General features: G+C 72.9%; 50 protein-coding genes and 1 riboswitch (1 of these 51 running past the window's edge). Of the genes, 16 read left to right on the top strand and 34 right to left on the bottom strand.

Annotation, left to right across the window (positions count from 1 at the left end; all coding sequences use genetic code 11):
* Positions 1-206: 206 nt before the first annotated feature.
* From pknB to ACZ4M8_RS01245, 3 genes are all read left to right on the top strand, one after another.
* Positions 207-2,165: a Stk1 family PASTA domain-containing Ser/Thr kinase gene (pknB, locus tag ACZ4M8_RS01235; protein ID WP_467602305.1), complete on the top strand. Its 1,959-nt coding sequence runs from the start codon at positions 207-209 to the stop codon at positions 2,163-2,165.
* A gap of 95 nt (positions 2,166-2,260) precedes the next feature.
* Positions 2,261-3,487 (top strand): cation:proton antiporter domain-containing protein, encoded by a 1,227-nt coding sequence (locus ACZ4M8_RS01240; protein ID WP_467602307.1) that lies wholly within the window; start codon positions 2,261-2,263, stop codon positions 3,485-3,487.
* 91 nt (positions 3,488-3,578) lie between these two features.
* Positions 3,579-4,487, top strand: coding sequence for a deoxyribonuclease IV (locus tag ACZ4M8_RS01245; protein ID WP_467602309.1), 909 nt, complete (start codon positions 3,579-3,581; stop codon positions 4,485-4,487).
* Between the two features lie 78 nt (positions 4,488-4,565).
* Here ACZ4M8_RS01245 and ACZ4M8_RS01250 read toward each other — a convergent pair whose 3' ends face one another.
* On the bottom strand, positions 4,566-5,189 hold the full coding sequence (locus tag ACZ4M8_RS01250) for a sulfite oxidase-like oxidoreductase (protein WP_467602311.1): 624 nt from the start codon (positions 5,187-5,189) through the stop codon (positions 4,566-4,568).
* Between the two features lie 153 nt (positions 5,190-5,342).
* Between ACZ4M8_RS01250 and bfr the strand changes: the two genes are divergently transcribed.
* Entirely contained in the window at positions 5,343-5,822 is a 480-nt protein-coding gene (bfr, locus tag ACZ4M8_RS01255; protein WP_467602313.1) for a bacterioferritin, read from the top strand.
* A 21-nt stretch (positions 5,823-5,843) separates the two neighbouring features.
* Here bfr and ACZ4M8_RS01260 read toward each other — a convergent pair whose 3' ends face one another.
* Both ACZ4M8_RS01260 and ACZ4M8_RS01265 read right to left on the bottom strand, forming a co-directional pair.
* Positions 5,844-6,158, bottom strand: a complete 315-nt coding sequence (locus tag ACZ4M8_RS01260) for a (2Fe-2S)-binding protein (RefSeq protein ID WP_467602315.1) — start codon at positions 6,156-6,158, stop codon at positions 5,844-5,846.
* 174 nt (positions 6,159-6,332) lie between these two features.
* Positions 6,333-7,682, bottom strand: a complete 1,350-nt coding sequence (locus ACZ4M8_RS01265) for a class II 3-deoxy-7-phosphoheptulonate synthase (RefSeq protein ID WP_467602317.1) — start codon at positions 7,680-7,682, stop codon at positions 6,333-6,335.
* Positions 7,683-8,049: 367 nt separating this feature from the next.
* Here ACZ4M8_RS01265 and ACZ4M8_RS01270 point away from each other — a divergent pair, with 367 nt between their 5' ends.
* Positions 8,050-10,050 (top strand): anthranilate synthase family protein, encoded by a 2,001-nt coding sequence (locus ACZ4M8_RS01270; protein ID WP_467602319.1) that lies wholly within the window; start codon positions 8,050-8,052, stop codon positions 10,048-10,050.
* Here ACZ4M8_RS01270 and ACZ4M8_RS01275 read toward each other — a convergent pair.
* The 5 genes from ACZ4M8_RS01275 to ACZ4M8_RS01295 form a co-directional block, all read right to left on the bottom strand.
* Positions 10,016-11,032 carry a 2-hydroxyacid dehydrogenase gene (locus ACZ4M8_RS01275; RefSeq protein ID WP_467602321.1) on the bottom strand — a complete coding sequence of 339 codons (1,017 nt, stop codon included), beginning with the start codon at positions 11,030-11,032 and terminating at the stop codon, positions 10,016-10,018. The genes ACZ4M8_RS01270 and ACZ4M8_RS01275 overlap by 35 nt on opposite strands.
* 221 nt (positions 11,033-11,253) lie before the next feature.
* A complete protein-coding gene (locus tag ACZ4M8_RS01280) occupies positions 11,254-12,282 on the bottom strand; it encodes a 6-phosphofructokinase (RefSeq protein WP_467602323.1) in 1,029 nt (342 codons plus the stop codon).
* Between the two features lie 200 nt (positions 12,283-12,482).
* Complete coding sequence (locus ACZ4M8_RS01285) at positions 12,483-13,184, bottom strand: response regulator (RefSeq protein ID WP_467602325.1); 702 nt, start codon at positions 13,182-13,184, stop codon at positions 12,483-12,485.
* Positions 13,181-14,455, bottom strand: a complete 1,275-nt coding sequence (gene macS / locus ACZ4M8_RS01290) for a MacS family sensor histidine kinase (RefSeq protein WP_467602327.1) — start codon at positions 14,453-14,455, stop codon at positions 13,181-13,183. The genes ACZ4M8_RS01285 and macS overlap by 4 nt, the downstream gene beginning before the upstream one ends.
* Positions 14,456-14,485: 30 nt before the next feature.
* On the bottom strand, positions 14,486-15,262 hold the full coding sequence (locus tag ACZ4M8_RS01295; protein ID WP_467602328.1) for a lysophospholipid acyltransferase family protein: 777 nt from the start codon (positions 15,260-15,262) through the stop codon (positions 14,486-14,488).
* A 181-nt stretch (positions 15,263-15,443) separates the two neighbouring features.
* Between ACZ4M8_RS01295 and ACZ4M8_RS01300 the strand changes: the two genes are divergently transcribed.
* Entirely contained in the window at positions 15,444-16,241 is a 798-nt protein-coding gene (locus ACZ4M8_RS01300; RefSeq protein WP_467602330.1) for an alpha/beta hydrolase, read from the top strand.
* Positions 16,228-16,941 (top strand): hypothetical protein, encoded by a 714-nt coding sequence (locus ACZ4M8_RS01305; protein ID WP_467602332.1) that lies wholly within the window; start codon positions 16,228-16,230, stop codon positions 16,939-16,941. The genes ACZ4M8_RS01300 and ACZ4M8_RS01305 overlap by 14 nt, the downstream gene beginning before the upstream one ends.
* Positions 16,942-17,103: 162 nt before the next feature.
* Here the strand turns inward: ACZ4M8_RS01305 and ACZ4M8_RS01310 are convergent, their stop codons facing one another.
* The 6 genes from ACZ4M8_RS01310 to ACZ4M8_RS01335 all read right to left on the bottom strand — a co-directional run bounded on the left by ACZ4M8_RS01310 (position 17,104) and on the right by ACZ4M8_RS01335 (position 22,178).
* Positions 17,104-17,865, bottom strand: coding sequence for an endonuclease/exonuclease/phosphatase family protein (locus ACZ4M8_RS01310; RefSeq protein ID WP_467602334.1), 762 nt, complete (start codon positions 17,863-17,865; stop codon positions 17,104-17,106).
* Between the two features lie 70 nt (positions 17,866-17,935).
* A complete protein-coding gene (locus tag ACZ4M8_RS01315) occupies positions 17,936-18,877 on the bottom strand; it encodes an ROK family glucokinase (protein WP_467602336.1) in 942 nt (313 codons plus the stop codon).
* A gap of 120 nt (positions 18,878-18,997) precedes the next feature.
* The gene (locus ACZ4M8_RS01320) at positions 18,998-19,465 is read right to left on the bottom strand and encodes a DUF5304 domain-containing protein (RefSeq protein WP_467602338.1); all 468 of its coding nucleotides are present in this window, start codon (positions 19,463-19,465) and stop codon (positions 18,998-19,000) included.
* Positions 19,466-19,569: 104 nt separating this feature from the next.
* Positions 19,570-20,769, bottom strand: coding sequence for an ArsA family ATPase (locus tag ACZ4M8_RS01325; protein ID WP_467602340.1), 1,200 nt, complete (start codon positions 20,767-20,769; stop codon positions 19,570-19,572).
* Positions 20,770-20,771: 2 nt separating this feature from the next.
* Entirely contained in the window at positions 20,772-21,245 is a 474-nt protein-coding gene (locus tag ACZ4M8_RS01330; protein ID WP_467602342.1) for an SRPBCC family protein, read from the bottom strand.
* 156 nt (positions 21,246-21,401) lie between these two features.
* Positions 21,402-22,178 (bottom strand): metallophosphoesterase family protein, encoded by a 777-nt coding sequence (locus ACZ4M8_RS01335; RefSeq protein ID WP_467602344.1) that lies wholly within the window; start codon positions 22,176-22,178, stop codon positions 21,402-21,404.
* Between the two features lie 290 nt (positions 22,179-22,468).
* Between ACZ4M8_RS01335 and ACZ4M8_RS01340 the strand changes: the two genes are divergently transcribed.
* Complete coding sequence (locus ACZ4M8_RS01340) at positions 22,469-24,265, top strand: AMP-dependent synthetase/ligase (RefSeq protein ID WP_467602346.1); 1,797 nt, start codon at positions 22,469-22,471, stop codon at positions 24,263-24,265.
* A 244-nt stretch (positions 24,266-24,509) separates the two neighbouring features.
* Here ACZ4M8_RS01340 and ACZ4M8_RS01345 read toward each other — a convergent pair whose 3' ends face one another.
* The 5 genes from ACZ4M8_RS01345 to ACZ4M8_RS01365 all read right to left on the bottom strand — a co-directional run bounded on the left by ACZ4M8_RS01345 (position 24,510) and on the right by ACZ4M8_RS01365 (position 30,656).
* A complete protein-coding gene (locus tag ACZ4M8_RS01345) occupies positions 24,510-25,652 on the bottom strand; it encodes a glycosyltransferase family 4 protein (RefSeq protein WP_467602348.1) in 1,143 nt (380 codons plus the stop codon).
* A 360-nt stretch (positions 25,653-26,012) separates the two neighbouring features.
* Positions 26,013-27,554 (bottom strand): hypothetical protein, encoded by a 1,542-nt coding sequence (locus ACZ4M8_RS01350; protein ID WP_467602350.1) that lies wholly within the window; start codon positions 27,552-27,554, stop codon positions 26,013-26,015.
* Between the two features lie 148 nt (positions 27,555-27,702).
* The gene (locus ACZ4M8_RS01355; RefSeq protein ID WP_467602352.1) at positions 27,703-28,719 is read right to left on the bottom strand and encodes a C40 family peptidase; all 1,017 of its coding nucleotides are present in this window, start codon (positions 28,717-28,719) and stop codon (positions 27,703-27,705) included.
* Positions 28,720-29,026: 307 nt separating this feature from the next.
* Positions 29,027-30,397 carry an NYN domain-containing protein gene (locus ACZ4M8_RS01360; RefSeq protein ID WP_467602354.1) on the bottom strand — a complete coding sequence of 457 codons (1,371 nt, stop codon included), beginning with the start codon at positions 30,395-30,397 and terminating at the stop codon, positions 29,027-29,029.
* A gap of 19 nt (positions 30,398-30,416) precedes the next feature.
* A complete protein-coding gene (locus tag ACZ4M8_RS01365; RefSeq protein WP_399092185.1) occupies positions 30,417-30,656 on the bottom strand; it encodes a hypothetical protein in 240 nt (79 codons plus the stop codon).
* A 286-nt stretch (positions 30,657-30,942) separates the two neighbouring features.
* Here ACZ4M8_RS01365 and ACZ4M8_RS01370 point away from each other — a divergent pair, with 286 nt between their 5' ends.
* Positions 30,943-31,623, top strand: coding sequence for a rhomboid family intramembrane serine protease (locus tag ACZ4M8_RS01370; RefSeq protein ID WP_467602356.1), 681 nt, complete (start codon positions 30,943-30,945; stop codon positions 31,621-31,623).
* On the top strand, positions 31,620-31,901 hold the full coding sequence (locus ACZ4M8_RS01375; protein ID WP_467602358.1) for an Lrp/AsnC family transcriptional regulator: 282 nt from the start codon (positions 31,620-31,622) through the stop codon (positions 31,899-31,901). The genes ACZ4M8_RS01370 and ACZ4M8_RS01375 overlap by 4 nt, the downstream gene beginning before the upstream one ends.
* Before the next feature lie 963 nt (positions 31,902-32,864).
* On the opposite strand, the gene ACZ4M8_RS01380 is transcribed toward ACZ4M8_RS01375, so the two are convergent.
* The 6 genes from ACZ4M8_RS01380 to ctaE form a co-directional block, all read right to left on the bottom strand.
* The gene (locus tag ACZ4M8_RS01380) at positions 32,865-34,238 is read right to left on the bottom strand and encodes an aminotransferase class V-fold PLP-dependent enzyme (RefSeq protein ID WP_467602360.1); all 1,374 of its coding nucleotides are present in this window, start codon (positions 34,236-34,238) and stop codon (positions 32,865-32,867) included.
* A gap of 205 nt (positions 34,239-34,443) precedes the next feature.
* Positions 34,444-34,561, bottom strand: a riboswitch (SAM riboswitch).
* Between the two features lie 165 nt (positions 34,562-34,726).
* Positions 34,727-35,791, bottom strand: a complete 1,065-nt coding sequence (gene trpD, locus ACZ4M8_RS01385; protein WP_467602362.1) for an anthranilate phosphoribosyltransferase — start codon at positions 35,789-35,791, stop codon at positions 34,727-34,729.
* Positions 35,792-35,930: 139 nt separating this feature from the next.
* Positions 35,931-37,568: a cytochrome bc1 complex cytochrome b subunit gene (qcrB, locus tag ACZ4M8_RS01390; protein WP_467602364.1), complete on the bottom strand. Its 1,638-nt coding sequence runs from the start codon at positions 37,566-37,568 to the stop codon at positions 35,931-35,933.
* A complete protein-coding gene (gene qcrA, locus ACZ4M8_RS01395) occupies positions 37,565-38,626 on the bottom strand; it encodes a cytochrome bc1 complex Rieske iron-sulfur subunit (protein ID WP_467602365.1) in 1,062 nt (353 codons plus the stop codon). Before qcrA ends, qcrB begins: the two co-directional genes overlap by 4 nt.
* Positions 38,623-39,432 carry a cytochrome bc1 complex diheme cytochrome c subunit gene (qcrC, locus tag ACZ4M8_RS01400; RefSeq protein WP_467602367.1) on the bottom strand — a complete coding sequence of 270 codons (810 nt, stop codon included), beginning with the start codon at positions 39,430-39,432 and terminating at the stop codon, positions 38,623-38,625. Before qcrC ends, qcrA begins: the two co-directional genes overlap by 4 nt.
* Before the next feature lie 79 nt (positions 39,433-39,511).
* Complete coding sequence (ctaE, locus tag ACZ4M8_RS01405; RefSeq protein ID WP_399092162.1) at positions 39,512-40,132, bottom strand: aa3-type cytochrome oxidase subunit III; 621 nt, start codon at positions 40,130-40,132, stop codon at positions 39,512-39,514.
* Between the two features lie 298 nt (positions 40,133-40,430).
* Here ctaE and ACZ4M8_RS01410 point away from each other — a divergent pair, with 298 nt between their 5' ends.
* Complete coding sequence (locus ACZ4M8_RS01410) at positions 40,431-40,832, top strand: response regulator transcription factor (protein ID WP_467602369.1); 402 nt, start codon at positions 40,431-40,433, stop codon at positions 40,830-40,832.
* Positions 40,833-40,851: 19 nt separating this feature from the next.
* Here ACZ4M8_RS01410 and ACZ4M8_RS01415 read toward each other — a convergent pair whose 3' ends face one another.
* The 4 genes from ACZ4M8_RS01415 to ctaC form a co-directional block, all read right to left on the bottom strand.
* On the bottom strand, positions 40,852-42,126 hold the full coding sequence (locus ACZ4M8_RS01415) for a L,D-transpeptidase (RefSeq protein WP_450958847.1): 1,275 nt from the start codon (positions 42,124-42,126) through the stop codon (positions 40,852-40,854).
* Positions 42,127-42,239: 113 nt separating this feature from the next.
* Positions 42,240-42,638: a cytochrome c oxidase subunit 4 gene (locus tag ACZ4M8_RS01420; protein WP_399092153.1), complete on the bottom strand. Its 399-nt coding sequence runs from the start codon at positions 42,636-42,638 to the stop codon at positions 42,240-42,242.
* The gene (ctaD, locus tag ACZ4M8_RS01425; protein WP_399092150.1) at positions 42,635-44,371 is read right to left on the bottom strand and encodes an aa3-type cytochrome oxidase subunit I; all 1,737 of its coding nucleotides are present in this window, start codon (positions 44,369-44,371) and stop codon (positions 42,635-42,637) included. Before ctaD ends, ACZ4M8_RS01420 begins: the two co-directional genes overlap by 4 nt.
* Positions 44,368-45,336 (bottom strand): aa3-type cytochrome oxidase subunit II, encoded by a 969-nt coding sequence (ctaC, locus tag ACZ4M8_RS01430; protein ID WP_467602372.1) that lies wholly within the window; start codon positions 45,334-45,336, stop codon positions 44,368-44,370. The genes ctaD and ctaC overlap by 4 nt, the downstream gene beginning before the upstream one ends.
* A gap of 316 nt (positions 45,337-45,652) precedes the next feature.
* Here ctaC and ACZ4M8_RS01435 point away from each other — a divergent pair, with 316 nt between their 5' ends.
* Positions 45,653-47,044 (top strand): aminotransferase class V-fold PLP-dependent enzyme, encoded by a 1,392-nt coding sequence (locus tag ACZ4M8_RS01435; RefSeq protein ID WP_467602374.1) that lies wholly within the window; start codon positions 45,653-45,655, stop codon positions 47,042-47,044.
* A gap of 254 nt (positions 47,045-47,298) precedes the next feature.
* Here ACZ4M8_RS01435 and ACZ4M8_RS01440 read toward each other — a convergent pair whose 3' ends face one another.
* Positions 47,299-48,273: a carbohydrate kinase family protein gene (locus ACZ4M8_RS01440; protein ID WP_467602376.1), complete on the bottom strand. Its 975-nt coding sequence runs from the start codon at positions 48,271-48,273 to the stop codon at positions 47,299-47,301.
* A 137-nt stretch (positions 48,274-48,410) separates the two neighbouring features.
* On the opposite strand from ACZ4M8_RS01440, the gene ACZ4M8_RS01445 reads away from it, so the two are divergent.
* Both ACZ4M8_RS01445 and ACZ4M8_RS01450 read left to right on the top strand, forming a co-directional pair.
* Entirely contained in the window at positions 48,411-48,638 is a 228-nt protein-coding gene (locus ACZ4M8_RS01445; protein ID WP_467602378.1) for a hypothetical protein, read from the top strand.
* 198 nt (positions 48,639-48,836) lie between these two features.
* The gene (locus tag ACZ4M8_RS01450; RefSeq protein WP_467602379.1) at positions 48,837-50,327 is read left to right on the top strand and encodes a DNA polymerase III subunit gamma/tau domain-containing protein; all 1,491 of its coding nucleotides are present in this window, start codon (positions 48,837-48,839) and stop codon (positions 50,325-50,327) included.
* A 180-nt stretch (positions 50,328-50,507) separates the two neighbouring features.
* Here ACZ4M8_RS01450 and ACZ4M8_RS01455 read toward each other — a convergent pair whose 3' ends face one another.
* Positions 50,508-50,864, bottom strand: coding sequence for a HesB/IscA family protein (locus ACZ4M8_RS01455; protein ID WP_399092132.1), 357 nt, complete (start codon positions 50,862-50,864; stop codon positions 50,508-50,510).
* 353 nt (positions 50,865-51,217) lie between these two features.
* On the opposite strand from ACZ4M8_RS01455, the gene nadA reads away from it, so the two are divergent.
* Entirely contained in the window at positions 51,218-52,396 is a 1,179-nt protein-coding gene (gene nadA / locus ACZ4M8_RS01460) for a quinolinate synthase NadA (protein ID WP_467602381.1), read from the top strand.
* A gap of 64 nt (positions 52,397-52,460) precedes the next feature.
* On the opposite strand, the gene ACZ4M8_RS01465 is transcribed toward nadA, so the two are convergent.
* Complete coding sequence (locus ACZ4M8_RS01465; protein ID WP_467602383.1) at positions 52,461-53,834, bottom strand: hypothetical protein; 1,374 nt, start codon at positions 53,832-53,834, stop codon at positions 52,461-52,463.
* Positions 53,835-53,888: 54 nt separating this feature from the next.
* Positions 53,889-54,050 carry a hypothetical protein gene (locus tag ACZ4M8_RS01470; RefSeq protein ID WP_467602385.1) on the bottom strand — a complete coding sequence of 54 codons (162 nt, stop codon included), beginning with the start codon at positions 54,048-54,050 and terminating at the stop codon, positions 53,889-53,891.
* 217 nt (positions 54,051-54,267) lie between these two features.
* Between ACZ4M8_RS01470 and ACZ4M8_RS01475 the strand changes: the two genes are divergently transcribed.
* The gene (locus ACZ4M8_RS01475) at positions 54,268-55,146 is read left to right on the top strand and encodes an MBL fold metallo-hydrolase (RefSeq protein ID WP_467603421.1); all 879 of its coding nucleotides are present in this window, start codon (positions 54,268-54,270) and stop codon (positions 55,144-55,146) included.
* 261 nt (positions 55,147-55,407) lie between these two features.
* On the opposite strand, the gene ACZ4M8_RS01480 is transcribed toward ACZ4M8_RS01475, so the two are convergent.
* Positions 55,408-56,353 carry the 3' end of an efflux RND transporter permease subunit gene (locus ACZ4M8_RS01480; RefSeq protein ID WP_467602387.1) on the bottom strand. 2,243 nt of this gene lie beyond the right edge of the window, so only the last 946 of its 3,189 coding nucleotides appear in the window; the start codon falls outside the window, past its right edge; the stop codon is at positions 55,408-55,410.

Below are 56,353 nucleotides of genomic sequence, written 5' to 3' on the forward strand. Positions count from 1 at the left end.
CTTCTCTTTCTTCTTTTCTCCCACACCGGGGGATGCCCCGGGGGTCTGGGCCGGGGATTTCCGTCTTTCCGTCCGGGGGGGGGGGGGGCGCCCCCCCCCCCCCCCCGCCCCCGGGGCTCGGTTCCGGTCACCGTTCGGCTTCAGTGCGCCCGTGCGGGCCGCCGGGCGGGCCGCGGTGTCGGTGGCTCCTCGTAGACTCGTCTGCCGTGGATACGACCCTTCAGGACCCCCTGGTCGGGCAGTTGCTCGACGGCCGGTACCGCGTCGAGGCGCGCATCGCCGCCGGTGGCATGGCGACGGTCTACCGCGCCCTGGACACCCGGCTCGACCGCGTGCTCGCCCTGAAGGTGATGCATCCGTCGCTGGCCGTGGACGGCGCGTTCGTGGACCGCTTCATCCGTGAGGCGAAGTCGGTCGCCAAGCTCTCGCACCCCAATGTCGTCGGCGTCTTCGACCAGGGCACGGACGGGACGTACGTCTATCTGGCGATGGAGTACGTCGCCGGGTGCACGCTGCGCGACGTGCTGCGCGAGCGGGGCGCGCTCCAGCCGCGGGCCGCGCTGGACGTGCTGGAGCCGATCCTCGCCGCACTGGGCGCCGCGCACCGCGCGGGTCTGGTGCACCGCGACATGAAGCCGGAGAACGTCCTGGTCGGCGACGACGGCCGGGTCAAGGTCGCCGACTTCGGGCTGGTGCGCGCGGTCGGCGCGCACACCGACACCACCGGCGCGGTCCTGGGCTCCGTCTCGTACCTCGCGCCCGAGCAGATCGAGGACGGCACCGCCGACGCCCGCGTCGACGTCTACGCCTGCGGTGTGGTGCTCTACGAGATGCTCACGGGCGCCAAGCCGCACACCGGCGGCACGGCGGCCCAGGTGCTCCACCGCCATCTGCACGAGGACGTCGCGCCGCCGTCCGAGGCGGTGCCCGGCCTCGCCGCGCCGCTGGACGCGCTGGTCGCACGGGCCACCGCCCGTGATCCGCAGGGCCGCCCCGAGGACGCGGTGGCGCTGCTGTCGGCGGCGCGCGAGACCCGGGCCGCGCTGACCGACGCCCAGCTGGACGCGGTGCCGCCGCAGGCCAGGGAGGTCGCCGCGGGCGAGGAGCGGACGAGTGTGCTGCCCCGGGCCGTGGTGCAGCCGCCGCTGCCCGGCCTCGCGGGCGGCGGGGCGGCACCCGAGGAGGCGCTGAACCGCACCAGCCGCCTGGAGGTCCCCGCGTCCGAGCCGACCACCCGGCTGCGCCCGGCGCCGCCCGCGCGGCGCGGCCCGTTCGCCGATCCGCGCCGCCGGCTGGTGGCGGTCGTCGCCGCGGTGCTGCTCGTCCTCGGGGGCTCCGCGGGCATCTGGTACGTCACCGCCGGGCAGTTCACCGCCGTCCCCGCGGTGCTGGACATGACCCGGGCGAAGGCCGAGCGGACGCTGCGGGACGAGGGGCTGGGCGTGAAGGTGGTGCAGGACTTCAGCCCCACGGTGCGGCGCGGACACGTCATGGCCACCGACCCGGGCACCGGCGCGCGGATACGCGGCACCGGCACGGTCACCCTCACCGTCTCGCGCGGCCCGGAGATCGTCCGCGTCCCGGATCTGTCGGGCACTCCGCTGGCCGACGCCCGGCGCACCCTGCGCGACCGCGGGCTGGTGCCCGGGGCGACGCACCGCGAGTTCAGCGACGAGGTCGCCAAGGGGTCGGTGATCCGTACGGACCCGGCGGCGGGCAGTGAGCGGCACCCCGACACGGCGGTGGCGCTGACGGTGAGCCGCGGCGCGGCGCTGGACGTGCCCGATGTGACGGGCGACGACCGCGACGACGCCGTGGAGACGCTCCGGGACGAGGGCTTCGTGGTGAAGTTCGCCGACCGGCCGGTGCACTCCCCCGAGGACAAGGGCACGATCGCCCTCCAGTCCCCGGCCGGCGGGCAGCTCGGCAAGGGCGAGACGGTGACGCTGACGCTGTCGCTGGGCCCGGAGATGGTCACCGTGCCGAAGGTGACGGGCCGCAACGTCGACGACGCGAAGAAGCAGCTGAGCGATCTGGGCTTCGCGGTGGAGGTCAAGAAGCCGTTCCTCTTCCCGCAGGACACCGTAGAGTCCCAGTCGGTCGAGCCGGGCGAGCAGGCGCCGAAGGGCAGCACGATCACGATCCGGCTCAAGGGGGCGCTGTGACGGGGGCACGGCGGGCGTGGAGCCTGCCGGGGCACGGCGGACATCCGGGCTAGCATCCGGCGCAGCACCTTCCCGCCCGCGCCTGTGAGTCCCCTGTGGTCACTCTGCTCGTCCTGATGTCGCTGCTGTTCGCGTGGACCCTGATGTCGGACCGGATGGCCCGGTGGAGCGTCACCGCGCCGATCGCCTTCGCGGTGGCCGGGATCCTGCTGACCCGGGGCGCGCCCCCGGGCATCCCGTTCGGCCTGGACCCCCACCTCTTCCAGCGGAGCGTGGAGCTGGTCCTCGCCGTCCTGCTCTTCGCCGACGCCACCGAGGCCAGGGAGTACGGGCGCCTCGACACGTCGGTGGGCGAGGGCCGGCTGCTCGGCGTGGCGCTGCCGGTCTCGGTGGGGCTGGCGACGCTGGCCGGGGCGGTGCTGTTCCCCGGGACGCGGTGGTGGCTGCTGGCCGTGGCGGCGCTCGTGGTGATGCCGATGGACCTCGCTCCGGCCGCGACGTTCCTGCGCGACGTACGGGTGCCGCTGCGGGTGCGGGCCGCGCTGAACGTCGAGGGCGGTTTCAACGACGGGCTGATCTCGCCGCTCTTCCTGTTCTGCGTCTCCAACCTGGTCTCGGCCACCGGTGAGACCTTCTCGGACCTGGTCGTGAACGCGCTGAAGGGCGCCGGGGTCGCCGTCGCCGTCGGCACGGCCGCGGGCTGGACGGCGTCCTGGCTGGTGCGGCGCGCGCTGGACGCCGGCTGGGCGCCCGCCGCCGGACTGCGCCTGGCGACGCTGGTCCTGCCATTCCTGACGTACGCGGCCGCCGTCCTGGCCGACGGCAACGGTTTCGTCGCGGCGTTCGTCGCCGGACTGTGGTTCGCCCGCACCGCGCACGCCGTCGGGCCCGGCACCCTGGAGCTGACCCACGACGCGGCGCAGGTGATGTCCCTGGCGGTGTGGTTCACCTTCGGCAAGCTGATCGCGGACGAGTTCGCGGCGGAGGGGCTGCCGCTGCCGGTCCTCGGCTACGCGCTGCTGGTCCTGACGGTGATCCGCTTCGTCCCGGTGTACGCGGTGCTCGGCGGCACCGGCTTCGACCGCGCCGAGCGCGCCGCGATCGGCTGGATGGGCTCGCGCGGGGTGACCTCGATCGTCTTCGCGATCCTCGCGTACACCCAGCTGCCACCGCACGAGGCGGGGTTCGTCTTCGGGGTGACGGGCGCGACCGTGCTGCTCAGCGTCGTCCTGCACGGCGTCACGGCGGAGCCGGTCGCCCGCGGTTTCGCCCGTCGCGATCGCGCCGCCGGGCAGCCCGCCGCACCGGACACCGCCCGGTAGGGAGAGCCGGGGAGCCCGTACGGGGGGAGGGAGCGGGCCGCGCGCCCCGCCCCCGCCCCGCGTTGCCGGTGGGGCCTGGCACCCTGGTGGGGTGAGCAACCATCCCTCCCCCGCAGACGCCGCCGCGCGCGGCCGGCTCCGTAATCCGGTCGGTGGCCATGTGCCGGTCGCCGGCGGTCTGGCGAAGACCGGTCTTCCCTATGCCCGCACGATGGGCGGTGAGGCGGTCCAGGTCTTCGTCGCCAATCCGCGGGGCTGGGCGACGCCGGTGGGCAACCCCGCGCAGGACGAGGCGTTCCGGGCCGGCTGCGCCGAGGCGGGCATACCGGCGTACGTGCACGCGCCCTACCTGATCAACTTCGGCTCGCACACCGGGGCGACGGTCGAGAAGTCGGTGGCGTCGCTGCGGCACTCGCTGCGCCGCGGCCGGGAGATCGGGGCGCGCGGCGTCGTGGTGCACACCGGTTCGGCGACCGGCGGGCGGCCGCGCGCCGAGGCGCTGGCGCAGGCCGGGGAGCACCTGCGGCCGCTGCTGGCGGAGCTGGTGCACGACGACGATCCGTGGCTGCTGCTGGAGCCGACGGCCGGGCAGGGCTCGTCGCTGTGCGCGCTCGCCGAGGATCTCGGACCGTACTTCGAGGTGCTGGAGCGCCATCCGAAGCTCGGGGTCTGTCTGGACACCTGCCACGCGTTCGCCGCGGGTCACGACATGGCCGCGCCGGGCGGGATGAAGGCGCTGCTGGACGAGGTGACGGAGGTCATCGGCGCGGGCCGGCTGCGGCTGATCCACGCCAACGACTCCCAGGACGTCGTCGGCGCCCACAAGGACCGGCACGCGGGCATCGGCGCCGGACACATCGGCGCGGAACCGTTCGCCGAGTTGTTCACGCACCCCGCGACGGACGGTGTGCCCCTGGTGATCGAGACCCCCGGCGGCCCGGAGGGCCACGCCGCCGACGTCGCCCGTCTGAAGGAACTGCGCGCGGGCGCCCACTGCTGACCCGCCGGTACGAGGTGCCGGGCCGGGCCGGATGCCCCGCCGGAGCCCGTTTCCGGCTCGCGCCCCGGTCGGGCCCGGTCACAGCTCCGGGCCGTCCCCCGGTTCCTCCTGATAGGAATAGCGCTGTTCGCGCCAGGGGTCGCCGAGGTTGTGATAGCCGCGCTCCTCCCAGAAGCCGCGGCGATCGGCCGTCATGTACTCGATGCCGCGGACCCACTTGGGGCCCTTCCAGGCGTAGAGGTGCGGGACGATCAGCCGGACGGGGAAGCCGTGTTCGGCGGTGAGGAGTTCGCCGGAGCGGTGGGTGGCGAAGAGGCAGTTCTCCGCCGCGAAATCCTCCAGGCGCAGGTTCGAACTGAATCCGTATTCCGCCCAGACCATCACATGGGTGGCCTCGGGAGCGGGCGGTGCGAGTTCGAGGATCGTCGTCGTACGGACGCCGCCCCATTCGGCGCCCAGCATGCTGAATTTCGTCACGCAGTGCATATCGGCGACGACCGTCGTATACGGCAGGGCGGCGAATTCCTCGTGCGTCCAGCAGTGCTTGGCGCCGTCCGCGGTGGCGCCGAAGGCGCGGAACTCCCAGCGCTCGGGCCGGAACTTGGGCACCGGGCCGTAGTGCGTGACGGGCCAGCCCCGCTGCGGTCGCTGCCCCGGAGGGAGCTGGGGATGCTCCGCTTCGCGGCTTTCCGGCTGACCCATGCCTCCATGGTGTCAGACCGGAAGGGGTGCCCCTGACCAACGGGAGACGAAACGGGCAATCCACAGTAAGCGTGCACTTACTGGACGTTACGCTCCGGGCGATGCAAAGATGCGCCGCACTTGCCTGTTCCCGTGCGGAAGGAGCCCGCAGCCATGCAGGGCGACCCCGAGGTCATCGAATTCCTCAACGAGCAGCTGACCGCCGAGCTGACCGCGATCAATCAATACTTCCTGCACGCGAAGATGCAGGAGAACTTCGGCTGGCCGAAGCTCGCGAAGTACACCCGCGCCGAATCCTTCGACGAGATGAAGCACGCGGAAATTCTCACCGACCGCATCCTCTTCCTGGAGGCGCTGCCCAACTATCAACGGCTGTTCCACGTCCGGGTCGGCCAGACGGTGACCGAGATGTTCCAGGCGGACCGGCAGGTGGAGGTCGAGGCGATCGACCGCCTCAAGCGCGGGATCGAGCTGATGCGCGCCAAGGGCGACATCACCTCGGCCAACATCTTCGAGAGCATCCTCGCCGACGAGGAGCACCACATCGACTACCTGGACACGCAGTTGGAGCTGGTGGAGAAGCTCGGTGAGGCGCTGTACATCGCCCAGCTCGTCGAGCAGCCCAGCAGCTGAGCCCGCCGCGTACGGGCGCGGTCAGGCCGCTTCGCGGAACGCCGGCGGCGTCCGCACCATCCGGGGCAGCGGCGGCGCCGGCTCGGCGGCCACCGGCGCGGTCTCCGGGGCGACCTCCGGGACCTGCGCCGTCAGCGGCTCGGCGGCGCCCTTGTCGATCAGCTCACGGCGCGGGCAGGCGCCCCGGCCCAGCAGCGCCTGGATGCGGCGCACACAGCCGCCGCAGTCGGTGCCCGCCTTGCAGGCGGAGGCGATCTGGCGGGGCGTGCAGGCGCCGGTGTCCGCGTGGTCGCGGACCTGCTGTTCGGTGATGCCGAAGCAGGAGCACACGTACACCCGGTCCACCTCCGTGCGAGTCGGCCCCGTCGATCCCGTTGATCTTCAGTGAGGTAACCCTTACCTTACCTGTCGCCGGAGGGGCGGCACAACGCCGGAGGGGCACAACGCCGTGGGGCGCGGATCACAGATCCGCGCCCCACAGGTGTGCCGCATACGCCGCGGCCGGCTCTCTCACTGGTCGCGGTACATCTCCGCGACCAGGAAGGCCAGGTCCAGCGACTGGCTGCGGTTGAGCCGCGGGTCGCAGGCGGTCTCGTAGCGCTGGTGCAGATCGTCGACGAAGATCTCGTCGCCGCCGCCCACGCACTCCGTGACGTCGTCGCCGGTCAGCTCGACGTGGATGCCGCCCGGGTGGGTGCCCAGCGACTTGTGGACCTCGAAGAAGCCCTTGACCTCGTCGAGCACGTCGTCGAAGCGGCGGGTCTTGTGGCCCGAGGCCGCCTCGAAGGTGTTGCCGTGCATCGGGTCGCAGATCCACGCGACCTGCGCGCCCGACGCGGTGACCTTCTCGACCAGCTCCGGAAGGCGGTCGCGGATCTTGTCCGCGCCCATCCGCGTGATGAAGGTCAGCCGGCCCGGCTCGCGGTCCGGGTCGATCCGCTCGATGAGCGCCAGCGCGTCCTCGGCGGTGGTGGTCGGGCCGAGCTTCACACCGACGGGGTTACGGATGCGCGAGGCGAACTCGACGTGCGCGTGGTCGAGCTGGCGGGTGCGCTCGCCGAGCCAGACCATGTGGCCCGACACGTCGTAGAGCTGCCCGGTGCGCGAGTCGGTGCGGGTGAGCGCCGACTCGTAGTCGAGGATGAGCGCCTCGTGCGAGGAGAAGAACTCGACGGTGCGGAACGCCTCCGGGTCGACCCCGCAGGCGTTCATGAAGTTCATCGCGCGGTCGATCTCGCGGGCGAGCGCCTCGTAGCGCTGGCCGGAGGGCGAGGACTTCACGAAGTCCTGGTTCCAGGCGTGGACCTGGCGCAGGTCGGCGTAGCCACCGGTGGTGAAGGCGCGGACGAGGTTCAGCGTCGCCGCGGAGGCGTGGTACATCCGCTTCAGGCGCTCCGGATCCGGGATCCGGGCCGCCTCGGTGAACTCGAAGCCGTTGACGGAGTCGCCGCGGTAGGTCGGCAGGGTCACGCCGTCGCGGGTCTCGGTGGGCTTGGAGCGCGGCTTGCTGTACTGGCCGGCGATCCGGCCGACCTTGACCACCGGGACGGACCCGGCGTAGGTCAGGACGGCGCCCATCTGGAGGAGCGTCTTGAGCTTGTTGCGGATGTGCTCGGCGGAGACGGCGTCGAACGCCTCCGCGCAGTCGCCGCCCTGGAGGAGGAACGCCTCACCCCGGGCGACCGCGGCCAGGCGCTCGCGCAGCTGGTCGCACTCCCCGGCGAAGACGAGCGGCGGATAGGACTCCAGCTCCGCGATCACATCGCGCAGAGCCTCGTGGTCCGGCCAGTCGGGCTGCTGCGCCGCGGGCAGGTCTCGCCAGGTGTTGCCACCGGCGTGGGTTTCAGCGTTCACGGTCACATCTCCCACATTACGGGGTCCGGCCAGGCCGTCCGGACGCCGCCCGGAGTGTGAGACGGGCCGCACATGGTGGACGGACGCCCGCGCCCCGGCTCCGCGCCGGTTCCCCTCGGCTCCGTACCGGTCCGCGCCGCGCCCGGACCGGGCCCGTCCCGTCCGGAGTGCGGACGGCCGCCGCGGGCCCCGCCGGGCTCCGGTAGGGTGCCCGGCATGTACGCGCCGCGCCTCATGCACATGAACTGGTGGTGGACCGCTCATCCGGCGGCCCGCTGATACGCGCGTACTCATCCGAACTCCGCGAAGGCCGCCCGAGGGGCGGCCTTCGGTGTGTCCACCGGCCGTTCCTCCTCCCGGAAGGAACCCCGGTATGTCCCACCCCTCCCCCGCCGCGCCGCAGGACGCCGCCGCCCTGGTGCGGCGGTTGCTGGCCCCCGGCTGTCCGCCGTTCGCCCTGCTGCGCCGCCGGACGCCCGGCCGCGACGGCTGCCACGTCGAGGTGCTGCTCGGCGACGTCACCGAGGTCGAACGGCTGGCGGACATCCCGCTCGGCGACGGGCCGGACGGCTCCGGCGCGCCCGTCACCGACGCGCTGGCGCTGATCCCGTTCCGGCAGATCCGCGAGCGCGGCTTCACCGCCCACGACGACGCCACCCCGCTCGCCGTCCTGCGCCCGCACACCGTCTGCGAACTGCCGCTGGACGCCGTGCTGGCCGCGCTGCCGGCACACGGCGTGACGGTGCGCGACGGGGCGTTCGACGTGTCCGACGAGGCGTACGCGGAGATCGTCGGGCGGGTGGTGCGGGACGAGATCGGCAGCGGCGCGGGCGCCAACTTCGTGATCCGGCGGACCTTCGAGGGCGCGATCGACGGGTTCGGCGCCGCCGACGCGCTGGCGCTGTTCCGGCGGCTGCTGGCCGGGGAGCGCGGCGCGTACTGGACGTACGTGGTGCACCGCCCCGGGGTGCGGACGCTGGTCGGCGCCAGCCCCGAGGTGCACGTGCGGATGACCGGGGCGCGGCCGGACGTGCCGGGCGGCGGCACCGTCGTGATGAATCCGATCAGCGGCACCTACCGCTACCCGGCGGGCGGCCCCACCGCCGAGGGGCTGCTGGCGTTCCTCGGCGACCGCAAGGAGGTCGAGGAGCTGTCGATGGTGGTGGACGAGGAGCTGAAGATGATGTGCACCGTCGGCGACGGCGGCGGGGTGGTCGTCGGGCCGCGGCTGCGGGAGATGGCGCACCTGGCGCACACCGAGTACGAGCTGCGCGGGCGGACCTCGCTGGACGCGCGGGAGGTGCTGAGGGAGACGATGTTCGCGGCGACGGTGACCGGCTCGCCGGTGCAGAACGCCTGCCGGGTCATCGAGCGCCACGAACCCCGCGCCGCCGACGGGCGCGGGCGCGGCTACTACGCGGGCGCGCTGGCGCTGCTGGGCCGGGACGCGTCCGGCGCGCAGACGCTGGACTCGCCGATCCTCATCCGGACCGCCGACATCGACGCGGACGGACGGCTGCGGGTGCCGGTCGGGGCGACGCTGGTGCGGGCGTCGGACCCGTACGGCGAGGTGGCCGAGACGCATGCGAAGGCGGCGGGGGTGCTGACCGCGCTGGGCGTGCGGCCGGCGGCGGACGGCACGGCGGCGCGGCGGGCGGCGGACGGGGCGGCGCCGCGGCTGGCGGACGATCCGCGGGTGCGGGCGGCGCTGGACGCGCGGCGGGCGGATCTGGCGCCGTTCTGGCTGCGGATGCGGTCCGCCGAGCCGGTGGCGGCGCTGCGCGGCCATGCGCTGGTGGTGGACGCGGAGGACACCTTCACGGCGATGCTGGCCCATCTGCTGCGGACGTCGGGGCTCGACGTGACGGTGCGGCGGTTCGACACGCCGGGGCTGCGCGAGGCGGTGCGGGCGCACCGGGGGCCGGTGGTGCTGGGCCCCGGGCCCGGCGATCCGTCCGACGCCGCCGATCCGAAGATGCGGCTGCTGCGCTCGCTCGCGGCGGAGCTGATCGGCGGGCGGGCGGCGGACCGGCCGGTCCTCGGGGTCTGCCTCGGCCATGAGCTGCTGGCGGCGGAGCTGGGGCTGGACATCGTCCGCAAGGAGGTGCCGTTCCAGGGGGCGCAGGAGCGGATCGACTTCTTCGGGCGGCCGGAGACCGTCGGCTTCTACAACACCTTCACCGCCCGCTGCGACGACGCCACCGCCGCCGAACTGGCCATGCACCGCGTGGAGTTGGCCCGGGAAGCGGCCACCGGCGAGGTGCACGCGCTGCGCGGGCCGGGCTTCGCCGGGACGCAGTTCCACCCGGAGTCGGTGCTGACGCTGGACGGGGCGCGGCTCACCGCTCAGCTGCTGGCGGCCGTCCTGGTGTGACGAGGAGGTTCGCGCCGTCGCGGCCGGCCAGGTAGTCCTCGACGTTGGCGAGGGTGGCGTCGGTGATCTGGCCGACCGCGTCGGCGGTGAAGTACGCCTGGTGAGAGGTGACGAGGACGTTGTTGAAGGTCATCAGCCGGGCGAGGACGTCGTCGCGGATGACGTCGAGGGAGCGGTCGTGGAAGAACATCCCGGCCTCCTCCTCGTAGACGTCGAGGGCGACGCCGGAGAGCCGGCCGGCTTTGAGGGTCTCGACGAGGGCGGTGGTGTCGACGAGTCCGCCGCGGCTGGTGTTGACCAGCAGTGCGTCGTCCTTCATGGCGGCCAGCGCGGCGGCGTCGACGAGATGACGGGTGGCGTCGGTCAGCGGGACGTGCAGGGTGACCAGGTCGGACTCGGCGAGCAGCCGGTCACGGTCGACGTAGGCCATCCCGAGGTCGCGGCAGACCGGGTTCTCGGTGAGGTCCCAGCCCAGCAGGCGCATGCCGAAACCGTGCGCGATCCGGGTGAACGCCTCGCCGATCCGCCCGGTACCGACCACGCCGGCCGTACGTCCCCGCAGGTCACGGCCGATCAGCCCGTCGAGGCGGAAGTCGAAGAGGCGGGTGCGCTGGGCGGCGCGGATGACCCGGCGGTCGACGGCTAGGGCGAGCGCCCAGGCGAACTCGGCGACGGCGTACGGCGAGTAGGCGGCGACCCGGCCGACGGTCATACCGAGGTCGGCGGCGGCCCGGAGGTCGATGTTGTTGTAGCCGGTGGCGCGCTGGGCGATCAGCCGCGTCCCGCCCGCGAAGAGGGTCTGGAGGACCTCGGCGGAGAGGTCGGCGTTGACGTCGGTGGTGAGGATCTCGTAGCCGTGGGCGATGGGCGCGGTGTCCCGGTCGAGGTTGACGTCCAGACAGCGGACCTGGTGCCGCCCGGCGAACGCCCGCTCCAGCAAGGGCCGTTCATCGGTCTGCACCCCGAACGCGACGATCTCCATACGCTCTCCTCCTCGCCCCGCACCCCGGCCGCTCCGACCGTTTCGCGCCTTTTGTCCGCCGGGGCGAATATACGGGGCGGGACGCCGGGCACCGCCGCGGCGCGGACGGAGGGGCGCCCGGTGGAGCGACGGGCGGACGGTGCGCACGGAGCGCCCGGGGCGGCGGTACGCGCCCCCGGGACGCCCCGGACCTCCGGGCCGCGCCCGCCCCGCCCGCGCCGTCAGCCGAAGAACACCCCCGCCTCCGCGTACAGCGCCGGATCGACCGTCTTCAGCTGCGCCGTCGCCTCGGCCAGCGGCACCCGGACGATGTCGGTGCCGCGCAGCGCCACCATCGAGCCGAAGTCACGGGCGCGCACCGCGTCGATGGCGTGCAGCCCGAAGCGGGTGGCCAGCCAGCGGTCGAAGGCGCTGGGCGTACCGCCGCGCTGGGTGTGGCCGAGGACCGTCGTCCGCGCCTCCTTGCCGGTCCGCGCCTCGATCTCCTTGGCCAGCCACTCCCCCACCCCGGAGAGCCGGACGTGCCCGAACGCGTCCGTGCTGCCGTCCTTCAGCACCATCTGGCCGTCCTTGGGCATCGCGCCCTCCGCGACGACGACGATCGGCGCGTAGCGGACCCGGAAGCGGGACTCGATCCAGGCGCAGACCTGCGCGATGTCGAAGCGCTGCTCCGGGATGAGGATGACGTTGGCGCCTCCGGCGAGCCCGGAGTGCAGCGCGATCCAGCCGGCATGACGCCCCATCACCTCGACGACGAGGACCCGCATATGGGACTCGGCGGTGGTGTGCAGCCGGTCGATGGCCTCGGTGGCGACGCCGACGGCGGTGTCGAAGCCGAAGGTGTAGTCGGTGGCCGAGAGGTCGTTGTCGATGGTCTTGGGGACGCCCACGCAGGGGATGCCGTGTTCCTCCCAGAGCCGCGCCGCGACGCCGAGGGTGTCCTCACCGCCGATCGCGATCAGCGCCTCGATCTCCTCCTTGGCCAGCGTCTCCTTGATCCGGCGGACGCCGTCCTCCTCCTGGAAGGGGTTGGTCCGCGACGAGCCGAGGACCGTACCGCCGCGGGGCAGGATGCCGCGGACCGCGGCGATGTCCAGCGGCCGGGCATCGCCCCGCAGCGGCCCGCGCCAGCCGTCGCGGAAGCCCGCGAAGCCGTACCCGTACTCCTGGGTGCCCTTGCGGACGACGGCCCTGATCACCGCGTTCAGACCGGGGCAGTCGCCACCGCCGGTCAGCACTCCGACCCGCATCGCCTTCACCTACATCCCGTCAGAGGGCCGCGCACGGCCCCGCACGAACCGATGCGGTCACGCTAGAGGTGATCCGGGTCACTCCGGCACGGGTGCGCGGCCGACTCCCGCGCGCCGGGGGCGAGTTGGCGCCCGACGATCACCCGTACGGGCGGGGGCGCGGCGCGGGGGTGACGCGGCCCGGCCGGCCGCGTCCCCGCTCAGGCGTCGTCGAGCCCGCGCTCGATCGCGTACCGGACCAGTTCGACCCGGTTGTGGAGCTGGAGTTTGCCGAGGGTGTTCTGGACGTGGTTCTGCACCGTGCGGTGCGAGATGACCAGCCGCTCGGCGATCTGCTTGTACGACAGGCCCTTGGCGACCAGCCGCAGCACCTCGGTCTCCCGGTCGGTCAGGCTCGGGGCGCCGGGCTCGTCCGGCGTCGTGGGCGCCGGCTCCGTCGCGAGCCGCCGGTACTCGCCGAGCACCAGCCCGGCCAGCCCCGGTGTGAAGACCGGCTCCCCGGCGGCGGTGCGGCGGACCGCGTCCAGCAGCTCCTCGGTGCTCGCCGACTTCAGCAGATAGCCGGTCGCGCCGGACTTCACCGCCTCCAGCACATCGGCGTGCTCCCCGCTGGCCGACAGGACCAGGACCCGCACCCCGGGGTGCGAGCCGACGACCTCCTTGCAGACCTGCGCGCCGGGCAGTCCGGGCAGGTTGAGGTCGAGGACGAGGACCTGCGGGACGACGGCGCGGGCCCGGCGGACCGCCTGCGGCCCGTCGCCCGCGGTGGCCACCACCTCGCAGCCGGCGGCGGCCAGGTCCCGGGCGACGGCGTCCCGCCACATCGGGTGGTCGTCGACCACCATCACCTGGATACCGCCGCCACCGGCGCCCGCCGGGTCCGGTCCGTCCCTGTCACTCATGCGCGCGCCCCTCCGCCGCGTCGGCCCTCGGGCGGTGCGCCCTTGGGAACGGTCAACTCCACTTCGGTGCCCTGTCCGGGGACCGACAGCCATGCGGCGGTGCCGCCCAGATCCCGCAGCCGCCCGCGGATCGACAGCGCGACCCCGAGCCGGCCCTCCCGCTCGGCGTCGTCGAGCCGCCCCTCGGGAATGCCCGGCCCGTCGTCCCGGACCGTGACGACGACCGCCTCCGGCTCGTCCTCCAGCAGCACCCACGCCCGCGCGCCGTCCCCGGCATGCACCCGCACGTTGTCCAGCGCCGCGCCGACCGCGGCGGCCAGCTCCCCCGCGGCGTGCGCCGGAAGCTCCACGGCCGAGCCGGGCTCGGAGAACGTCACCCCGCTCCCGGCGTACGGGGCGAGCAGCGCCCGGACGTCGCACGGGCCGTCCGCCGCGTCATCGGGCGGCCCGGCGGCCACCGGCGGCGCCGTCGCCCCGCCGCCCGTACGGGGCGACGGGACCAGCCCGCCGGCCACCAGCGTCCGCAGCGCGACCTCCTGCTCCCCGGCCATCCGGCCCAGCTCCGCCGCCTCCCCGCCGATCGCGGCGCCGCGCCGCTGCACCATCGCGAGGACCTGCAGGACGCTGTCGTGGATGTCGCGGGCCAGCCGCTCCCGCTCCCGGGTCGCCGCCTCGATCTGCAGCGCGCGGGCGAGCGTGCGCTCACTGTCGCGGGCCACCTCGACGACGTAGCCGATCGCCACGCTCGCCACCCAGACCAGGACGACGTTGTGGATGGTGTTCCCGGCCAGCTCCTCGCGTTCGACGAGGTTGGCGACGGCCACCGCGCTGGACGCGGCCATCGCCCACCGCCAGCCGCCCTTGATCGCGAAGCCGAGGACCGAGCCCGCGGTGCAGATCGACGGCAGGGTGGCCGCGCCGCCCATGATCCGCTCATGGGACTCGACGACCATGGTCAGCAGGATGCCGCCCACCGCGAAAGCGATGTCGCACAGCAGGAAGCGGCGGGTGCAGCGCTCCGCCGACGTGGTGTGGCGCCAGGTGCACGCGGTCCAGAGCGCGAGCGCCGCCATGTAGCCGACCGCGCCCAGCGGATGGACGTACTCGTCGTACTGCGAGGCGACCAGGCAGCACGTGTAGATCAGCGTCAGGACGCGGTAGCCGGTGAGCGCCCGCCACAGCGGCAGCTCCACGGACATCCGCAGCCCCGGCCGCGGTGCGGCCGGCGTCGTCCGCCCGCCCGCCTGTGTCTCTGTGTCGGTCTCCGTCATTCCCGGCCCCCACCCCTCGCCGGGGCGCGTCTACGCCCCGGACCTGCCCGGTCCGTCCGTGCCGCGGCTCTTGCCCTTGCCGGACGCCTCGGCCTTCTTCGCCTCGGCCTCGGCCTTCTTCTTCGCGTCGGCGATCTGCCGCTTGGCGGCCGTCGCGTAGATGTCGACGTACTCCTGGCCGGAGAGCTTCATGATCTCGTACATCACCTCGTCGGTGACCGAGCGCAGGATGAAGCGGTCGCCCTCCATGCCCTGGTAGCGCGTGAAGTCCAGCGGTTTGCCGATGCGGATACCGGGGCGGATCATCTTCGGCACGACCTTGCCGGGCGGCTGCACCTTCTCGGTGTCGATCATCGCGACGGGGATGACCGGCGCCCCGGTGGCCAGCGCCACCCGGGCCAGACCGCCGGGCTTGCCGCGGTAGAGGCGGCCGTCGGGCGAGCGGGTGCCCTCGGGGTAGATGCCGAACAGCTCACCGCGCTCCAGCACCTCGATGCCGCTCTTGATGGCCGCCTCACCCGCGCCGCGCGCGCCCGAGCGGTCGACGGGCAGCTGGCCGACGCCCTTGAAGAACGCGGCGGTCAGCTTCCCCTTCACGCCGGGCGAGGTGAAGTACTCGGCCTTCGCGATGAAGGTGACCTTGCGGTCGAGGACCGCGGGCAGGAAGAAGGAGTCCGAGAAGGACAGGTGGTTGCTCGCGAGGATCGCCGGACCCTCGGCGGGAACGTTCTCGATGCCTTCCACCCAGGGACGGAACGCCAGCTTGAGCGAACCGCCGAGGGAGAACTTCATTGCGCCGTAGATCAACCGACTGCCTCCTGTGTGTGACGCAAAGACCTTAACCCGGCCCGGGGCCCGCCTCGTCGCCTCCGGGCCGCCGCCCGGGGCCGGGCGGCCCCCGCGTCACGGAATCGCCCTTACCCCACCGGCGTCACTCCGCGTACGCTGCAGGTGACGAGCGAGATTCCCCATCGATCGGAGTTCCCCGGTGCCGCTCCTTCCCGGAGCCGAACCGTTCCGCCGTGACGGCGGAGAGGTCGGCGTCCTCGTGTGTCACGGCTTCACCGGCTCCCCGCAGTCCGTACGCCCCTGGGCGGAGTACCTCGCCGACCGCGGGGCCACCGTCACGCTGCCGCTGCTGCCCGGTCACGGCACCCGCTGGCAGGACATGGCGGTCACCACGTGGCAGGACTGGTACGCGGAGGTCGACCGCGAGCTGCGGTCGCTGACGGAGCGGTGCGCGAAGGTCTTCGTCTGCGGGCTTTCGATGGGCGGCGCGCTGGCGCTGCGGCTCGCCGCCCGGCACGGCGACGCGGTCGACGGCGTCGTGGTCGTCAACCCGGCCAACAAGGTGCACGACGCGGCGGCGCCGCTGCTGCCCGTGCTGCGCCACCTCGTCCCGACGACGAAGGGGCTGGTCAGCGACATCGCCAAGCCCGGTGCCGAAGAGATCGGCTACGACCGCGTGCCGCTGCACGCCGCGCACTCCGTGCGGCGGTTCTTCCGGCTGGTGGACGGCGAACTCCCGCAGGTCACCCAGCCGTTGCTGGTGATGACCAGTCCGCAGGACCATGTCGTGCGGCCGGCCGACTCGGAGCGGATCCTGGCCCGGGTGTCGTCGACGGACGTGACGCAGCGGCTGCTGGAGCGCAGCTACCACGTCGCCACCCTCGACCACGACGCGGAGCGGATCTTCCGCGACACCGCCGCCTTCATCGGGCGGCTGGCCCCGGGCGCGCTGACCGACCCGGCGGACGAGGGGACGGCGGCCCGTGGCGGAGCGTAGCCCCCGCGATCCCCAGGATCCGCTGGACGAAGAGGCCGCCTGGGCCCAGATCGTCGCGGGTTACGGCGAGGAACCGGCGTGGGACGACGCCCGCCGGGAGATGCGCGGCGAGAGCACCGGCGACGCACGGCCCGGCGACGGCACGAAGACCGGTACCCCGGCCACGCCCGACGCCGAGCGGCCCGGAGCCGGGCGGTCCGGAAGCGAGCGGCCCGAGGCCGGGCGGTCCGCGGCCGAACGCTCCGGCGCCGAGCGGTCCGGCCCCGCGGCCCCGGCGTCCCCGGACGAGGACGGCGGGCCCGAGGACACCGCGGACCCCGGACCGAAGCCGCCCGGCCCCGCGGCGCCCCGCTCCCCCGGCAGCTTCGTGGTGTACGCGCCGGGCGTCGGACCGCGTGACTGGAACGCCGCCGAGCCGTCCGACGACGACCTCGACGCCTCCGACGAGGGCCACTTCGTCCCGCCCGAGCCGCCGCCGCTCCCGCAGGCCGACGTCACGACCAGGTTCGCCTGGATCGCGGTGCTCGGCGGCCCGCTGCTGCTGATCTTGATGGTGCTGCTCCAGCAGCCGGTGACCTGGTGGATCACGGTGCTGGGCATCGGCGGTTTCCTCGGCGGCTTCGCGACGCTGGTGGCCCGGATGAAGAGCGACGACGAGGACGACGACGGGCCCGCGCCCGGCAGCGGCGCGGTGGTCTGACCGCTACGGCGGCGCCACCGGAGACCCACGGCGGCGCGGCGCCCAGGAGCCGGTTCCCGCCCGCGGGGCGGCGCCCGCGCCCCGGCGGCGGCGCGGTGGTGGCCCGCAGCCTCACGGCCCCGGAGCCGGGGCCCGCTCCCCGGCGGCGCCGCGCCCCGGCCGCTACCGCGCCGCCACCGGGATCCGCAGCGCCGCCAGCACCGGCAGATGGTCGGTGGCCGCCGTCAGATCCGCCGCCCGCACCCCGGGCAGCGGGTGCGGGACGCCGCAGCCCAGCACCTCGACGCCGCCGGTGGTGAAGAGCGCGTCGATGCGCTGGTGCGGTGCGCACGGCGTCGAGGTGAACTCACCGCCCCAGGGACGCGCCGCCCACGCGTCGGTCAGCTCCCCGGCCAGCCGCCGGAAACTCCGGCCGTCCGGGCGGTCGTTGAGGTCCCCGCCGGCCACCGCGTACGGCACGTCCAGCGCGGCCAGCTCCGTCAGCAGCCGCCCGGCCTGTGCGTACCGCTCCTCGGCGGCGAGGCTGAGATGGCAGCTGAGGACACCGAAGCGGGCCCGGCCGACGCGGACGACGGCGGTGGCGAAGCCGCGCCGGTGCAGACCCGGGGTGCGGGGCAGCAGGATGTCGGCGGTGCGCTCGACGTGGACGCGGAGCGTGGCGAGGATCATCGGGCCGGTGGTGGGGGCGCCGCCGGTGACGTACGTCAGGCCGCTCGCGCGGGCCAGCCGTTCGGCCGCCTTACGCCAGCGGAAGAACCGCGGCGCCTCCTGGATCAGGACGAGGTCGGGCGCACAGCCGCGGATCACCCGGGCCAGCGCCGCCTCGTCGTCGCGCAGCGAGCGGACGTTGTAGCTGAGCACCCGCACGACGGCCGAACCGTCCGGTGCGGTACCCGGTTCCGGAAGCGTGGACGGCTCGGTCATGGCGGCTCCTTGCGCGGCGGGACCCGGAAAGGACGGCGCCCGCCGCGTCCGGGACGCGGCGGGCGGCGGATCAGCCCTGGCGGGCGAGGTCGGCGGCGCCGACCAGCCCCGCCCTGCCGCCGAGTTGGGCGGCGAGGACCTGGGCGTGCGGCCGCCACTGACTGCCGACCAGCCAGCGGCGGAACGACTTGCGGATCGGGTCGAGGACCAGCTCGCCCTCGTCCGAGACACCACCGCCGACGATGAAGGCGGACGGGTCGAAGAGCGAGGCGAGGTCGGCCAGGCCCGCACCGGCCCAGCGGGCCAGCTCGCGGAAGGAGTCGACGGCGACCGGGTCACCGCGGCGGGCCGCCTCGCTGACGTGCCGCCCCTCGATGCCCTCGGGGGTGCCGTCGCCCAGGCCCAGCAGGACCGTGGCGTCCTGAGGGGTGGCGACGGCGCGCTGGCGGGCGTAGCGCAGCAGAGCGCGGCCGGAGGCGTACTGCTCCCAGCAGCCCTGGCTGCCGCAGCCGCACAGCAGACCGTCCGGGACGACCCGGATGTGGCCGAACTCGGCGGCGACGCCGAAGCGGCCGCGGCGCAGCTTGTTGCCGATGATGATGCCGCCGCCCAGGCCCGTGCCGAGGGTGATGCAGATGACGTCGCTGTGACCGGCGCCGGCGCCGAAGCGGTACTCGCCCCAGGCGGCGGCGTTGGCGTCGTTCTCGACCACGACGGGCAGGCCGACGCGCTGTTCGACCTTGTCCTTGAGCGGTTCGTGCCGCCAGTCGATGTTCGGTGCGAACAGGACGGTGGCGCGCTTGTCGTCGACGTAACCGGCCGCGCCGATACCGACGGCCTCCACGCGGTGGGCGTCGCCGACGGAGCGGACCGCGTCGGCGATGGCGTCGGTCAGCGCGTCGGCGGTCTGCGGGGTCGGCACCGTGCAGATGTCGAGGATCGAGCCCTCTTCGTCGACCACACCGGCCGCGATCTTCGTACCGCCGATGTCGACGCCGATGGTGAGTCCCATATGTCCCTCAGTTGTCTCTCGAACCCCGCCGTGATCCACCGTACCGGAGCGGGGAGAGGGGCAGGGCGACGTCCGGGGGAGCGGTGGCCGCGCGGGGCCGGGGCCCGCTCCCCGGGGGCGTCAGTCGAGGTCGATGCGCTCGGTGCCCGCCGGGCCGTCGTCGCGGGGGTCCTCGGGGCGTCCGGCGGCCCGCGGCCGGTCGCCGGTCTCCTTGCGGGTCCAGCGGGCCTCGCCGCCCTCGACGGCGGAGCGGTAGGCGGCCAGCAGCTCGGAACCGGCGGCGGCGAGGTGGTCGAAGACGTCCGGGTGACGCTCCACGACCGGCTCGACGGCGGCCTTGGCCTGGCGGAGCAGACCGCTGACGGCGGTGGACGCGGCCGCGCCGCCGAGCGCGCCGGGCAGCTGGATACCGGCGAGCTTGTCGGTCACCGCGTCGGCGAGCTTGCGCAGTTCGTCGGCGGCGCTGCCCGGCGGGACGCCCCGCTCGGCCCGGCGGCGGGCCCTCTCCGCGGCGAGATCCTCGGCGCAGGCCGTCTCCCAGGCGTCGGCGTCGGGCGCGGCGGCCGGGCGGTCGGTGGCATCACTCATGACGGGCTCCGTGGGCTCCTGCGGCGGATGGCCGCGGCGCGCCGGTGCGCCCGGCGGCCGGGACGGGACTCACCTTCGACGGTACCCGAACGGGGGTGGCCGGATCAGCCGTCCTCCGGCCACAGCGCCGGGTCCGGGGTGAAGCGGATCCGGAGCACGCCCTCGCGCAGTCCGGCGCCGGTGACGGTGCAGCGGCGCAGCGCCGAGGGCAGGGTCCGTATCCGGCGGTGACGGCCGACGGTGACGACGATCTCGTCGCCGCGGCGTACCAGCCCCAGCCCCTCGCGGGCGGCGCCGGGCAGCGGCACCCGCCACATCAGCAGCCCCTCGTCGGCGAGCCGGTCCTCGACGGTCCAGGGGTCGGCGGCGCGGGTGGCGGTCTCCGCGGTGGCGCCGACGCGGGCGGCGTCCGGGCCGAGGAGTCCGGCGAGGTCGTCGAGGCCGCGCGGATCGCGGCCGAGGTGGGCGACCTCGTGGACAGGAGCGTCCGTCACCTCCTCGCGCAACTCCTTCAGCGCGTCCTGCTGGGCGCCGGAGAGCGCGGCGAGGAACGGGTCGGCGGAGCCGGTCGGCAGCAGCCGGTTGACGAGGACGGCGTCGGTGCGGCGGCCGTGCAGGGCGAGTCCGGCGCGGGCGGCGCGCAGCGCTCCGGCGGCGACGGGACCGGCGTCGGTGACGAGCCGGACGGTGGTGCCGGGCGCGTCGATCACGGCCTGGACGGCGGCGAGTTCGCTCTCCCAGCGCTCGGCGGCCTCGTACAGCTTCTGGGCGGGCATCGGGACGCCGGCGAGTTGGGCGAGGACCGGGCGCAGGGCGCGGGCGGCCTGGCGTTCGGCGGGCAGCAGCCGGCGCAGGTAGCGGCGGACCTGGGCGGGGAGGGCGAGGAGGTGGATCGTTTCGTCGGCGGGCGGGGCGTCGACGACGACGGTGTCCCAGGTGCCGGCGGTGTGGGCGGCGCGCAGGGCGTGCAGCAGCGCGAAGGCGGCGGCGCCGGGGAGTTCGGTGAGTTCGTCGGCGTCGAGCGGGGTGGCGCCGAGCAGGTCGAGGGCGGCGCCCGCGCGCTCCTGGAAGGCGAGGAACTCGGTGCGGAAGCGGGCGCCGGGGTCGATGCCGCGGGCGTGCAGTCCGGGGGCGATCTCGGCGGGCGTGGTGGTCAGCGCGGTGCCCAGGACGGTCTGCGGGGCGTCGGACCGGCCGGTGAGCAGCAGGGTCCGCGCGCCCTGCCGGGCCGCGGCCAGCGCGGTGGCCGCGGCGAGCGTGGAGCGGCCGGCGCCGCCCGCGCCCGTGACGAGGACGGTCCGCACGGTCAGTGGGCCCCGGCCGCGTCGGCGGTGCCCTGCGGGCCGGCCTCGACGCGCTTCTTCAGGCCGTCGAGCGCGCGGTCGATGATGACCTTCTCGGCCTTGCGCTTGATCATGCCGAGCATCGGGATCTTGACGTCGACGGTGAGCTGGTAGGTCACCTCGGTGGCCTTGCCACCGTCCGCCGGGGCGAGGCGGTAGGAGCCGTCGAGGGAGCGCAGCATCTGGGACTTCACCAGCGACCAGCTGACCTCGTCGTCGCCGGTCCAGGTGTAGGCGAGGGTGTGGTCGTCCTTGATCGCACCGGCGTCGAGGAGCAGCCGGACCTGGGCGGCGCGGCCCCGGTCGTCCTTGGCCAGCACCTCGGCCTCCTTGACCTCGCCGGTCCACTGCGGGTAGCGCTCGAAGTCGGCGATCACTCCCATCACCTCGGCGAGGGGCGCCGCGATCGTGATGCTAGAGCTGGTGTGTTCGGCCATCGCCGTGACTCCTCCATGCCGGTTGCGCCGGTACGGCCCGGCCCCCCGGCTCGCGTCGAACCCGCTGTCCTGGTGCTGCTGAAGGCTACCGCGCGGCGCGGCGCCGCCGGACACCAGCGGGCCCGGTGGGGCGGGCGGCGCGCGGGGCGGGCCGGCTCACCACTCCAGGACGTAGGGCCGGCCGGTCGCGCGGAAGTGGCCGACGTTGACGCACTCGGTGGCGCCGATCCGCATCCGGCGGGCGAGCGGCTGGTGGACGTGGCCGAAGAGGGAGTAGCGCGGGCGGGTGCGGCGGATGGCGTCGAGGAGGGCGGCGCTGCCGCGCTCGAAGCGGCGGGCGACGGTGTCGTAGCAGAGTTCGGGGACCTCGGGCGGGATGTGGGTGCAGAGCACGTCGACCTCGCCGACCGCCTCGATCTTGGCGGCGTACTCCTCGTGGTCGATCTCGTACGGCGTGCGCATCGGGGAGGGCAGGCCGCCGCCGACGAAGCCGAAGACGCGGCCGCCGATCTCGACGCGGGCGCCGTCGAGGACGGTGGTGCCCTCGCGGGCGTACTCGGGCCACAGCCGCGGGATGTCGACGTTGCCGAAGGTGGCGTAGGTGGGGGTGGGCAGGGCGGCGAAGAGTTCGGCGTACTGCTCGCGGACGGCGGTCTCGATGACGGATTCGCGGGACGCGCCGGTGGCGTCCAGCTCGCCCCAGAGGCGGCGGCCGAAGGCGCGGGCCTCGTCGAAGCGGCGGGCGGTGCGCAGGTCGATGAGGCGGCGGGCGTTGCCGGCGCCGAAGAGGGCGGGGAAGATGCCGCGCGCGTGATCGGCGTAGTCGAGGAAGAGCACGAGGTCGCCGAGGCAGATGAGGGCGTCGGCGCCCTCCCCGGCGCGGGCGAGGTCCCGGCTGTTGCCGTGTACGTCACTGACCACGTGCAGTCGCATGTCAGCAGCCTAGGACGCGGTGCCCGCCGGACGGGAGGGGGCCACCCCGCCGGTTACTTTCCGGTCACCGAAACGCTGGTCTAGTCTGCGCGGACGGCCTGCCTCGCAGGTGGGGCCGTAAGTCCCACGGCGCACCCTTGACATGTGACGCATCGAACATCTGGCCGTGACCTCTACCCCAAAGCAATACCGGTGGGTAACGTCCGGGCAGTCCAGTCCCCTGCCAGTCATGGACCGAACCGGTGCAGCACACAGCGTCGTGGCACCGGCGCCAATGAGGAGCAGCAGTCTTGCGCGAGTTCAGCCTTCCGGCCCTGTACGAGGTCCCAGCAGACGGCAATCTGACGGATCTCATCCGCCGCAACGCCGCGCAGCACCCGGATGTGGCGGTCGTGGGCCGGAAGGTCGGCGGCGTGTGGCAGGACGTCACGGCCACCGCGTTCCTGGCCGAGGTCCGCGCCGTCGCCAAAGGGCTGATGGCCTCCGGTATCCAGCCCGGCGACCGGATCGGCCTGATGTCGCGCACCCGCTACGAGTGGACGCTGCTGGACTTCGCCATCTGGAGCGCCGGGGCGATCACCGTGCCGGTGTACGAGACCAGCTCCGCCGAGCAGATCCAGTGGATCCTCGGCGACTCCGGCGCGGTGGCCTGCCTGGTGGAGACGCCCGCGCACGAGGCGGCCGTCACCTCCGTACGCGACCGGCTGCCGGCGCTGGCGAACATCTGGCAGATCGAGCGGGACGCCGTCGCCCGGCTGTCGGCCGCGGGCGCCGCACTGACCGACGAGGAGGTGGACGAGCGCTCCGCCCTCGCGGACGCCGACTCGCCCGCCACGATCGTCTACACCTCCGGCACCACCGGCCGCCCCAAGGGCTGTGTGCTCACCCACCGCAGCTTCTTCGCCGAGGTCGGCAACGTCGTCGAACGGCTGCGACCGCTGTTCTCGACCGGTGAGTCGTCCGTCCTGCTCTTCCTGCCGGTCGCACACGTCCTGGGCCGGCTCGTGCAGATCGCGTGCGTGATGGCGCCGATCAAGCTGGGGCACGCGCCGGACATCAAGCACCTCACCGACGACCTCGCCTCGTTCCGGCCGACGCTGATCCTGGGCGTGCCGCGGGTCTTCGAGAAGGTCTACAACGGGGCGCGCGCCCAGGCGCAGGCGGACGGCAAGGGCAAGATCTTCGACCGCGCGGCGGACACCGCCATCGCGTACAGCCGGGCGATGGACACCGCCGCGGGCCCCGGGCTCGGCCTGCGGCTGCGCCACAAGCTCTTCGACAAGCTGGTCTACGGCAAGCTCCGCGCGGTCCTCGGAGGCCGCGCCACGCACGCCATCTCCGGCGGCGCCCCGCTCGGCGAACGCCTCGGCCACTTCTACCGCGGCATCGGCTTCTCCGCCCTGGAGGGGTACGGCCTGACGGAGTCCTGTGCGGCGACCGCGTTCAACCCGTGGGACCGGCAGAAGATCGGCACCGTCGGACAGCCGCTGCCCGGCTCGGTGCTGCGGATCGCCGACGACGGTGAGGTGCTGCTCCACGGCGAGCACCTGTTCACCGAGTACTGGAACAACGAGGCGGCCACCGCCGAGGCGCTCTCCGACGGCTGGTTCCACACCGGCGACCTCGGCACCCTCGACGAGGAGGGCTACCTCACCATCACCGGCCGGAAGAAGGAGATCCTGGTGACGGCGGGCGGCAAGAACGTCGCGCCCGCCGTGATCGAGGACCGTATCCGGGCGCACGCGCTGATCGCGGAGTGCATGGTCGTCGGCGACGGCCGCCCGTTCATCGGGGCGCTGCTCACCCTCGACGAGGAGTTCCTGCCGCGCTGGGCCGCCGAGCACGGCCGCCCCGCGGATTCCACGGCGGTCTCGCTCGCCGGCGACCCGGAGCTGCTGGCCGCCGTGCAGCGCGCCGTGGACGACGGCAACGCCGCGGTCTCGAAGGCCGAGTCGGTCCGTAAGTTCCGCATCCTGCCCACCCAGCTCACCGAGGACTCCGGCCACGTCACGCCGTCCCTGAAGCTCAAGCGCAGCGTGGTGGCGAAGGACTTCGCCGAGGAGATCGAGGCGCTCTACCGGGGCTGACGAGGTCCCGCACGGCGGGTGGACGGGGCGCGGCCGGGGGGCGCGCCCCGTCGCTGTGTCCGGGGCGGCCGGGTGTGCGACGGCGGGGTGTCCCGGGGCCCCTGTCCGGGTGCCCGGCAGGGGAACGGTCGCGTTCCGCTCGGCGCGGGCCGCAGCCGGCCTCGGGGCCGTTCCCCCGGCTCACGGCTTCACGGAAGCGTTCCGGTCCCGGCGCCCTCCCGTCCCGGCCGTACGGCTCGACGTCTCAGAGCAGTTCCCTCAGCTTTTCGGCGAGCAGGTCCCAGCGCCACTTCTCCTCGACCCAGGCACGGCCCCGCTCGCCCATCCGGCGGCGCAGCTCCGGGTCCTCCAGCAGCGCCACGACGCGTTCGGCGGTGGCCTGCGGGGAGCCGCCGGGCACCACCCAGCCGGTCTCGCCGTCCAGCACCGCGTCCGGTGCGCCACCGGAGTCACCGGCCACGACGGGCAGTCCGGTGGCGGACGCCTCCAGGTAGACGATGCCCAGGCCCTCGACGTCGAGGCCACCGCGCCGGGTGCGGCACGGCATCGCGAAGACATCACCCGCGCCGTAGTGGGCCGGCAGCTCCGCCCACGGCACCGCGCCGGTGAACCGTACCGATCCGGCCACGCCGGTGCGCGCCGCCAGCGCCCGCAGCTCCTTCTCGTACGGGCCGCCGCCGACGATCAGCAGGACGGCGTCCGGCACCGCGGCGGTGATCGCGGGCATCGCCTCGATGAGGGTGTCCTGTCCCTTGCGCGGGACGAGCCGGGAGACGCAGACGACGACGGGCCGGTCGGTCAGGCCGAGGCGGGCGCGGATCTCGTCGCCGCCGGAGCCGGGGTGGAAGGTCTTCTCGTCCACGCCGGGCGGGAGCTGGACCATCCGGGCCGCGGCCTCGGGGGTGAGCGCCGCGGCGATCCGGCGGCGGGTGTATTCGCCCAGGTAGGTGAGGGTGTCGGTGCCCTCGCCGATGCGGCGCAGCAGCTGCCGGGCGGCGGGCAGCTGCGCCCAGCCGGCCTCGTGTCCGTGGGTGGTGGCGACGATCCGGCGCGCCCCGGCGGCGCGCAGCGCGGGCGCCATGAGCCCGAGCGGCGCCGCGGCCCCGAACCACACCGACGTACAGCCGTGCTCGCGCAGCAGCGCGGTGGCGCGGCGGGTGACGGCCGGGGTGGGCAGCAGCATCGTCGTACGGTCGCGGACGACCGGGAACTCCTGCTCGGCATCGAAGGCGGCGGTGGCCTCCCGCCCCTCGGCGCCGCGCTTCCAGGTGGAGGCGTAGACGACGACCTGGGTCGGGTCCAGCCGCTGCGCCATGTTGTGCAGGAACGCCTGGATGCCCCCGGGACGTGGCGGGAAGTCGTTGGTGACGATGAGGGTCTTGTGCACGCTGCTCTCTCGGCGTCGGCTCGGCTCGGCGGGCGCGGCCCACCGGCCTCGCCCCCGGCCGACAGTACCGGGTCGAGGCGGAACGGAGCCGGGGGCGGGGCGGGGCCGGGACGACGCGGGCCGGGCCGCCGGGGGCGGAGCCGGGGCGGGCCCGTCGGGACCGGACCGCCCCCGCGCCCGCTGCGGACATCGAGAACGATGGCCTGCGGCTGAGGGCCGGGGCCGCCGTACGGCCGGACGTCGGCCCCGGGGTGCGGCGCCGGGCCCGGACCTTCCGGTGGAGCCGGCGCCCGCCGAGGGGCGTCCCGGGCGGAAGATCCGGCGCGGACGGAAGGCCGGCGCCGCCCCGGCCCCCGCCCCTCAGTGCCCCTTCAGCGCCCCTTTGAGGTAGGCCCGCCACTTCTTCGTGAACTGCTCCATGTCCAGGCCGAGTTGGGAACGGAGTACGGCGTCGAGGCGAGCGTCGCGGACCGCCCGCCGCCGGCCGTCCGCCGCCCCGGGCGCGGGCGCCCCCGGATGCCCGGCGCCCACCCGCTTCCCGGGCGTACCCGTCCCGGCGGGCTCCCCGGAAGCCGCCCCGGACGGCCCGCCGGACGCGTCACCCGCCGATCGCGCACCGTCCGGCGAACCGCCCCCTGCACCACCGGACGGCGTACCGGACGCCGCGCCACCCGACGACACCTTCGGCGACGGCGCCGGAGCCGACGGCGCCCCCGGCCCCCCGTGCCCCTCCCCCGTCGTCACACCGCCCGCCGCCCGGTAGAACGCACGGAGCTTCGCCTCGCCCCAGGTGTCCGCGATCATGCGGCAGGCCAGCCAGCCGGACTCGTACGCCTTCGCCAGCCGGTCGGCGCCACCGGTGAAGCCGAAGTCCGCGTCGGCGGGGAGCTGACGCGGCGGATGCCCGGCGGCGACCGCCCGCGACAGCTCCGGCGCCGCCGCGGACGCCGCGTGCCGCCGCCCCCGGTACGCCACCCAGTCGGCGAACCCCTCCGAGAGCCACAGCGGGGTCTCGCCGGTGGTGGCCGTACGCGTGGCCACATGGGTGATCTCGTGGGTCAGCACCACCGCCCGGCCCAGGTCGTTGAGGTCCGCGTACGCCTCCGGGTTGACGATGACCCGGTCCGCCGGCGCCTTCGCCTGCGCACCCGCCTCACCGGTCGTCACCGCCGCGATGCCGGCGTACGCGGACGGATCGCCGCTGCCCAGCAGTTGGGCCATCCCGGCGACCGAACCGGGCGCCTCGATCACCACCTGCCCGCTCCAGCGGCCCTTCCAGGCGGCGCTGACGGCGGGCACCGCCGCGTCCGCGCGCCGCGCCAGATCCGTCAGCCGGCCCCGGTCCCCGGCCGCCCCCAGCACCAGGGCGTGCCGCCCCCGCACCGCCGCCACCGGCCCCTGATCCCACAACTGGCGGGTACCGGTCCGGCCGGACGCGGCGGCGTCGCCGTCCGACGCGATCCGCCAGCGGCCGTCCGTACGGGTCAGCGTCAGATACTGCACGGAGGTCACCGGCTCGGCGTCGAACCCCTCGATCCGGTAGCGGAGTTCGACCTTGGCGGCCAGCGTCTCGCCGCCCCCTGACGCCAGCGGGAAGGCGTCCGTCGCGACGAGGTCGTAGCGCCAGCCGGTCAGCGGCAGCGCCGCCATCGCGCGGAAGGCACGGCGCTGCCGGTCGCGGTAGCCGGAACGGCCCGGGGCGACGGAGGCGAGGAACGCCGCCTCGTCGTGCTGCCGCACCGCCCGCGCGCGGGCGTCGAGCATCCGCTGCACCTCGGGGAAACGGTCCCGCGGCGGCGGCTGCCGCGCACAGCCGGTCGCGGCGGCGAGCACCGCGGTCAGCAGCACGGCGCACCCCGCGGCCGTGGCCCGGGGCGGTCGCCGTACACCCTGACCTGCCATGCGGCCGATCGTAAGCGGCGGCGTACGGCGGCGAAACCGCTGGGGTCCGGCCGGGCGGCGGCAACGGCACCGCCCCGCCGGCGACCGGGAGGTCACCGACGGGGCGGGAGGTGCGCGGTGCGGACGGCCGGGCGGGTGGCCCGGAGCGTCAGACGCGGACGCCGAACTGGAACGGCATGTTGTTGATCGACTCGTAGCGGACCGCGGCGCCGGGCTTCGGCGCGTGCAGCACGGTGTTGTTGCCCGCGTAGAGACCGATGTGGTGCAGGTCGCCGTAGAAGAGCACCAGGTCGCCCGGCTTCAGCTCGCTCATGCCGATACGGGTACCGGCATTGGCCTGCGCCTGCGAGGTGCGCGGCAGCGACTGGTTGGCCTGCTGGTACGCCCAGGAGGTCAGGCCCGAGCAGTCGAAGGAGGACGGGCCGGTGGCGCCCCACACGTAGGGCGAGCCGATCTTCGTCTGGGCGGCGGCGAGGGCGGCCGCACCGCGCTGCGAGGCGGGGACGTCGTGGCCGAGGTCGACGCGGTCGTTGGAGCGGTTGGCGCGGTTCTCCTTCGCCTCCAGCGCCGCCTTCTCCTTGGCGGTGAGGGTGTTGAGCAGCTCCTGCGCCTTGGCGAGCTTGCCCTGGATCTCGTCCTTCTTCTCGCCGAGCGCCTTACGGGTCTCGGAGAGGTCCTGAATCTTGCGGGCGGCCTCGGCACGCTCCTGCGCGAGGCGGCGCTGCTTGTCCGCGATGACCTTGAGCTGGTCGGCCTGCTTACCGCTCAGCTGGTCGAGGGTGGCGGCCTTCTCCAGGTAGGTGTCCGGGTCGCCCGAGAGGAACAGCTGGACGGAGGGGTCGATGCTGCCGCTGCGGTACTGGCCGGAGGCGACGGCGCCGAGGCCCTTGCGCAGCTCGTTCAGCTCACCCTGGCCGCGGGCCACCTTGTCCTGGAGGTCGGCGACCTCCTTCTGGAGCTTCTGCTGCTGCTCCTTGGCGCCGTTGTACTTCTCGGTCGCCTGCTCCGCCTGCTCGTAGAGCTTGTCGACCTCGGACTTGACGTCCTTCTTCGACGGGGCGGCCTGCGCGGCCTGGGAGGAGAGGGCGACGGCCGCCGCGGCGGTCGCGGTGAGCACGGTCACACGAGTACGGCTCGGCTGCTTGGGTCGACGGTGGGACGCCACGGGGGCGATCTCCTTCTTCCTTCAGCCGCCTACCGGGAAGTGGGGGGGGTGGTGGCCCCGGCTCCGCGCGTACGCCGCGGACTCGGCGGTTCCTTCACTGTTCATCCCGGGTGGATGATCAACTGCATGAAGGTTCGAGGCCCGACCTTAGTAACCGAGTTGTGATCGCTTCAAATCCTCCCGGGTAAAAAACACCCCGACGAGGCCAGGTTTTACCAACATCACACGGGCTGTAGTGGGCACTTGACGGTCAGAGATCAAGGAACGGACAAATCGTCGACCCGTCACCCCTCGGGCACACTCTCCGTCAGACCCGCGCAAGTCGCTTGAGCAACAGGGCCGATGCCACCGGACGCGCCCCGGCCTTCGCCACCCCGTCCGCCACCTCACGGTCGGTGGAGACCACCACCACCGGACGGCCCGGCGGCTCCGCGCGCACCAGCTGCCGGATCAACTCGTCCGCCGTCACACCCGGCTTGCTGAACAGCACCCGCACCCCGCGCGGCGGCGCCAGCAGCACCGGCGCCGCCAGCTCGGCGCCGTCGAAGACACACGTCATCTCCGCGCCGGTCTGCGCGGCGAGCACCGCGAGGCCGCCCAGCAGCCGCAGCCGCTGCTTGTCCAGCGGCATCGTCGGATAACCGGTCTTGGTGACGTTGTAGCCGTCCACCACCAGGTGGGCCTGCGGCAGCGCCAGCAACTGATCGAGCAGGGCCGGATCGGTCTCCGACAGCGCGCGGGCCGCGACATCCTTCGGCGTCATCCGGCCCGGCTCCACCGCCTCGACGGTGTCGGCGGGCCGCACCCCGGCGGGCGGCAACGCCAGCTCCCGGCGCAGCCCCTGCGCCGCGTCCAGGACGGTGTCCAGCAGCAGCCGCACCCGCATGTCCTCGACGCTGCGGCCCTCCCGGGCGGCGCGGCGGCTGGTCTCCAGCGCCGCCTCGCTCTCCCCGATCCGCGCCTTGAGCCGGCGCAGCTCACTGTCGGCCGCCGCCTTCTCGGTCGCCGCCCGGGACCGCTCCGCCTCCAGCGCCGCCTCCGCCTTACGGACCGCCGCCGCCCCGCGCTTGACATCGCTGAGGGCGCTGCGCAGCTTCCGCTGGAGCGCGTCGGTCTCCTTACGGGCGGCGTCCAGCTCGGCGCGTACCCGGTCGGCGTCGGCACGGGCGTCCGCGCGGACCGCCGCCAGTTCCTCACGCAGCCGGGCCAGTTCGCGCTCCGCCTCCTCGCCCGCCCGCTCGGCGCTGGCCCGCTGCGCTTCCTCGCCCGCCGCCGCGACCAGCTTCGACCAGCCGTCGGGGCGCAGCACGTACGCCACCGCCGCCACGTCCAGCGGATCGGCGGCCGCGGGCGGGGTGCCGTGCTCCAGCGCCCCGGCGATCTCCGGCTGCGCCTCGCGGACCTGACCGGCGATGCGCTGGCGGAAGACGGTGTCGCCCGCCAGCGCGGCGGCCATGGCGTTACCCGCGAACTTGGCGCGCCGGGACGGGGTGAAGCGTGCGTACTGCCGCAGCGGCGGCGGGAGTTCCGCCACCGTCAGCGTGCCGAACGCGTCCGCGGTGAGCGCCACGACACGGCGCCGGACGCCCTCGGGCAGCGGGCGGTCGAGGGCCTCCTCGCCCGCGCCGCCGGACGCCGTCCCGTTCGCCCCCGACTCCCCTGCTGGACGCTCCACCACGCTCCACCCGCTCCGATCCTCAGGCGTCCGCGCCCGGACGGTCGACCAGTTCGATCTGGTCGACCGCGTTGCACCAGCGGCAGCGCACGGACTCGATGGCGTCGCTGAGCACCTCGCGCTCCTCGACCTTCGGCTCACCGGCCAGGTCGAGGTGGGTGTACTCCACCACCTTGGACGTACGGGTCACATCGAAACGGGTGAGGTTGCCGCACAGGGTGCAGCGCCACCGGGTCCGGTCCGTCGGCAGAGGAACAGCCATCGTGATCGTCCTTCTTCCTACTCGTGCGGTGCGGATGGTGCGGCCTCACGCGGTGCGCCGTCGAACTGCGGGAAGTACGCAAAGTACCGACCGTAACCCTACGGCCTGACGGCACGGCCGCGCGGGCACCGCCCGGGAGACGGGACGCGGCGAGGCAGTCCGCCCCGATTGCCCCCATTGCGGCATGATCCCCTTCATGACGGCGCCGCCCCTGCCTCCCCCACCGCCCGATTCCCCCCGGCCCCGGTGGCCGCACCTCCCACCGGACGCCCGCCGTACGTACCCCGTGACCACCGTCCTCATCGCCCTCTGCTGCGCCCTCTTCGTCCTCGGCCCCGCCTCCGGCCTCAATCCGCTGTACGGCACCGGCGACGCGGCCCTCGCGGCGCAGACCGCGTACTTCGCGCGCTGGGGCGTCATCCCCCGCGACCTGTGGGCCGGGCACCCGGCCGCCTGGCTCACCCCGCTCACCGCGCTCTTCGTCCACGGCAGCTGGCTGCACCTGCTCGGCAACGCCCTCTTCCTGCACGTCTTCGGCCAGATGACCGAAGCCCGCATGGGCCGCACCGCGTACACCGTCTTCTACGTCGTCACCGGCTACCTGGCACTCGTCGGCTTCGCCGCAGCCCACGCCACGTCCGGCCAGACGCTGGTCGGCGCCTCCGGCTCCATCTCCGGCGTCCTGGGCGCGTTCCTCTACCTCTTTCCGCGCGCCCGCGTCACCAGCCTCTTCCCCTTCCTCTTCTTCCTGCCGCTGCGCTTCCCCGCCTGGGTGGTGCTGCTGTTCTGGTTCGCCCTCCAGTGGCTGGCCGCCCGGCGCGACCCCGCCGGCCCCGGCGTCGCCTACCTCGCCCACGTCGTCGGCTTCGCCCTGGGCTTCCTCTACGCGTGGGCCCGCCACCGGACCGCTACTGTGGGGGTCACCAGGGAGAACACGCCTGCGACCGAGGGAGAGAGCCAGCCGTGATCACGTCGATCGTGCTCATCAAGACCAGCGTGGACCAGATCCCGGAGATCGCCGAACGGATCGCCGCCCTGGAAGGCGTCAGCGAGGTCTACTCCGTCACCGGCGCCCACGACCTCATCGCGATGGTGCGCGTCGCCGCCCACGACGACCTCGCCGAGGTCATCCCCGGCCGCATCAGCAAGGTGCCCGGCGTCGCCTCCACCGAGACGCACATCGCGTTCCGTACGTATTCGCAGCATGATCTGGAGGCGGCGTTCGCGATCGGGCTCGATACCTGACGCCTGGGCGGCGGGCCGTTCCCCTTCCTCCTCGCCTGCGGTGGCCGGTTGCCTGTCTCCTCGCCTGCGGTGGGCCGGTTGCCTGCGGTGGGCGTTGTGGGGCTGTGCCGGTGCCTGGGTCTTTCGGCTTTCCCGCCGTGATGGTTGCGGCTGTGGCGGGCTCTGTCTTTTTTCGTCTTTTCCGCCGTGGTGGTTGAGTGCCGTTGCGCCTGCGGCGGGCGTGGGTTGTCGGGAGCGGGGGCCCTCCTGCGGACTTCGTCCTCCGGAGGGCCCCCTCCCGTGGGTGGGTGGTGAGGGGCCGGTGGGGGTGCGCCGCCGTTGTCGGCTTGCCCGGTCGTTCGGTCTGCTGGGTGCGCCGCCGTTGTCGGTCTGTCCCGTCATTCGGTTCGTCGGGGCGTGCCGCCGTTCCTGTCTTCAGCAGCCAGGTGTCGCGGCTCAGGTGGGCCGGCTCGGCCAGGGTGACTCAGGTGGGCAGGCCGGCTGGGCCACCGGTCTCGCCCCCGCCGGACGCAGGTGTTGAGGCGTGCCCACTCCAGGCGGCACCGTCCCCCACGGCCCCGACCACTGTCTTTCCCCGCCCACCCACGGAAGGGGACGGGCCGCAGGACGGAGTCCGGAGGTCCGGCACCGCAGCCGAAGAGCCTCGCGCAGCGACAACGCCCGCCGCAGGCGCGACGAAGGGAGAGCGGGCGACGGCCCGCAGTACGCGGCGCCCCGCCCGCCGCGCGCGCGACGTCACGGAGAGAGGGCGGCCCGACAACCGCACCACTCGCCACAGTCCGCGCCGCACGGCGAACCCGCACCGTACGAGCAGAAACCGTACGGCCAGAAAAGGCACAGCCGGCCCCGCCGGAAGGTCACGCGCACCAACCGCCCCCGCGCAAGCGGAAAGACCGGGCCCGACCGGGCATTCCTGTCGGAACAGGCCCCGCGCACGTGCCTCCCGCCGGAAGAACCCGCGGCCTAGGCCGCGTACGGCACGCACCGGCCCTCCTCCGTGCGGTAGCTCCACCGGGCGCCGTCCGTGACGAGTTCCTTGACGGCGCGGAGGAAACGGTCGATGTGCTCGTCGGGCGTGCCGGCGCCGAAGCTGACGCGGATCGCGTTGAGGGAGCGCTCGCCGGGGGCCGTGTCGGGGGCGCCGCACTCGCCGGGCTCGTCGGGGGCGCCGCCCAGCAGCGTACGGACCAGCGGGTGGGCGCAGAACAGGCCGTCGCGGACGCCGATGCCGTACTCGGCGGAGAGCGCCGCGGCGAAGTGCGAGCTGTTCCAGCCGTCGACGACGAACGACAGCACGCCGACGCGGGGGGCGTCGTCGCCGAAGAGCGAGAGGATCCGGACGGCGGGGACGTCCGCGAGGCCGGTGCGGACGCGGGCGATCAGTTCCTGCTCGCGGGCGACGAGGGTGTCGAAACCGGCCTCGGTGAGGGCCTGGCAGGCGGACGCGATGGCGTAGGCGCCGATGACGTTGGGCGAACCGGCCTCGTGGCGGGCGGCGGTGGTGTGCCAGGCGACGTCGACGCCGCCGTCGGGGCGCCGTGCGACGGTCCGGCTGGCGCCGCCGCCGGCCAGGTACGGGCCGGCCTCCTGAAGCCAGTCGGCGCGGCCGGCCAGCACACCGGAGCCGAACGGCGCGTACAGCTTGTGGCCGGAGAACGCGGCCCAGTCCACGTCGAGTCCGGCGAGGTCGACGGGGTGGTGCGGCGCCAGCTGCGCGGCGTCCAGCACGATCCGCGCACCGTGGGCGTGCGCCGCGGCGGCCAGTTCCTTGACCGGCCAGAGTTCACCGGTGACGTTGGACGCGCCGGTCACGCAGACCAGCGCCGGGCCGTAGGGGTCGCGGGCGGCGAGGGCCTTCTCCAGGATGTCGACGGCCTGCCGCGGGGTGCGGGGCGCGTCGAGGTAGGTGACCTCGACGCCGTCGCGCCGCTCCCACGGCAGCAGCGAGGCGTGGTGTTCGGTCTCGAAGACGAAGACGCGGGTGCCCGGCGGCAGCGCGGCGGCCAGCAGGTTGAGGGAGTCGGTGGTGGAGCGGGTGAAGATCACCTGGTCGTCGTCGCGGCAGCCGAGGAAGCCGGCGATGGTGGCGCGGGCGTTCTCGAAGAGGTCGGTGGAGAGCTGCGAGAGGTAGCCGGCGCCGCGGTGCACGCTGCCGTAGTACGGGGCGTAGGCGGCCACGTCGTCCCAGACCCGCTGGAGCGCCGGGGCGCTCGCCGCGTAGTCGAGGGCCGCGTAGTCGACCTCGCCGCCGGTGACCAACGGAACCAGGACATCTCGCCCCAGAACGTCCAGCGGGGCACAAACAGGGCGGTCGGTGGCAACGGTGGAGACAGACATGGCGAACTCCCGTGAGAGAAAGGCGAATTCACCGCGCGCGGGCATACGGATATCGCGGAAGGGCGCGGCGGAATCCGGCAGGAAAAGCAGCGGCGGAGCGCTGGAATTACTGAGAAGCGAAAAGCTGGAGAGGGGGCTTTACAGCCCTATCGCATTCGCTGGTTCACGGAAGTTCTCCCTCTGAGGACCAGGATCCCTGGCGAGGGATCCGCGCTTGCCGCAGACCTCGCTGCCTGCGGCCTGGTCATCACCCGGGGCACCCCGCCACGGAAGGAGGGTTGCCGGACAGCGGGCCGGGGCCTGTGTCGCTGTCACTCGTGACCTGCGCAGCATCATGCCATATGCATGGAACGGCGCAAGCCCGGTCCGATTACTGAGATCCATCGGACCGGGCTCAGCCGGAATTCCCCGTAACGGCCGTACGCCGCCCGGACGTTGCCGGCCGCTACGGGAAATCGGCAGCGAACCCCGCAACGGCCGTACGGCGCTCAGGCGTTGCTGGCCGCCGCCCAGCGCTCCAGCGCCCGCTTGGCCGCCCCGGAGTCGATGGACTCCGCGGCCCGCTCCATACCGGCCCGGATCTGCTCGGCCAGCGGCGCCGCGGTCGGCTCCAGCGCGGCGAGCGCCGCCGCGGAGTTCAGCAGCACCGCGTCCCGCACCGGCCCCTTCTCCCCGTCCAGCAGCCGCCGCGCCACCGAAGCGTTGTACGCGGCGTCGGCGCCGCGCAGCGCCTCCACCGGCACCAGCGGGATACCGACGTCCCGCGGGTCGAACGTCTCCTCGCGCACCTCGCCGTCCCGCACGGTCCACACCCGCGACGTCGCGGTCGTCGTCAGCTCGTCCAGACCGTCGTCACCGCGGAAGACCAGCGCGGACGAGCCGCGCTCGGCGAGCACCCCGGCGAGGATCGGCGCCATCCGCGCGTCCGCGACACCGGTCGCCTGGGCCTGGACCCGCGCGGGGTTGGTGAGCGGGCCCAGCACGTTGAAGGTGGTGCGGATGCCCAGTTGGCCGCGGGCGGCGGCGACGTGCCGCAGCGCCGGGTGGAAGGTCACCGCGAAGCAGAACGTGATGCCCGCCTCCTCGGCGACCTCCACCACCCGCCGCGGCGAGAGGTTCAGCCGGACGCCGAGCTGCTCCAGGACGTCGGAGGAGCCGCTCGCCGACGACGCGGCACGGTTGCCGTGCTTGACGACCTTCGCGCCCGTACCGGCCACCACGATCGAGGACATCGTGGAGATGTTGACGGTCTTGGCGCCGTCGCCGCCGGTGCCGACGATGTCCACACCGGGGCCCGGTACGTCGATCAGCCGGGCGTGCGCGTACATCGCGCGGACCAGCCCGGAGATCTCCGCGACGGTCTCGCCCTTGGCGCGCAGCGCCACCGCGAACCCGGCGATCTGCGCGTCGGTGGCCTCGCCCCGCATGATCCGGTCCATCGCCCAGGCGGTGTCGTCGGCGGTGAGGTCCCGGCCGCCGAGGAGGGCGTTCAGCACATCCGGCCAGGTGCGGGCCGCCACGCTGTCGCCGCCTGCCGGGGTCGCAACGTTCATGGTCCACACTCCTGATTCGTGCCTGCGTATGGAGGAACCCTATCGACCCGCGGAACGGCCGGAGGGCCCCGTCCGGTGTCCGGACGGGGCCCTCTGGGTGGCGTCTCACTACCGCCGTGTCCTCACGGCGGCTCGGTGATCAGTGGTGGCCGTGGCCGCTGCTGATCTCCTTGTACTCCTCGACGGTCGGCTTCGGGATGACGTTGTCCTCGCCGTAGTACGCCTTCGAGAGCTTGGCACGCAGCTTCTGCGACCGCGTGGCCTTGCGCTCGACGCCGTTCTCGTCGACCTCGGGCTCCAGCTGAAGCGGCGCGGGCTGCTCGTGCTGGGTGAGGACGTGCAGCTGCTCCTGGCTGAGCGGCTCGTGGACCTCGATGAACTCACCGTGCGGCAGCCGCTTGATGATGCCCGACTCGCGGCCGTGCAGCACCTTGTCCTTGTCGCGGCGCTGCAGACCCAGGCAGATCCGCTTCGTCGCGATGAACGCCAGCACCGGGCCGACGAAGAACGCGATCCGCACGAACCAGGTGATCGAGTTGATCGACAGGTGGAAGTGGGTCGCCCACAGGTCGTTACCGCCACCGATCAGCATCACGAAGTACGCGACCAGCCAGGCCACACCGAAACCGGTACGGGTCGGGGCGTTGCGCGGACGGTCCAGGATGTGGTGCTCACGCTTGTCACCCCGCACCCAGGACTCGATGAACGGGTAGACCGCGATGGCCACCAGCACCAGCGGGAAGATCAGGATCGGGATGAGCACACCGAAGTTGATGGTGTGACCCCAGAAGTTCCACTCCCAGCCCGGCATGACGCGGACGAGACCCTCGGCGAAGCCCATGTACCAGTCGGGCTGGGCGCCGGTGGACACCTGGTCCGGACGGTAGGGGCCGATGGCCCACACCGGGTTGATGCTCGCGATGGCCGCGATCACCGAGATGACACCGAAGACCAGGAAGAAGAAGCCTCCGGCCTTGGCCATGTAGACCGGCAGCAGCGGCATGCCGACGACGTTCTTGTTGGTCTTGCCGGCACCCGGGAACTGCGTGTGCTTGTGGTAGAAGACCAGGATCAGGTGGGCCACCAGCAGACCGAGCATGATGCCCGGCAGCAGCAGCACGTGCACCGTGAAGAACCGCGGGATGATGTCGTGCCCCGGGAACTCCCCGCCGAAGATGAACATCTGCAGGTACGAGCCGATCAGCGGCATCGCCAGGATGACACCCTCGATGAACCGCACGCCGGTGCCGGAGAGCAGGTCGTCGGGGAGGGAGTAGCCGGTGAAGCCGGTGAACATGCCCAGCACCAGCAGCAGGAAGCCGAACAGCCAGTTGACCTCGCGCGGCTTGCGGAAGGCGCCGGTGAAGAACACCCGCATCATGTGGACCATCATGCCGGCCAGGAAGATCAGGGCCGCCCAGTGGTGGATCTGCCGGATCAGCAGACCACCGCGGACATCGAAGCTGATGTCCAGGGTCGACTCGAACGCCTGGGTCATCCGGATCCCGTGCATCGGCACGTAGGAGCCGTGGTAGGTGACCTCGGCCATGCTCGGGTGGAAGAACAGCGTCAGGTAGACGCCGGTCAGGATGATGATGATGAAGCTGTAGAGGCAGATCTCACCCAGCATGAAGGACCAGTGGTCCGGGAAGATCTTGCGCATGTTGGACTTGGCGAGGCTGTAGATGCCCAGCCGGCCGTCCGCCCAGTCGGCGATCCGCTCGCCCCGCGGCGCCTGGCCGCGACGCGCGGTGGTCGCGCTCGTCTCGTTACTCATCCGCGCTCCCAGAAGCTCGGGCCGACGGGCTCCGCGAAGTCGCTGACGGCTTCGAGGTAGCCGTCCTTCACCGTGATGTGCAGCTGCGGAAGCGCGTGGCCCGCGGGGCCGAAGATCACGCGACCGCCGTCGGACAGGTCGAAGGTGGACTGGTGGCACGGGCAGAGCACGTGGTGGGTCTGCTGCTCGTACAGGCTGATCGGGCAACCGACGTGGGTGCAGATCTTCGAGTACGCCACGATGCCCTCGTGCGACCACTCAAGTTCCTGCTTGTCCTTGATGTTCTGCGGCTGGATCCGCACGAGCATCAGGGCGTCCTTGGCGATCTTGCTGTTGAACTCCTCGTCGTCCTCCTCCAGGCCCTCGGGCTTGGCGAACGTCAGGGAGCCAACCGCGATGTCCTCGGGACGCAGCGGCAGGTTGGTGGACTGGTTGACCAGGCGGATGCCCTTCTTCCAGCCCGTGGTGCGCAGCTTCTTCTCGGGCAGCGGCCCGAGGTCGCGCAGCAGGACGACGCCGGAGAGCGGCACCAGGGCCAGCGCACCGAACATCGTGTTGCGGATCAGCTTGCGGCGACCGAAGCCGGACTCCTTCGCGCCCTGCGCGAAGTCGGCGAGCACCTTGGCCTTGACCTCGGGCTCCGCCTCGATCGGGTGCCGGTCGTCGGCGATCTCCTCGTCCGACATCAGCGTGCGGGCCCAGTGGACCGCACCGGCGCCGATGGCGAAGAGCGCGACACCCAGGGTCAGACCCAGGGAGAAGTTCAGCGCGCTGATGTGCCCGATCGGCCAGATGTAGACGATCTTGTCGATCGGGAAGATCACGTACGACGCGATGAACGCGACGGTCGCGAGCATCGACAGGAGGAAGAAGTAGGCCACGACGCGCTCGGAGCGCCGGGCGGCCTTCTCGTCGATGTCCTGGATGCGGTGCTCGTGCGCGGGCAGACCCGGATCCGCGAAGGGGTTGTCCGCCTTCGCCGGCGCACTGTCGTGAGCGGTGCGCTCACTCGGAAGGGATTCTTCTGGCACGTCTGCGTGTCGTCCAGTCTCACTCATGACTTCTTGGCCTTCGTAGTCCGGGCAGCGACCCAGATGGCGACCGCGACCAGCGCGCCCAGGCCGAAGATGTAGCCGAAGAGACCCTCACTGACCGGACCGAGACCACCGAGGTCCAGGCCACCGGGGCTCGCGGTGTCATCGCCGTTGACGGCGCCGAGGTACGCGACGATGTCCTTCTTGTTCTCCGAGGACAGCGTGCCGTCACCGAAGGAGGGCATGTTCTGCGGGCCGGTCTGCATGGCCTCGTAGATGTGCTTGGGGTCCACGCCCTCCAGCGTCGGCGCGAACTTGCCGTTGGTCAGGGCGCCGCCCTTGCCGGTGAAGTTGTGGCACTGCGCGCAGTTGGTGCGGAACAGCTCGCCACCCTTGCCGACGTCGGCGCCGTCCGGGCTGTACTGGTCCTTGCCCGGCACGGCGGGACCGGCGCCCAGCGACGCGACGTACGCCGCCAGCTGGTCGGTCTGCGCCTGGTTGTAGATGGGCTTCTTCCGCGGCACCTGGGCACCGGGCTGCTGGGCCGGCATACGGCCGGTGCCCACCTGGAAGTCGACGGCTGCGGCGCCGACACCGACCAGGCTCGGGCCGTCGGACGAGCCCTGACCGCCGGTGCCGTGGCAGCTGGCGCAGCCGACGGCGTAGAGCTTCTTGCCCTCCTTGATGGCAAGAGACTGGGCGGTGTCATCGGCCTGAGCCTTGTCCGCCGGCGCGAACGCGGCGTACAGCCCCCCAGTGACCGCCAGCGCGAAGAGTAGGACGACGAGCGCCGCCAGCGGATGGCGCCGTCGTGCGGAGAGCTTTTTCACGGATTACCCCGGTGTCAGGATCTTCTGCGTCGATGCTTTGGCTATGTCTGTCTGAACTGCGGTTCCCGGTCGGGACCGGTTACCGGATCAGGTAGATCGTGGCGAAGAGGCCGATCCAGACGACATCGACGAAGTGCCAGTAGTAGGACACGACGATGGCCGCGGTGGCCTGTTCGTGGGTGAACCTCTTGGCCGCGTACGTCCTGCCCAGGACCAGCAGGAAGGCGATCAGACCGCCTGTCACGTGCAGACCGTGGAAGCCGGTGGTCAGGTAGAACACCGAGCCGTAGGGGCCGGACGAGAGCGAGAGGCCCTCGTGCTTGACCAGTTCGGTGTACTCGTAGACCTGACCGCCGATGAAGATCGCGCCCATGATGAACGTGATCACGAACCACGTACGGAGCTTCTTGACGTCGCCGCGCTCCGCCGCGAAAACACCGAGCTGGCAGGTCAGCGAGCTGAGTACCAGGATCGTCGTGTTCGTCGCGGAGAACGGAAGGTTCAGCGCATCGGAGGTTTCCTTCCAATACTCGGCACCGGTCACCGATCGAAGGGTGAAGTACATCGCGAAGAGGGCCGCGAAGAACATCAGCTCGGAACTCAGCCAGATGATGGTTCCGACGCTGGTGAGATTCGGTCGATTGACCGACGGGTGCGCGTGCCCGGTTTCTACTGTCGTTGCTGTCGCCACGACCGACATTATGTCGGTCGCTTATCCCGCCCTCACTCCGGGGGGTGCCGTTCGGTGTGTCAAGGCCGTATGCCCTGCTCCCGCGGGCCTCTTCCGGCTTCCCCCGAAGGAGGGAAGCGGGCGCCGCCGCGGGGCCCGGGTGCCGTACCGTGGCCAGTCCTGACGGGCCGTCGGACAGATCTTGACGGCGTACGGACCCTCCTGTCGGCGGCCCCTGCGGGAGTAGCATCCGAGCGCCCCCTACGGCGGGGGCGTCCGCCGCACGGGCGCCGCCCCGGTCCGTACCGCTTCGAAGCGTGGAGGAACGATGCAGGCGACTGCCACGGTGCTGGTCTACAGCGACAACGCCACCACCCGCGAGCAGGTGAGGCTGGCCGCCGGGCGGCAGCCGGCATCCGATGTCCCGCCGGTGGAGATCCTGGAGTGCGCGACCCTGCCGGCCGTCCTGGAGGCGCTGGAGCAGGGCGGTATCGCCGCGTGCGTGCTGGACGGCGAAACCGCGCCGGCGGGCGGGATGGGCGTGTGCCGGCAGATCAAGGACGAGATCTACCGCTGCCCGCCGGTGCTGCTGCTCATCGGGCGCCCGCAGGACGCCTGGCTGGCCACCTGGAGCCGCGCGGACGCGGCGGTGACGCATCCGGTGGACCCGGTGGCGTTCGCCGACGCGCTGGCGTCCCTGCTGCGCGGACGGGTTCTCACGCGCAGCTGAGCGGCCGTCTGAGGCGCCCTCAGACCTCGGGGCGCAGCCGGGCCGCATCCGCGGGCTCCCGCTGCCGCTCGGCCGCCCCTGTGGTGGTGGCGGCGCCGTTCCTGAGGGCGCTGCCCTCGCGCCATTCCTGCCAGGGCATGTTCCAGTCGCCGAAGCCGTTGCCGAAGGGCGCCATGTCCTCGCCGCCGCTGTTGACGACCTTGACGATGTCGCCGACGCGCACGGTGTTGAAGAACCACTCGGCGTCGCCGGTGGACATGCCCGTGCAGCCGTGGCTGACGTTGGCCGCGCCCTGCGATCCCACGGACCAGGGCGCGGCGTGCACGTACTCGCCGCTGGTGGTGACCCGGGTCGCCCAGTAGACGGGCAGGTCGTAGGAGTCCGAACTGCCGTCCGGGATGCCGATGCTGCCGCTCGTCATCCGGACGAAACTCTCCTTGGCGAGGACGACCTTGACGCCGTTACGGGTGTCGAAGCCGGGCTTGCCGGTGGTGACGGGCAGCGTGTTGATCTGCCGGCCGTTGCGCAGCACCGTCATGGTGTGGGACGCCGCGTCGGTGATGGAGACGACCTTGTCCCCGGTGGTGAGTTTCACCGGCTTGGCGGGGCCGCCGTAGAGGCCCTTGGAGATCTTCAGGCCCTCCAGGTTGCTGTGCACCTCGATGGCGGCGTGCGCGGGCCAGTACTCCTTGGGGCGGAAGTGCAGGGTCTTGCCGTCGACCCAGTACCAGGAGCCCTGGACGCGGGGGGTGGAGTCGACCTTCAGGGCGCTCTCGACGACCGCGCGGGCCTGCGGGTCCTTGATCTCCCGGCTGAGCTTGGCGGTGACCGGCTGGCCGACGCCGTACTCGCCGCTGTCCGGGCCGAAGGTGACCTGGAGCCGGTCCCCGCCGCCCCTGGTGGCGACGTGGAGCGTCTTGCGGCCGGGGTCACCGTCCTCGTTCTCGGTGCTGACCTGCACCGTGTAGCGGACGCCGGCGGCGAGCGGCACGGTGGTGCGCCAGTGCTTGCCGTCGGCGGTCAGCTCGCCGCGGATGGAGCGGCCGGAGGCGTCGGTGGCGGTGACGTCCGTGATGCGCGCCTCGTCGTCCGTGACGGACACTTCGAGCGGCTTGTTGGGGTCCGCCTTCCGTGTCCCGTCCGGGGTGTTGGACGTGATCTGGTCGGCCGCGTCGTAGGGGTTTGCGGAGAGCGATTCCGACGACGAGCCCCCGCACGCGGTGGCGGACACCGCGAGGGGCACGAGCAGGAGGCCGCAGCTCAGCACCGTCCGGGTTCGGGGTCTGGGACTCATGTACCAAAAATATGGAGAAATCCCGGGAGCGGCGCGCTGGAGGACTGCAAACGGGGCGGGCCCGGACACCAGTTGAGGTGTCCGGGCCCGCCCTTACGGCACGAGTGCCGTGGTCACTGCGTGCGGTTCTCGCCGCGGTAGTACTCGAAGACCCAGCCGAACAGGCCGACGAGGATGACCGGTGCCGAGAAGTAGATCAGCCACCAGCCGAAGACGACGCCCATGAAGGCGAGGGCACCGCCGACGGCCAGCGAGAGCGGCTGCCAGCTGTGCGGGCTGAAGAAGCCCAGTTCACCCGCGTCGTCCGCGACCTCGGCGTTCTCGTTGTCCTGCGCGCCCGCGTCGACCCGCCGGGCCGTGAAGGCCAGGTAGTAGCCGATCATGATGCACAGACCGAACGCGAGGAACAGCGCGGTGGTGCCCGCCGGCTCCTTCGACCAGACGCCGTAGACGACCGCCATGGCGAGGACGAAGACGGAGAGCCAGATGAACATCTTGCCCTGGATCTTCACTTGCCAGCCTCCTTGCCGCCGGCGAGAGCCTTGTCATCCGCCGAACCGTGGCCGTTCTGGAGGGCGTCCAGCGCGGCGATCTCCGGGTGGTGCAGGTCGAACGCCGGGGATTCGGACCGGATGCGCGGCAGCGTGAGGAAGTTGTGCCGCGGCGGCGGGCAGGAGGTCGCCCACTCCAGGGAGCGGCCGTAGCCCCACGGGTCGTCGACCTCGACCTTCTTGCCGTACTTGGCGGTCTTCCAGACGTTGTAGAAGAACGGCAGGATCGACAGGCCGAGCAGGAAGGACGCGATCGTCGAGATGGTGTTCAGCGTCGTGAAGCCGTCGGCCGCGAGGTAGTCCGCGTAACGACGCGGCATGCCCTCGACACCCAGCCAGTGCTGCACGAGGAACGTGCCGTGGAAGCCCACGAACAGCGTCCAGAACGTGATCTTGCCGAGGCGCTCGTCCAGCATCTTGCCGGTGAACTTCGGCCACCAGAAGTGGAATCCGGAGAACATCGCGAAGACGACCGTGCCGAAGATGACGTAGTGGAAGTGGGCCACCACGAAGTACGAGTCGGAGACGTGGAAGTCCATCGGGGGCGACGCCAGGATGACGCCGGTCAGACCACCGAAGGTGAAGGTGATCAGGAAGCCGATCGCCCAGAGCATCGGCGTTTCGAAGGACAGTGAGCCCTTCCACATCGTGCCGATCCAGTTGAAGAACTTCACACCGGTCGGGACCGCGATGAGGAATGTCATGAACGAGAAGAACGGTAGAAGTACGCCGCCCGTCACATACATGTGGTGCGCCCAGACCGTCACCGAAAGACCGGCGATGGAAATCGTCGCGGCGATCAGACCGATGTAACCGAACATCGGCTTCCGGGAGAAGACCGGAATGACCTCGGAAATGATGCCGAAGAACGGCAGCGCGATGATGTACACCTCGGGGTGTCCGAAGAACCAGAAGAGGTGCTGCCAGAGCAGTACGCCGCCATTTGCCGCGTCGAATACATGGGCACCGAACTTACGGTCCGCCTCCAGGGCGAACAGCGCGGCGGCCAGGACCGGGAAGGCGAGCAGGACCAGGACACCGGTCAGCAGCACGTTCCACACGAAGATCGGCATACGGAACATCGTCATGCCGGGGGCGCGCATGCAGATGATCGTGGTGATGAAGTTGACCGAACCGAGGATCGTGCCGAAGCCGGAGAAGGCCAGACCCATGATCCACATGTCGGCGCCGACGCCCGGCGAGCGGACGACGCCCGACAGCGGGGAGTAGGCGAACCAGCCGAAGTCGGCCGCACCCTGCGGGGTGAGGAAGCCGGCCACCGCGATCAGCGAGCCGAAGAGGTACAGCCAGTACGCGAACATGTTCAGCCGCGGGAACGCCACGTCGGGCGCGCCGATCTGCAGCGGCATGATCCAGTTGGCGAATCCGGCGAACAGCGGCGTCGCGAACATCAGCAGCATGATCGTGCCGTGCATCGTGAACGCCTGGTTGAACTGCTCGTTCGACATGATCTGCGTGCCCGGACGGGCCAGCTCGGCGCGCATGAGGAGCGCCATCACGCCGCCGATGCAGAAGAACGCGAACGAAGTGACCAGGTACATCGTGCCGATCGTCTTGTGGTCGGTGGTGGTGAGCCACTTGACCACGGCGATGCCTGGTTGCTTCTTCCGTACGGGCGGTGCTGCCGGAGCCGAATCGGCGGCGGCACCCTGGGGTTCGTTGAGGATGCTCACTTGGTCTTGGTCTCCGCGTTCCTGGCGTGGGCCGTCTGGTCCTCGCCCGACGGCAGGTAGCCGGTCTGGCCCTTCTTCGCCAGGTCCTTCAGGTGCTCCCGGTACTTCTCGGGGGAGACGACCTTGACGTTGAAGAGCATCCGGGAGTGGTCGACGCCGCAGAGCTCGGCGCACTTGCCCATGAAGGTGCCCTCCTTGTTGGGGGTCACCTCGAAGACGTTGGTGTGTCCCGGGATGACGTCCATCTTCATCAGGAAGGGCACCACCCAGAAGGAGTGGCTGACGTCACGCGAGGTCAGGATGAACTGGACCCGCTCGCCCTTGGGGAGCCAGAGCGTCGGGCCCGGGTTACCGGTGTCGGGGTCCCGGGTGGCGGGGGTACCGGCGTCGTGGACGCCGTCGGCGCCGGCCGGGAAGCCCTTCTTCCACTTGTCGGGGATCGCCTTGAGCTGCTTCAGCTCTTCCTTGTTCGCGGCGGTGGACTTGTTGCCGTCCACGTCCTCGACGTAGTTGAACGCCCAGCTCCACTGGAAGCCCACCACGTTCACCACGTGGGCCGGCTTCTTGGACGTCTTGAGGAGTTCGCTCTCATCGCGCGCGGTGAAGTAGAAGAGCACCGCGATGATGATGAACGGAACGATGGTGTACAACGCCTCGATCGGCATGTTGTACCGGGTCTGTGCGGGGACCTCCACCTTGGTCCGGCTGCGGCGGTGGAAGATCACGCTCCAAATGATCAGGCCCCAGACCAGCACGCCCGTTGCGAGGGCGGCGGCCCAGGAGCCCTGCCAAAGAGAGAGGATCCGCGGCGCCTCGTCCGTGACGGGCGTCGGCATACCGAGGCGGGGGAAGTCCTTTGATGTGCAACCAGTAGCGGTCGCCAGGACCAGGCCCGCAGCAAGCACCTGCGGCAGCTTCCGCCGCATCGGGCGCCGCGACGAGCGGTCGGAGCCGTTGGGACTCACGTAGCGCCTTCCCGAGAGTCTCGCCCGCGAGACCGGCTGCGGCCGTCTCGCTGGTCGGTCGCCGGCCCTGGCGCGGGCAGGGGTTTGGATGTTTATGCGGACCAAACCCTACTGGACGCTATTTGAGGGTGCGCGGGGAGGGTGCCCAACGCGGCGCGTCACTCCCCGAAGGGGTGGTTCCGGCAGGTCCGCGGCCTCCTTCCCGCCCCCGAATGCCCGCCTTCCCCCGGGATCTGACGCCCCGCCCGGGACCGCCGGGCGGCCCCCCGCGGCGGGGGTCGCCGCGGCTCCTCGGGCGGCCGCTACCGTCTCGTACGTGCCTTACTTCGACGTCGCGTCCTCCGCTCCGCTGCACCCCGTCGCCCGGGAGGCGTTGCTCGCCTCGCTGGACGAGGGCTGGGCCGATCCGGCCCGGCTGCACCGGGAGGGGCGGCGGGCGCGGATGCTGCTGGACGCCGCCCGGGAGGCCGCCGCGGAGGCGCTGGGGTGCCGGGCCGACGAGCTGGTTTTCACCCCTTCGGGTACGCAAGCGGTGCATTCGGGCATCTCCGGCGTGCTGGCGGGGCGGCGGCGGACCGGCCGGCGGCTGGTGCGGTCGGCCGTGGAGCACTCCTGTGTCCTGCACGCGGCGCAGGTGCACGAGGCGGCCGGCGGGACGGTGGCGGAGGTGGGGTGCGACCGTACGGGGCGGGTCGCGGCGGCCGCGTTCGCGGCGGCGCTGACGCCGGACACCGCGCTGGCGGCGCTGCAGTCCGCCAACCACGAGGTGGGCACCGAGCAGCCGGTCGCGGAGGTGGCCGAGGCGTGTGCGGCGGCCGGGGTGCCGCTGCTGGTGGACGCGGCGCAGTCGCTGCCGTGGGGACCGGTGCCGGGCCCGTGGTCGGTGCTGGCGGGCAGCGCGCACAAGTGGGGCGGTCCGCCCGGGGTGGGGCTGCTGGCCGTACGGAAGGGGACGCGGTTCGCGCCGCGGGGGCCGGTGGACGAGCGGGAGTCGGGCCGCTCCCCCGGTTTCGAGAACGTACCGGCGATCGTGGCGGCGGCCGCGTCGCTGCGGGCGGTGCGGGCGGACGCGGCGGCGGAGGCGGAGCGGTTGCGGGGGCTGGTGGCGCGGATCCGGGAGCGGGTGCCGGCGCTGGTGCCGGATGTGGAGGTGGTGGGCGATCCGGAGCGGCGGCTGCCGCATCTGGTGACGTTCTCCTGTCTCTACGCGGACGGGGAGTCGCTGCTGCACGGTCTCGACCGGGCCGGGTTCTCGGTGTCGTCCGGCTCGTCGTGCACCTCCAGCACGCTGACGCCGAGCCATGTGCTCAAGGCGATGGGGGTGCTGTCCGAGGGGAACGTCCGGGTGTCGCTGCCGTCCGGGACCTCGGCGGACGAGGTGGAGCGGTTCCTGGACGTGCTGCCGGAGGCGGTGCGGGAGGTGCGCGCGGCGCTCGGCGCGCCGGGGCGGGCCGCGGCGCCGGCGGGCGGGGAGCCCGGGTCGCTGGTGGTGGACGCGCTGGGCGAGCGGTGCCCGGTGCCGGTGATCGAGCTGGCGAAGGCGGTCGGCCGGGTGCCGGTGGGCGCCACCGTGACGGTCCGCTCCGACGACGAGGTGGCGGCGCTGGACATCCCCGCCTGGTGCTGGACGCAGGGTCAGGAGTACGTCGGCGAGCGGCCCCTGGAAGGGGAGCCCGGCGCCGCGTACGTGGTGCGGCGCCGGGTGTGAGGGGACGGGCGGACGGGCAGGGCGGGCTCCCGGGCGGACGCGCCGCCGTGCCCGCGCTCTTCGCCGGACTGCGGGCGGGCGCCGGGCCGTACGCGGGAACCGGTCCCTCCCCGGGAACCGGTCCCTCCCCGGAGTGAGGCACGGGCCGCGCCCCGGGCTGGGCATGCCGCGGCCCCGTGGTCCTCGCCTGGGGCGGGGCACGGGGCCGCGGTCACACCTCGGGGCGGCGCAGGTTTCCCCGACGCCGGGGAAGGTCAGGCCAGGTGCTGCTGGATCTCGGCGGCGGCCTCGTGGCCGTACGCCTTGGTGAAGCGGTCCATGAAGTGGCTGCGGTGCAGCTCGTACTCCTGGGTGCCGACGGTCTCGATGACGAGGGTGGCGAGCATGCAGCCGACCTGGGCGGCGCGCTCCAGGCCGACGCCCCAGGCGAGGCCGGAGAGGAAGCCGGCGCGGAAGGCGTCGCCGACGCCGGTCGGGTCGGCCTTGGTGTTCTCCTCGGGCGTGGCGACCTCGACGGCCGGCTCACCGGCGCGTTCGATGCGGACGCCGTTGGCGCCGAGGGTGGTGACGCGGGTGCCGACCTTGGCGAGGATCTCCTCGTCGCTCCAGCCGGTCTTGGACTCGATGAGGCCCTTCTCGTACTCGTTGGAGAAGAGGTAGGCGGCGCCCTCCATGAGGGTGCGGATGGCCTCGCCGTCCATGCGGGCGATCTGCTGGGAGAAGTCGGCGCCGAACGGGATCTGGCGGGTGCGGCACTCCTCCGTGTGGCGGATCATCGCCTCCGGGTCGTCCGCGCCGATGACGACGAGGTCGAGGCCGCCGACGCGCTCGGCGACGGTCTGCAGCTCGATGAGGCGGGCCTCGCTCATGGCGCCGGTGTAGAAGGAGCCGATCTGGTTGTGGTCGGCGTCGGTGGTGCAGACGAAGCGGGCGGTGTGCAGCACCTCGGAGATGCGGACCGAGCGGGTGTCGACGCCGTGACGGTCGAGCCAGGCGCGGTACTCGTCGAAGTCGTTGCCCGCGGCGCCCACCAGGATCGGTGTGGCGCCGAGCTGGCCCATGCCGAAGCAGATGTTGGCGGCGACGCCGCCGCGCCGGACGTCGAGCTGGTCGACGAGGAAGGAGAGGGAGACCGTGTGCAGCTGATCGGCGACCAGCTGGTCGGCGAAGCGGCCGGGGAAGGTCATCAGGTGGTCGGTGGCGATGGAGCCGGTGACTGCGATACGCACGGCTGTCTACTCCTGCGGAGGCGTAGGGAGGGGCGGGCGTTGCACCACGCTACCCGCTCCCCGGGGCCTCTCCCACCTGCCGGAACTACCCCATAGTAGGGCTTTCCCGACTGGTTCCGGATGCGTACGGTTCCGGTATGACCAAGCCTGTGAAGCACGTCACCTCCCCCACCGGTGCCCGGCGCCCGGACGCCGCCGAGCCCGAATCGCTGGACCAGCTGCGCGGCGACTGCGCGCGGATGGCGCCGCGCTGGCACTCGGCGCCCGCCGCTCCCCCGTCACCCCGCGCCGCCGAACTGCGCGGGGTACGCGTCCCGGAGCGGTCCGCGGCGCTGGTGGACGGTATGGCGGAGTACGGGGACTGAGACCGGGTAGGGCCGGGCCGGGACGACGGCGCGCGCCCCGGGCCCGTGCGGCGGTGCGCCCGGGTCCGCCCGTCATCGCAGGCGCCGCCCGCGGTGCCGGGCGCACCGGCCGGGAACCGCCCGCGCCCCTGCGGCGTCCCACCGGTGCCCTCCCCCGCGGAGGGCGTACGACGACGGCGGAGCCGAAGGAGCGATGCGGTGAACAGCGAGGACACCACCCCCGAATCGACCGGTGCCACGCGGTCGCGGCGGAACCGGGTCGCGGTCGTCTCGGTGGCCGCGGCGGTGCTGGTGGCCGGTGGCGGGGCCGCGTACTGGGCCTCGGCGGCGGGCGGCGACGGCCCGGAGCGCGGTACGGCGGGCGGCCCGCCGCCCCTGGTGCTCGACGGCTACCAGGGCCGGGGGCAGATCGCCGCCGGTGAGCCCAACCCGCAGGGTGCCGCGTACCGGCCGGTGAAGGCGCTGCCGGACGGGCCCGGCGCCGCGCCGGTGTACCGGCCCCGGGGCGGCGTGGCGCCGGATGCGGTGAAGCGGCTGGCGAAAGCGCTGGATGTGGCCGGAAAGGTCCGGTCCGAGGGCACCACCTGGAAGGTCGGCGGGCCGGCGCGGGACGGCCGGGGCCCGGTCCTGACGGTCTCCAAGACCGGCTCGGGCTCCTGGACGTACTCCGCGTACGGCACGCCCGGCGGCACCAACTGCGCGCTGCCCGCCTCCCCCGGCGGCGGATCGGACGGCGGGGCGTCACAGGCGCCGGGGTGCCCGTCGTACCGGGGCGGGCCGGACGCCGCGACGCGGGACGACGGCAGCGGCGCGGGCGCCGTTTCGCAGGACGCGGCGGTGCGGGCGGTGCGGCCGGTGCTGGCGGCGCTGGGTCAGTCCGACGCCCGGCTGGACGCGCACGGGCTGTCCGGTGCGGTGCGCACGGTGCGGGCCGATCCGGTGCTCGGCGGGCTGCCGACGTACGGCTGGCAGAGCGACCTCCAGGTCGGCGCCGACGGTCAAGTGGTCGGCGGCAGCGGGCAGTTGGCGCGTCCGGTGAAGGGTGCCGAGTACCCGGTGCTGAGCGCGGAGCGGACGCTGGCGCGGCTCAACTCCCGCGACGGGAGCCACACTCCGGGCGACTGCCCGTCGTCGGGCGCGGCGCCGGGGAGGTCCGGCGGTATCGCACGGTGCGAGCCGGCGCCGACCCGGGCGCAGAAGCCGGCCCAGGTGACCGGCGCGGTCTTCGGACTGTCGGTGCAGTACGTCTCGGGCGGTCAGGCGCTGGTGCCGTCGTGGCTGTTCGAGGTGCGGCAGCCGGGCGCCGGCGACGGTCCGGACGCGGCGTCGACGGTGGCGCACCCGGCGGTGCAGCCGCAGTACCTGACGCACCCCGGCGACGGGCCCGCGAAGGGGTCGCCGGCGCCGTCCGGACAGCCGGGCGCGATGGCGGCGGAGGCGTACGCGGTCTCCGACGGTGGCCGGAAATTGACGCTGCACTTCTGGGGCGGCGTGTGCAGCACGTACACGGTGCGCGTACGGGAGTCGGAGGCGGCGGTACGGACGGAGATCACCGGCAGGGCGAAGAAGCCGGGGCAACTCTGCGTGAAGAGCGCGAAGGAGTTCACCCGGTCCGTGACGCTGAAGGCGCCGCTGGACGACCGGAAGGTGCTGGACGCCTCGACGGGTGAGCCGGTGCCCGCGCAGTAGCCCCGGCGGCCCGGCGGGCGCGCCCGTCCGGGCCCCGGCCGTGCGGGCCGGCCGGATCTCCCCGTCCGGCCGGTCCGCGCGGCGGGGCCGGGCGGGGCGCGCCCGGGGACGTACGGCGAACGGCGGAAGGCGGCACCCTCGCGGGATGCCGCCTTCCGCCGTCTGTCGTCCCGCAGCCGGTCAGCTGAAGGAGTCGCCGCAGGCGCAGGAGCCGGTGGCGTTGGGGTTGTCGATCGTGAAGCCCTGCTTCTCGATGGTGTCGACGAAGTCGATCGAGGCACCGCCGAGGTACGGGGCGCTCATCCGGTCGGTGACGACCTTGACGCCGTCGAAGTCCTTGATCACATCGCCGTCGAGCGAGCGCTCGTCGAAGAAGAGCTGGTACCGCAGGCCGGAGCAACCGCCGGGCTGCACGGCGACCCGCAGGGCGAGGTCGTCGCGACCCTCCTGCTCCAGCAGGGCCTTCACCTTCGACGCGGCCGCGTCGGACAGGATGATGCCGTCACTGACGGCGGCCTTCTCGTCCTGCACGCTCATCTGATCTCTCCCGGGTTGTACGGACCGCTTGTCAACGGATGCACCCAACTGCAACCGGCGTCGTCCCGGATTAATTCCGGCTGCGCGCGTGGTGGTGGGGCCCTTCCGGGCCGCCCCGGCCGGGCTCCGCTGACCTTCCCTCCTCATGCTCGCACACCTGCGCACGGGGCCGCTGTGACGCCCGGGAACGGCGGGTACGGATGCGTCACATCGACACTATGGCCATCGTCAAAGTGACGTGAAGCGGATATCATAGATAGCGTCAAATAGACGAAAAGGGTCCGGCGGCACCTCCGCCCGGACCCCGGTGCGGCCCCCGCCGCGCCCACCGAGGAGAAGAGAGGGTGCGTGTCGTGACCACCGCCCAGCCCCTGGACGTAACGCCGAGCCCGCTGGCGTTGCTGTTGCTCGGCCGCGAGGCCGACCCGAAGAGCGAGCGTGGCGTGGAGTGCCCCGGCGACCTCCCGGCCCCGTCCGACCCGGATCTGGTCGAGCGTGCCCGCGCGGCCAAGGCGGCGCTCGGCGACAAGGTGTTCGTGCTCGGCCACCACTACCAGCGCGACGAGGTGATCGAGTTCGCCGATGTCACCGGCGACTCCTTCAAGCTCGCGCGGGACGCCGCCGCCCGGCCGGACGCCGAGTACATCGTCTTCTGCGGTGTGCACTTCATGGCGGAGTCCGCCGACATCCTCACCGGCGACGACCAGCAGGTCATCCTGCCGGACCTGGCCGCCGGCTGCTCGATGGCGGACATGGCCACCGCCGAGCAGGTCGCGGAGTGCTGGGACGTGCTGACCGAGGCGGGCGTCGCCGGGCGGACCGTGCCCGTCTCGTACATGAACTCCTCCGCCGACATCAAGGCGTTCACCGGCAGGCACGGCGGGACGATCTGCACCTCGTCCAACGCGAAGCGGGCGCTGGAGTGGGCGTTCGCACAAGGGGAGCAGGTGCTGTTCCTGCCCGATCAGCATCTGGGCCGCAACACCGCCGTCCGGGATCTGGGCATGTCCCTGGACGACTGTGTGGTCTACAACCCGCACAAGCCGAACGGCGGGCTGACCGCCGAGGAGCTGCGGGCCGCGAAGATGATCCTGTGGCGCGGGCACTGCTCGGTGCACGGGCGGTTCTCGCTGGAGTCGGTGAACGACGTCCGGGCCCGCATACCGGGCGTGAACGTGCTGGTCCACCCCGAGTGCCGGCACGAGGTGGTGGCCGCCGCCGATCAGGTGGGGTCGACGGAGTACATCATCAAGGCGCTGGAGGCGGCCCCGGCCGGGTCGAAGTGGGCGATCGGGACGGAGCTGAACCTCGTCCGCCGGCTGGCGAACCGTTTCGCCCCCGAGGGCAAGGAGATCGTCTTCCTCGACCGGACGGTGTGCTTCTGCTCGACGATGAACCGCATCGACCTGCCGCACCTGGTCTGGGCGCTGGAGTCACTGGTCGCCGGGAAGACCGTCAACCGCATCGAGGTCGACCAGGAGACCGAGCACTTCGCCAAGCTGGCGCTGGAGCGGATGCTGGCGCTGCCGTAGCCGGACCGCGCGCCCGCCGGGGCCGCGTCCGCCCGGGGGCCGGGCGGACGCGGCCCCGTTTTCGTCAGCCGGTGTACACCACCGTCACCGGCGCCGTGTTGTTCCGCTGCCAGGGGTCGGTCGCCGGGTCGGACGGTGCACGGACCTCGCCCCGGGCGCCGTCGACCCGTTCGTCGATACGGACGGGCAGGACGGTGCCGTACGAGGTGAAGGGGCACACCGCCGTCCGGCGGCCCGTCGCGCGGCAGAAGGTCAGCTCGCTCGGGTACTGCGCGGGGTCGGCGGACGCCGTGCTGAGGCCCTCGGGCAGGGTGACCCGCACCTCCTCACCGGCGAAGTCCTTCGCGAACGGCACATCGGCCATGACGGTCCTGCCCACGGCGCCCTTGATGGGGAAGGGGACGGCCCGTACGTCGTCGACCCGGTCGGTGGTGAACTCCCGGCCGGAGAAGGCCGTTCCGGCGGAATCGTTGCTGTCGGCCGTGAACTCCTCGCCCCGGCCGTCCACGGGGCGCAGCCCGAGCACCGCGCCCGTACCGCGCGGGGACGACGGGCCGAGGAGGGGGCCGTACCGCGCGTCGGAGCGGTCGTGGGCGCGGTACACGGCGTAGTCGAACCGGCCGCGCTGCGCGCTCTCGTCGGCGACGGCCAGGAGGGGGGCGTCGGTCTCGTAGGCGGTGCCGGGGCGCAGTGCGCCGGGGAAGGCGCACTCCGCGCGGGTGGGGCGGACGGGCTTGTCGTAGCGGCAGTTGCGGTAGCGGGGGCGGAGCGTGGCCTGTTGGGTGGTGACGGTGACGACGGTGCCGTCACCGGTGCCGGTGTCGCCCTGGTTGCCGAAGGCGGGCGTCAGCCGTATCTCGCCTCCGGGTGCCACGTCCGTCACGGGCTCGTTCTGCCGGGCGGTCAGGCGGGGTGCGCCGACGACCAGCTCGGTGGTGTGGTGCACGGTGGCGGCGTTGGCGCTGGTCACGGTCATCTTCATGGGTCCGGCCGGGCCCTGCGGCGCGTCGCGGAGGACCTCCGGTGTGAACGGGGTGAAGATCGCGCCTTCGCCGGACTTGATGTCGTCGAGGGCGCAGACCACCTCGTCGCCGGAGCGGACGCAGCCGTAGCCCTTGTTCACCCAGCCGATCTTCGCGCGGCGGGCGAAGGCGGACAGGTCGAGCGTCACCTTGACGCCCCGCACGGCCGGCCCGGCTTTGCCGCCCGGCTTCTCCGGGGCCTTCAGAGTGATCTCGTACGGGCTGGGCCGGTGCTCCCCGTCCGGGCGCGGCAGGTAGTACGTGTGGATCGCGTACGTGAGGTCCAGCCGCGCCCGGGGGGAGCGCCGTCCGGCGTCCGGTGCCCCGCCGCAGGCGGCCACGGTCAGGCCGAGGACGCTCAGCAGCAGCGCCGCCCAGGCCCTCGGCCGGTGTCGTGCCGTTCCCGTTGCCTTCATACGGGAACAGACTTCCGGACCCGCCGTACGGTTGCGGCCGCCGCGGGCTCCGGCTCAGGAGAAGACGAAGGCCAGCACGGCCAGTGCGAGCAGCAGTGCCCAGGGCTCCCAACGGGCGAGGAGGCGCAGGGTGTCGAGGCTCGGCAGGCCCCCGCCGGAGCCGCGCGACGCGCCGGAGCCGCTCTCGGAGGTGGCGTCGCCGGTGTCGTCGCTCATCGCGCCATCGTAGCCACGGCCGTGCGGGCGCGGTCCGTACGGGACCCGTCCCCCCCGCCCGCGGACACGGCCTGGGAGCCCCCGGGTCAGAGCGGCCACGACCAGCAGAAACAAGGTCCTGTCCCCCTTCCTCTTTCCTCGCGTGGTGCGGAAGTCTCGGGCCCGGGAAGTGAAGGACCGATAGGTCACAGGGGTCGAGGAGGCGGACGTGGCGGGCATGGCGGACGGCGGGGACTGGTACGTGGACGGCCGGTGCACCAACTGCGATGTGGCGCGGCAGCTCGCGCCGGAGCTGATCGAGGAGATCGGCCGCAGGTCCGAGGTGGTCCGGCAGCCGCGCGACGCGGCGGAGGAGCGGCGGATGCACGCGGTGGCGTTCGCCTGCCCGACGCGGTCGGTGCGGCGGCGCGGCGGGCGGGTGGCGGCGGAGCACGATCCGTACCCGCTGCGGCTGGACGACGCGGTCAGCCTGTGCGGGCACAACTCGCCGCGCACCGCGGGCGCCAACGCGTATCTGCTGCGGCGGCCGGACGGCACCCGGGTGATGATCGACACGCCCCGGTTCGCCGAACCGCTGGCCGCGCGGTTCACGGCGGACGGGCCGGTGACCGAGGTGCTGCTCACCCACCGGGACCACGCCGCGCACGGCCGCCGCTACGCCGACCGCTTCGGGGCCCGGCTGTGGATCCACGAGGGCGATCTGGACGCGGCGCCGGACGCGGATCAGGTCCTGCGGGGCACCGGTCCGGTGGAGATCGCCGAGGGGCTGGTGGCCCATCCGCTGCCCGGCCACACCCGCGGCAGTGTGCTCTACATCGCGGACGACCGGTACTGCTTCAGCGGCGACAGCTTCTACTGGTCGCGGACGACCGGCGATCTGGAGGTGGCGGAGAGCGTCACCTGGTACTCCGTCACCGAGCTGGCCGCGTCGCTGGCCCGGACCGCCGACCGGCTGCGGTTCTCCTGGCTGCTGCCCGGACACGGCGACCGCAAGCGGCTGCCGGAGGCGGAGATGGCCCGCCGGCTGCGGGAGTTGACCGAGCGGGCGCAGCAGATGCGGCCCCGGCCGGTGGATTTCACGGCGCTGCGGTGGTGAGGGGGGGCGGTGGTCCGGGCGAGGTGGTGACGGGCGGGAGCAGGTGACGGCGGGGGCGCCGGTGCGTCGGCCGGAGGGGGCCGCGCCAGGCCGCCCCGGACCGGGCCGTCCGGCCCGGCCTGCCCCGGGCCCGCCGCACCCCACAGCCCGCCCCGGCGCGGCCGTCCCGCCCCGCACACGCCGAAACCCCCGCGACCGCCGGATGCGGTCGCGGGGGCTTCCCGCTCGCGGAGGGGCCGGGTGCCCGGTCCCCCGGGGACGTCAGACGCCGGCCGGCTCCGGGGCGCGCTCGTCGTCGCGGGCGCCGTCGGCGGGCGGGTTGCCGGTCTTGCGGGCCCGCTTGTCCGCCTTCTTCCTCGCCCGGCGCTCCTTGCGCAGCTCGATGATCGCGTAGAGCGTCGGGACGAGGAGAAGGGTGAGCAGGGTGGAGGTGATCAGACCGCCGATCACGACCACCGCGAGCGGCTGCGAGATGAAGCCGCCGTCGCCGGTGAGCGAGAGCGCCATCGGCAGCAGCGCCATGATCGTGGCGAGCGCCGTCATGAGGATCGGACGGAGCCGGTGCCGGCCGCCCTCGACGACCGCCTCGACGATGCCGTAGCCCTGCGCCCGGTACTGGTTGATCAGGTCGATCAGCACGATCGCGTTGGTGACGACGATGCCGATGAGCATCAGCATGCCGATCATGGCCGGGACGCCCATCGGCGTGCCGGTGGCGACCAGCAGACCGAGCGCTCCGGTGGCGGCGAACGGGATCGAGATCAGCAGGATCAGCGGCTGGACGATCGACCGGAACGTCGCCACCAGCAGCAGGAAGACGATCGCGATGGCCGCCAGCATCGCCAGCCCCAGCTTGCCGAACGCGTCGGCCTGGTCCTGGGAGACCCCGCCGACGGTCGCGGTCGCGCCGGCCGGCAGCTTCAGGGCCTTGATCTCGCTCTGCAGCTTCGCGGAGACCGCGCCGGTGTTGTCACCGGTGGGCTTGGCGGTGACGGTCGCCGAGCGGGCGCCGTCGATCCGGGTCATCTGCACCGGCCCGGCCACGGTCTTGACGGTGGCGAGGTCGCCGAGGCGGGCCACCCCGGCCGGCGTCGGCAGCGGCAGGTCCCTCAGCTCCGCCTCGGTCGTCGCCGGGTGGGCGGACCTGATGACCACGTCGCGCTCGGTGTCGTCGAGGACGGCCTTGGCGCTGGGGGTGCCGCTGACG

It is taken from the genome of Streptomyces sp. NPDC027185, from assembly GCF_055567035.1.

What these genes read in the sequence shown, in the direction of transcription:
- ACZ4M8_RS01250 (WP_467602311.1), bottom strand. Translation starts at nt 5,189, where the DNA reads ATGGGTCAGCCGGAAAGCCGCGAAGCGGAGCATCCCCAGCTCCCTCCG.
- bfr (WP_467602313.1), top strand. Translation starts at nt 5,343, where the DNA reads ATGCAGGGCGACCCCGAGGTCATCGAATTCCTCAACGAGCAGCTGACC.
- ACZ4M8_RS01270 (WP_467602319.1), top strand. Translation starts at nt 8,050, where the DNA reads ATGTCCCACCCCTCCCCCGCCGCGCCGCAGGACGCCGCCGCCCTGGTG.
- ACZ4M8_RS01275 (WP_467602321.1), bottom strand. Translation starts at nt 11,032, where the DNA reads ATGGAGATCGTCGCGTTCGGGGTGCAGACCGATGAACGGCCCTTGCTG.
- ACZ4M8_RS01280 (WP_467602323.1), bottom strand. Translation starts at nt 12,282, where the DNA reads ATGCGGGTCGGAGTGCTGACCGGCGGTGGCGACTGCCCCGGTCTGAAC.
- ACZ4M8_RS01285 (WP_467602325.1), bottom strand. Translation starts at nt 13,184, where the DNA reads ATGAGTGACAGGGACGGACCGGACCCGGCGGGCGCCGGTGGCGGCGGT.
- macS (WP_467602327.1), bottom strand. Translation starts at nt 14,455, where the DNA reads ATGACGGAGACCGACACAGAGACACAGGCGGGCGGGCGGACGACGCCG.
- ACZ4M8_RS01310 (WP_467602334.1), bottom strand. Translation starts at nt 17,865, where the DNA reads ATGACCGAGCCGTCCACGCTTCCGGAACCGGGTACCGCACCGGACGGT.
- ACZ4M8_RS01315 (WP_467602336.1), bottom strand. Translation starts at nt 18,877, where the DNA reads ATGGGACTCACCATCGGCGTCGACATCGGCGGTACGAAGATCGCGGCC.
- ACZ4M8_RS01320 (WP_467602338.1), bottom strand. Translation starts at nt 19,465, where the DNA reads ATGAGTGATGCCACCGACCGCCCGGCCGCCGCGCCCGACGCCGACGCC.
- ACZ4M8_RS01330 (WP_467602342.1), bottom strand. Translation starts at nt 21,245, where the DNA reads ATGGCCGAACACACCAGCTCTAGCATCACGATCGCGGCGCCCCTCGCC.
- ACZ4M8_RS01335 (WP_467602344.1), bottom strand. Translation starts at nt 22,178, where the DNA reads ATGCGACTGCACGTGGTCAGTGACGTACACGGCAACAGCCGGGACCTC.
- ACZ4M8_RS01350 (WP_467602350.1), bottom strand. Translation starts at nt 27,554, where the DNA reads ATGGCAGGTCAGGGTGTACGGCGACCGCCCCGGGCCACGGCCGCGGGG.
- ACZ4M8_RS01365 (WP_399092185.1), bottom strand. Translation starts at nt 30,656, where the DNA reads ATGGCTGTTCCTCTGCCGACGGACCGGACCCGGTGGCGCTGCACCCTG.
- ACZ4M8_RS01380 (WP_467602360.1), bottom strand. Translation starts at nt 34,238, where the DNA reads ATGTCTGTCTCCACCGTTGCCACCGACCGCCCTGTTTGTGCCCCGCTG.
- trpD (WP_467602362.1), bottom strand. Translation starts at nt 35,791, where the DNA reads ATGAACGTTGCGACCCCGGCAGGCGGCGACAGCGTGGCGGCCCGCACC.
- qcrB (WP_467602364.1), bottom strand. Translation starts at nt 37,568, where the DNA reads ATGAGTAACGAGACGAGCGCGACCACCGCGCGTCGCGGCCAGGCGCCG.
- qcrA (WP_467602365.1), bottom strand. Translation starts at nt 38,626, where the DNA reads ATGAGTGAGACTGGACGACACGCAGACGTGCCAGAAGAATCCCTTCCG.
- ctaE (WP_399092162.1), bottom strand. Translation starts at nt 40,132, where the DNA reads ATGTCGGTCGTGGCGACAGCAACGACAGTAGAAACCGGGCACGCGCAC.
- ACZ4M8_RS01410 (WP_467602369.1), top strand. Translation starts at nt 40,431, where the DNA reads ATGCAGGCGACTGCCACGGTGCTGGTCTACAGCGACAACGCCACCACC.
- ACZ4M8_RS01415 (WP_450958847.1), bottom strand. Translation starts at nt 42,126, where the DNA reads ATGAGTCCCAGACCCCGAACCCGGACGGTGCTGAGCTGCGGCCTCCTG.
- ACZ4M8_RS01445 (WP_467602378.1), top strand. Translation starts at nt 48,411, where the DNA reads ATGACCAAGCCTGTGAAGCACGTCACCTCCCCCACCGGTGCCCGGCGC.
- ACZ4M8_RS01455 (WP_399092132.1), bottom strand. Translation starts at nt 50,864, where the DNA reads ATGAGCGTGCAGGACGAGAAGGCCGCCGTCAGTGACGGCATCATCCTG.
- ACZ4M8_RS01465 (WP_467602383.1), bottom strand. Translation starts at nt 53,834, where the DNA reads ATGAAGGCAACGGGAACGGCACGACACCGGCCGAGGGCCTGGGCGGCG.
- ACZ4M8_RS01470 (WP_467602385.1), bottom strand. Translation starts at nt 54,050, where the DNA reads ATGAGCGACGACACCGGCGACGCCACCTCCGAGAGCGGCTCCGGCGCG.
- ACZ4M8_RS01475 (WP_467603421.1), top strand. Translation starts at nt 54,268, where the DNA reads ATGGCGGACGGCGGGGACTGGTACGTGGACGGCCGGTGCACCAACTGC.